Source organism: Mesorhizobium sp. M4B.F.Ca.ET.017.02.2.1 (genome assembly GCF_003998955.1).
In the GTDB taxonomy this organism is placed as follows: domain Bacteria; phylum Pseudomonadota; class Alphaproteobacteria; order Rhizobiales; family Rhizobiaceae; genus Mesorhizobium; species Mesorhizobium abyssinicae.
On sequence record NZ_RZOF01000009.1, the window covers coordinates 1 to 45,179 of the forward strand.

50 protein-coding genes are annotated in these 45,179 nt (G+C 64.5%); 23 read left to right on the forward strand and 27 right to left on the reverse strand.

What is annotated here, in order from left to right; all coding sequences use genetic code 11:
* Positions 1-61 precede the first annotated feature (61 nt).
* Complete coding sequence (locus EN738_RS02465; protein WP_127282320.1) at positions 62-1,081, forward strand: P1 family peptidase; 1,020 nt, start codon at positions 62-64, stop codon at positions 1,079-1,081.
* Between the two features lie 9 nt (positions 1,082-1,090).
* Here EN738_RS02465 and EN738_RS02470 read toward each other — a convergent pair whose 3' ends face one another.
* Positions 1,091-1,345 carry a DUF2171 domain-containing protein gene (locus tag EN738_RS02470; protein WP_127282321.1) on the reverse strand — a complete coding sequence of 85 codons (255 nt, stop codon included), beginning with the start codon at positions 1,343-1,345 and terminating at the stop codon, positions 1,091-1,093.
* Positions 1,346-1,477: 132 nt separating this feature from the next.
* Between EN738_RS02470 and EN738_RS02475 the strand changes: the two genes are divergently transcribed.
* Genes EN738_RS02475 through purB form a run of 3 tightly spaced genes read left to right on the forward strand, consistent with a single transcriptional unit; the run spans position 1,478 to position 4,090 of the window.
* Positions 1,478-2,203: a DUF2259 domain-containing protein gene (locus EN738_RS02475; protein ID WP_127282322.1), complete on the forward strand. Its 726-nt coding sequence runs from the start codon at positions 1,478-1,480 to the stop codon at positions 2,201-2,203.
* Positions 2,200-2,724, forward strand: coding sequence for a hypothetical protein (locus EN738_RS02480; protein WP_245494313.1), 525 nt, complete (start codon positions 2,200-2,202; stop codon positions 2,722-2,724). Before EN738_RS02475 ends, EN738_RS02480 begins: the two co-directional genes overlap by 4 nt.
* Positions 2,725-2,782: 58 nt before the next feature.
* Positions 2,783-4,090, forward strand: coding sequence for an adenylosuccinate lyase (purB, locus tag EN738_RS02485; protein WP_127282323.1), 1,308 nt, complete (start codon positions 2,783-2,785; stop codon positions 4,088-4,090).
* A 221-nt stretch (positions 4,091-4,311) separates the two neighbouring features.
* On the opposite strand, the gene EN738_RS02490 is transcribed toward purB, so the two are convergent.
* Positions 4,312-5,124 carry a VOC family protein gene (locus tag EN738_RS02490; protein ID WP_127282324.1) on the reverse strand — a complete coding sequence of 271 codons (813 nt, stop codon included), beginning with the start codon at positions 5,122-5,124 and terminating at the stop codon, positions 4,312-4,314.
* Between the two features lie 240 nt (positions 5,125-5,364).
* Here EN738_RS02490 and EN738_RS02495 point away from each other — a divergent pair, with 240 nt between their 5' ends.
* On the forward strand, positions 5,365-5,922 hold the full coding sequence (locus tag EN738_RS02495; protein ID WP_127282360.1) for an alpha/beta hydrolase: 558 nt from the start codon (positions 5,365-5,367) through the stop codon (positions 5,920-5,922).
* A 21-nt stretch (positions 5,923-5,943) separates the two neighbouring features.
* Here EN738_RS02495 and EN738_RS02500 read toward each other — a convergent pair whose 3' ends face one another.
* The gene (locus EN738_RS02500) at positions 5,944-6,717 is read right to left on the reverse strand and encodes an HpcH/HpaI aldolase/citrate lyase family protein (RefSeq protein ID WP_127282325.1); all 774 of its coding nucleotides are present in this window, start codon (positions 6,715-6,717) and stop codon (positions 5,944-5,946) included.
* 162 nt (positions 6,718-6,879) lie between these two features.
* Positions 6,880-7,200 (reverse strand): DUF1476 domain-containing protein, encoded by a 321-nt coding sequence (locus EN738_RS02505; RefSeq protein ID WP_127282326.1) that lies wholly within the window; start codon positions 7,198-7,200, stop codon positions 6,880-6,882.
* 277 nt (positions 7,201-7,477) lie between these two features.
* Between EN738_RS02505 and purC the strand changes: the two genes are divergently transcribed.
* The 5 genes from purC to EN738_RS02530 all read left to right on the forward strand — a co-directional run bounded on the left by purC (position 7,478) and on the right by EN738_RS02530 (position 10,339).
* The gene (purC, locus tag EN738_RS02510; RefSeq protein WP_127282327.1) at positions 7,478-8,272 is read left to right on the forward strand and encodes a phosphoribosylaminoimidazolesuccinocarboxamide synthase; all 795 of its coding nucleotides are present in this window, start codon (positions 7,478-7,480) and stop codon (positions 8,270-8,272) included.
* A 66-nt stretch (positions 8,273-8,338) separates the two neighbouring features.
* A complete protein-coding gene (gene purS, locus EN738_RS02515; protein ID WP_126054835.1) occupies positions 8,339-8,578 on the forward strand; it encodes a phosphoribosylformylglycinamidine synthase subunit PurS in 240 nt (79 codons plus the stop codon).
* 2 nt (positions 8,579-8,580) lie between these two features.
* Complete coding sequence (gene purQ / locus EN738_RS02520) at positions 8,581-9,249, forward strand: phosphoribosylformylglycinamidine synthase subunit PurQ (protein WP_127282328.1); 669 nt, start codon at positions 8,581-8,583, stop codon at positions 9,247-9,249.
* Positions 9,250-9,294: 45 nt separating this feature from the next.
* Positions 9,295-9,705 carry a hypothetical protein gene (locus tag EN738_RS02525; RefSeq protein WP_127282329.1) on the forward strand — a complete coding sequence of 137 codons (411 nt, stop codon included), beginning with the start codon at positions 9,295-9,297 and terminating at the stop codon, positions 9,703-9,705.
* Positions 9,706-9,709: 4 nt separating this feature from the next.
* Positions 9,710-10,339 carry a Pr6Pr family membrane protein gene (locus tag EN738_RS02530; protein WP_127282361.1) on the forward strand — a complete coding sequence of 210 codons (630 nt, stop codon included), beginning with the start codon at positions 9,710-9,712 and terminating at the stop codon, positions 10,337-10,339.
* 36 nt (positions 10,340-10,375) lie between these two features.
* Here EN738_RS02530 and EN738_RS02535 read toward each other — a convergent pair whose 3' ends face one another.
* Positions 10,376-10,624 carry a DUF1127 domain-containing protein gene (locus EN738_RS02535; RefSeq protein ID WP_127282330.1) on the reverse strand — a complete coding sequence of 83 codons (249 nt, stop codon included), beginning with the start codon at positions 10,622-10,624 and terminating at the stop codon, positions 10,376-10,378.
* 91 nt (positions 10,625-10,715) lie between these two features.
* Between EN738_RS02535 and EN738_RS02540 the strand changes: the two genes are divergently transcribed.
* The 3 genes from EN738_RS02540 (at position 10,716) to EN738_RS02550 (ending at position 14,837) form a co-directional block, all read left to right on the forward strand.
* Positions 10,716-12,125 carry a PLP-dependent aminotransferase family protein gene (locus tag EN738_RS02540; RefSeq protein ID WP_127282331.1) on the forward strand — a complete coding sequence of 470 codons (1,410 nt, stop codon included), beginning with the start codon at positions 10,716-10,718 and terminating at the stop codon, positions 12,123-12,125.
* A 141-nt stretch (positions 12,126-12,266) separates the two neighbouring features.
* Positions 12,267-14,507, forward strand: a complete 2,241-nt coding sequence (gene purL / locus EN738_RS02545; protein WP_127282332.1) for a phosphoribosylformylglycinamidine synthase subunit PurL — start codon at positions 12,267-12,269, stop codon at positions 14,505-14,507.
* A 96-nt stretch (positions 14,508-14,603) separates the two neighbouring features.
* Positions 14,604-14,837, forward strand: a complete 234-nt coding sequence (locus tag EN738_RS02550) for a BolA family transcriptional regulator (protein ID WP_023674714.1) — start codon at positions 14,604-14,606, stop codon at positions 14,835-14,837.
* A 6-nt stretch (positions 14,838-14,843) separates the two neighbouring features.
* Here the strand turns inward: EN738_RS02550 and EN738_RS02555 are convergent, their stop codons facing one another.
* The 3 genes from EN738_RS02555 to EN738_RS02565 all read right to left on the reverse strand — a co-directional run bounded on the left by EN738_RS02555 (position 14,844) and on the right by EN738_RS02565 (position 18,084).
* The gene (locus EN738_RS02555; protein WP_127282333.1) at positions 14,844-16,043 is read right to left on the reverse strand and encodes a metal transporter; all 1,200 of its coding nucleotides are present in this window, start codon (positions 16,041-16,043) and stop codon (positions 14,844-14,846) included.
* Positions 16,040-17,170, reverse strand: a complete 1,131-nt coding sequence (locus EN738_RS02560) for a multicopper oxidase domain-containing protein (RefSeq protein WP_127282334.1) — start codon at positions 17,168-17,170, stop codon at positions 16,040-16,042. The genes EN738_RS02555 and EN738_RS02560 overlap by 4 nt, the downstream gene beginning before the upstream one ends.
* A 113-nt stretch (positions 17,171-17,283) precedes the next feature.
* Positions 17,284-18,084: a phosphodiester glycosidase family protein gene (locus EN738_RS02565; protein WP_127282335.1), complete on the reverse strand. Its 801-nt coding sequence runs from the start codon at positions 18,082-18,084 to the stop codon at positions 17,284-17,286.
* A gap of 164 nt (positions 18,085-18,248) precedes the next feature.
* Between EN738_RS02565 and grxD the strand changes: the two genes are divergently transcribed.
* Together grxD and EN738_RS02575 are read left to right on the forward strand one after the other, a co-directional pair.
* Entirely contained in the window at positions 18,249-18,584 is a 336-nt protein-coding gene (gene grxD / locus EN738_RS02570; protein WP_127282336.1) for a Grx4 family monothiol glutaredoxin, read from the forward strand.
* A gap of 145 nt (positions 18,585-18,729) precedes the next feature.
* Complete coding sequence (locus tag EN738_RS02575) at positions 18,730-19,974, forward strand: multidrug effflux MFS transporter (protein ID WP_127282337.1); 1,245 nt, start codon at positions 18,730-18,732, stop codon at positions 19,972-19,974.
* 40 nt (positions 19,975-20,014) lie between these two features.
* Here EN738_RS02575 and EN738_RS02580 read toward each other — a convergent pair whose 3' ends face one another.
* The 7 genes from EN738_RS02580 to EN738_RS02610 form a co-directional block, all read right to left on the reverse strand.
* Complete coding sequence (locus EN738_RS02580; protein WP_127282338.1) at positions 20,015-20,425, reverse strand: hypothetical protein; 411 nt, start codon at positions 20,423-20,425, stop codon at positions 20,015-20,017.
* Positions 20,426-20,493: 68 nt separating this feature from the next.
* Positions 20,494-21,321: an inositol monophosphatase family protein gene (locus EN738_RS02585; protein ID WP_127282339.1), complete on the reverse strand. Its 828-nt coding sequence runs from the start codon at positions 21,319-21,321 to the stop codon at positions 20,494-20,496.
* A 10-nt stretch (positions 21,322-21,331) separates the two neighbouring features.
* Positions 21,332-22,189, reverse strand: coding sequence for a tRNA 2-thiocytidine(32) synthetase TtcA (gene ttcA / locus EN738_RS02590; protein WP_189605726.1), 858 nt, complete (start codon positions 22,187-22,189; stop codon positions 21,332-21,334).
* A gap of 156 nt (positions 22,190-22,345) precedes the next feature.
* Positions 22,346-22,963 (reverse strand): 30S ribosomal protein S4, encoded by a 618-nt coding sequence (rpsD, locus tag EN738_RS02595; RefSeq protein WP_126054848.1) that lies wholly within the window; start codon positions 22,961-22,963, stop codon positions 22,346-22,348.
* A gap of 337 nt (positions 22,964-23,300) precedes the next feature.
* Positions 23,301-23,489, reverse strand: a complete 189-nt coding sequence (locus tag EN738_RS02600; RefSeq protein ID WP_126054849.1) for a DUF3008 family protein — start codon at positions 23,487-23,489, stop codon at positions 23,301-23,303.
* Between the two features lie 60 nt (positions 23,490-23,549).
* Positions 23,550-24,335 carry a glutamate racemase gene (gene murI, locus EN738_RS02605; RefSeq protein ID WP_127282341.1) on the reverse strand — a complete coding sequence of 262 codons (786 nt, stop codon included), beginning with the start codon at positions 24,333-24,335 and terminating at the stop codon, positions 23,550-23,552.
* The gene (locus EN738_RS02610; protein ID WP_127282342.1) at positions 24,328-25,245 is read right to left on the reverse strand and encodes an RNA methyltransferase; all 918 of its coding nucleotides are present in this window, start codon (positions 25,243-25,245) and stop codon (positions 24,328-24,330) included. Before EN738_RS02610 ends, murI begins: the two co-directional genes overlap by 8 nt.
* Before the next feature lie 207 nt (positions 25,246-25,452).
* Here EN738_RS02610 and EN738_RS02615 point away from each other — a divergent pair, with 207 nt between their 5' ends.
* The 3 genes from EN738_RS02615 to EN738_RS02625 all read left to right on the forward strand — a co-directional run bounded on the left by EN738_RS02615 (position 25,453) and on the right by EN738_RS02625 (position 28,160).
* Positions 25,453-26,664 (forward strand): NADP-dependent isocitrate dehydrogenase, encoded by a 1,212-nt coding sequence (locus tag EN738_RS02615; RefSeq protein WP_127282343.1) that lies wholly within the window; start codon positions 25,453-25,455, stop codon positions 26,662-26,664.
* A gap of 84 nt (positions 26,665-26,748) precedes the next feature.
* The gene (locus tag EN738_RS02620; protein WP_127282344.1) at positions 26,749-27,375 is read left to right on the forward strand and encodes a glutathione S-transferase family protein; all 627 of its coding nucleotides are present in this window, start codon (positions 26,749-26,751) and stop codon (positions 27,373-27,375) included.
* A complete protein-coding gene (locus EN738_RS02625; RefSeq protein ID WP_127282345.1) occupies positions 27,375-28,160 on the forward strand; it encodes a hypothetical protein in 786 nt (261 codons plus the stop codon). The genes EN738_RS02620 and EN738_RS02625 overlap by 1 nt, the downstream gene beginning before the upstream one ends.
* A 64-nt stretch (positions 28,161-28,224) precedes the next feature.
* Here the strand turns inward: EN738_RS02625 and EN738_RS02630 are convergent, their stop codons facing one another.
* From EN738_RS02630 to recA, 3 genes are all read right to left on the reverse strand, one after another.
* The gene (locus EN738_RS02630; RefSeq protein WP_348629071.1) at positions 28,225-29,019 is read right to left on the reverse strand and encodes a PhzF family phenazine biosynthesis protein; all 795 of its coding nucleotides are present in this window, start codon (positions 29,017-29,019) and stop codon (positions 28,225-28,227) included.
* Between the two features lie 50 nt (positions 29,020-29,069).
* Positions 29,070-31,736 (reverse strand): alanine--tRNA ligase, encoded by a 2,667-nt coding sequence (alaS, locus tag EN738_RS02635; RefSeq protein WP_127282346.1) that lies wholly within the window; start codon positions 31,734-31,736, stop codon positions 29,070-29,072.
* A 238-nt stretch (positions 31,737-31,974) separates the two neighbouring features.
* Positions 31,975-33,075, reverse strand: a complete 1,101-nt coding sequence (gene recA, locus EN738_RS02640) for a recombinase RecA (RefSeq protein ID WP_126054856.1) — start codon at positions 33,073-33,075, stop codon at positions 31,975-31,977.
* 282 nt (positions 33,076-33,357) lie between these two features.
* Between recA and EN738_RS02645 the strand changes: the two genes are divergently transcribed.
* Entirely contained in the window at positions 33,358-34,302 is a 945-nt protein-coding gene (locus tag EN738_RS02645; protein WP_127282363.1) for a carbohydrate kinase family protein, read from the forward strand.
* Between the two features lie 40 nt (positions 34,303-34,342).
* Complete coding sequence (locus tag EN738_RS02650) at positions 34,343-35,260, forward strand: pseudouridine-5'-phosphate glycosidase (RefSeq protein ID WP_127282347.1); 918 nt, start codon at positions 34,343-34,345, stop codon at positions 35,258-35,260.
* A 3-nt stretch (positions 35,261-35,263) separates the two neighbouring features.
* Here EN738_RS02650 and EN738_RS02655 read toward each other — a convergent pair whose 3' ends face one another.
* Positions 35,264-35,587: a TfoX/Sxy family protein gene (locus EN738_RS02655; protein WP_127282348.1), complete on the reverse strand. Its 324-nt coding sequence runs from the start codon at positions 35,585-35,587 to the stop codon at positions 35,264-35,266.
* Positions 35,588-35,675: 88 nt separating this feature from the next.
* On the opposite strand from EN738_RS02655, the gene EN738_RS02660 reads away from it, so the two are divergent.
* Positions 35,676-36,173: a GFA family protein gene (locus EN738_RS02660; protein ID WP_127282349.1), complete on the forward strand. Its 498-nt coding sequence runs from the start codon at positions 35,676-35,678 to the stop codon at positions 36,171-36,173.
* 33 nt (positions 36,174-36,206) lie between these two features.
* Positions 36,207-36,665: a RidA family protein gene (locus EN738_RS02665; RefSeq protein WP_127282350.1), complete on the forward strand. Its 459-nt coding sequence runs from the start codon at positions 36,207-36,209 to the stop codon at positions 36,663-36,665.
* Between the two features lie 14 nt (positions 36,666-36,679).
* Here the strand turns inward: EN738_RS02665 and sufA are convergent, their stop codons facing one another.
* From sufA to EN738_RS02705, 8 genes are all read right to left on the reverse strand, one after another.
* Entirely contained in the window at positions 36,680-37,060 is a 381-nt protein-coding gene (sufA, locus tag EN738_RS02670; RefSeq protein ID WP_127282351.1) for a Fe-S cluster assembly scaffold SufA, read from the reverse strand.
* A gap of 165 nt (positions 37,061-37,225) precedes the next feature.
* Positions 37,226-37,618 carry an SUF system Fe-S cluster assembly protein gene (locus tag EN738_RS02675; protein ID WP_127282352.1) on the reverse strand — a complete coding sequence of 131 codons (393 nt, stop codon included), beginning with the start codon at positions 37,616-37,618 and terminating at the stop codon, positions 37,226-37,228.
* 5 nt (positions 37,619-37,623) lie between these two features.
* Entirely contained in the window at positions 37,624-38,865 is a 1,242-nt protein-coding gene (locus EN738_RS02680) for a cysteine desulfurase (protein ID WP_127282353.1), read from the reverse strand.
* Positions 38,866-38,961: 96 nt separating this feature from the next.
* The gene (sufD, locus tag EN738_RS02685; RefSeq protein ID WP_127282354.1) at positions 38,962-40,230 is read right to left on the reverse strand and encodes a Fe-S cluster assembly protein SufD; all 1,269 of its coding nucleotides are present in this window, start codon (positions 40,228-40,230) and stop codon (positions 38,962-38,964) included.
* A gap of 25 nt (positions 40,231-40,255) precedes the next feature.
* Complete coding sequence (sufC, locus tag EN738_RS02690; RefSeq protein ID WP_127282355.1) at positions 40,256-41,011, reverse strand: Fe-S cluster assembly ATPase SufC; 756 nt, start codon at positions 41,009-41,011, stop codon at positions 40,256-40,258.
* Positions 41,004-41,285 carry a hypothetical protein gene (locus tag EN738_RS02695; RefSeq protein WP_127282356.1) on the reverse strand — a complete coding sequence of 94 codons (282 nt, stop codon included), beginning with the start codon at positions 41,283-41,285 and terminating at the stop codon, positions 41,004-41,006. Before EN738_RS02695 ends, sufC begins: the two co-directional genes overlap by 8 nt.
* Entirely contained in the window at positions 41,282-42,799 is a 1,518-nt protein-coding gene (sufB, locus tag EN738_RS02700; protein ID WP_127282357.1) for a Fe-S cluster assembly protein SufB, read from the reverse strand. The genes EN738_RS02695 and sufB overlap by 4 nt, the downstream gene beginning before the upstream one ends.
* A gap of 188 nt (positions 42,800-42,987) precedes the next feature.
* Entirely contained in the window at positions 42,988-44,148 is a 1,161-nt protein-coding gene (locus tag EN738_RS02705) for a cysteine desulfurase family protein (RefSeq protein WP_127282358.1), read from the reverse strand.
* A 256-nt stretch (positions 44,149-44,404) separates the two neighbouring features.
* Here EN738_RS02705 and EN738_RS02710 point away from each other — a divergent pair, with 256 nt between their 5' ends.
* On the forward strand, positions 44,405-45,079 hold the full coding sequence (locus EN738_RS02710) for an alpha/beta hydrolase (RefSeq protein ID WP_126054872.1): 675 nt from the start codon (positions 44,405-44,407) through the stop codon (positions 45,077-45,079).
* Positions 45,080-45,179 lie beyond the last annotated feature (100 nt).

Below are 45,179 nucleotides of genomic sequence, written 5' to 3' on the forward strand. Positions count from 1 at the left end.
AGTCTCCGTTGCGTGCCTTCCGCTTCGACGGAACACGCTTCGTGCCGCTGGAGGCCAACTGATGTTCCACAGCGGCCCGCGCAACCTGATCACCGATGTCGCCGGCCTCAAAGTCGGCAACGCCGCCGACCCCAGGCTGAAGTCGGGCGTGACGGCATTGCTTTGCGACGATCCGGCGGTGGCAGCCGTGCAGGTGCTGGGCGGCGCGCCAGGCACGCGCGAGACCGACCTGCTGGAGCCGCAGAATTCGGTTCATGAGATCCATGCCGTGGTGCTGTCGGGCGGCTCGGCCTTCGGCCTCGACGCCGCGTCGGGCGTGCAGGCGGCGTTGCGCGAAAGGAATATCGGTGTCGAAGTCGGCGGCTTCCGCGTGCCGATCGTGCCGGCTGCGATCCTGTTCGACCTGCGCAATGGCGGCGACAAAGGTTGGGGCCGCTACCCGCCCTATCGCGAGCTCGGCTACCAGGCGGCACAAGTGGCGGAGGCCGACTTTGCATTGGGCACGGCGGGCGCCGGCATGGGCGCGCTGACGTCGGGCCTCAAGGGTGGGCTGGGTTCCGCCTCGACCGTGCTTGAAACCGGCGTCACCATCGGCGCGCTCGCCGCCGTCAACCCGACCGGCTCGGTGACGGTCGGCAGGACCCGCCACTTCTGGGCGGCGCCTTTCGAGATCGGCGACGAGTTCGGCGGCCTCGGCTACCCTTCGCCGATGCCCGCCGACGCCAGGCGGATCCTGCTTAAATACCGCGACAAGCAGTTCGGCGGGCAAGCGGATGCCGGCGGCAACACCACCATTGCCGTCATTGCCACTGACGCCGTTCTGACCAAGGCCGCCGCCAAACGGCTGGCGATTTCGGCGCATGACGGCTTCGCGCGCGCAATCTGGCCGGCGCACACGCCGGCAGACGGCGATCTGGTTTTCGCGCTGGCGACCGGCAAGAGCGGCGTCGAGCTTAGCGCCGACGCGGCCATCGATCTCTACGCCGCCGCCGGCGCCGCCATGGCGCGCGCCATCAGCCGCGGCGTTTATGCCGCGACGGCGGCCGAGGGCGATCTGTTTCCGGTGTGGTCGTCGCGCTGAGCCGGCGGATCAGGTGGGATCGGACTTTTCTTCCTCGAAGCTCACCGCGACATCCGAATTGGCAGACAGCCAGACCTTCTTACCGTCGACCTCGGCGACGAGGCTCAGGGGAAGGTAGTGATGGTGACCCTTGTGCGAGCCCATGCCGCTGTCGGCCTTGGTCAGCTTGATCCGCTGGCCGTCGACCTTGTCGACAGTGCCGATGTGAACGCCGTCGGCGCCGATCACTTCCATATGCTCGCGAATCTTGCTGGTGTCGATCATTGTGGTTCTCCATTGAAGCTGCCGACAACAACAATCGACGGCCGGATTGGATGCATTGCCGCCGGAGGGCACGTCCTGTTCACCATGACGTGATAGGCATGATCCAATCCTGCCGGCTGGAGCGACAAGTCCATGCGAATTCCCGTTCTGATTTGCACATGGCTGCTCGCACAGCTCGCCACCATCGCCACGGCCGGCGCCGGCGACGTCGCGGAGCTGGAAATCCTCGGATTCAGCCAGGATGGCGGCGTCTTCGCCTTCGAGGAATTTGGCGTGCAGGATGGATCGGGCTTTCCCTATGCCAACCGCTACTACATTGACACGAGCAGCGACAGCTTTCTCAAGGGAACGCCGATCAGGGTGCGCCTCGACGACGAGGCCGCGACGCTCGACCAGGCACGCCTGCAGGCGCGGCAGAAAGGTGAAGCCATTGTCGGCCAGGCGGAACTCGCGGCCAATCGCGGCATCACCGCCGGCTTCAACGCCATAACCGAGCTTTCCGCCGATCCCTACCGCATGGCGGTCAATCCGCGCCCGATATTCTCTCCGGTCGACGAGCCGCTCGAGTTCCGGCTGGACGAAATCCCCCTGAACGACACCGAGGGCTGCCAGAGCCAGGGCGAGATCAACGGCTTTCGCCTGCAGCGCATCGAGGCAAAGGATGGCGGCAAGACCGAACTTGTGCACGAGGACAAGTCCATCCCGAAAAGCCGCGGTTGCCCGAACGGCTACCGCATTGGCGCAGTGCAGACGTTCTCGATGCAGGGCTTGAGCGCCTATGCCGTGCTGATCGCAGTTCGGCAATACGGCTTCGAAGGTCCCGACTTTCGCTGGATCGCGGTGACAGGCCGGCTGTGACACCGCTCTCGCAACCCACGGCGCGCAGTCGCATCGGCGACCATTTCCGGGCCGCCCTGCCCTCGGCCCGCACCGCGTTTGCCGGCGCGCTGGTCTGGGGCCTGACGATGGGCGCCAGCGCGCTCGTCAATCTCCTGCTCTACGACTGGGAGACGCCGGCGAAGATCCGCTTCGTCACGCTCATCTATGCCGCCGGCGGCGCGCTCGCCTTCCCGGTCGGCCTGTTCCTGGCGCGGCTCGTCTCACGCGGCCGGCACTGGGAGGTTGCCTTCGCCGCCGCTTTCGTCGCGCTGCTGGTCGCTACGCTCGCCTTCACCGGTGGATTGTTCGCGCTGCAATACCGCTCCTACTATGCCGAATGGCACGCGCCGGCCTTCACCATCCGGTGGGCGTTCGAATTGGTGTTCACCATGCTGACGGCGCTCTACCAGTTCGTCGTGCTCGGGATCCGGCTCTATTTTCCGCTGGGATTCATTGCGCTGGTGGCCGCCAGCATCTGGTTTGCGCGGCAGCGGCGTTGAGCATTTCGTCGGCCTCTGTTAGGAGGCGGGCGACAAGCCCCCAAGTCAGGACCGATTGATGATCCCTCGCTATTCCCGGCCGGAAATGGTCGCCATCTGGTCGCCAGAGACCCGTTTCCGCATCTGGTTCGAGATCGAGGCGCATGCCTGCGACGCGCTGGCCGAGCTCGGCGTCATCCCGAAGGAGGCGGCCAGGACGATCTGGGAAAGGGGCGGCGCGGCGAAATTCGACGTCGACAAGATCGACGAGATCGAGCGCGTCACCAAGCATGACGTGATCGCCTTCCTCACTCACCTCGGCGAGTTCGTCGGGCCGGATGCCCGGTTCATCCATCAGGGCATGACCTCATCGGACGTGCTCGACACCTGCCTTGCGGTGCAGCTCACCCGCGCCAGCGACATCCTGCTTGCCGACATCGATGCACTGCTGGCGGCTTTGAAGCGCCGCGCCTTCGAGCACAAGGACACCGTCACCATCGGCCGCAGCCACGGCATCCATGCCGAGCCGACCACGTTCGGCGTCAAGCTGGCGCAGGCCTATGCCGAGTTCTCGCGCTGCCGCGAGCGGCTGGTGCATGCGCGGGCGGACATTGCGACCTGCGCCATCTCCGGCGCGGTCGGCACCTTCGCCAACATCGAGCCCTATGTCGAAGAGCATGTGGCGCAGAAGCTCGGGCTGAAGCCGGAGCCGGTGTCGACGCAGGTGATCCCGCGCGATCGCCACGCCATGTTCTTCGCCACGCTCGGCGTCATCGCCTCGTCGGTGGAGCGGCTGGCGATCGAGATCCGCCACCTGCAGCGCACCGAGGTGCTGGAAGCGGAGGAGTATTTCTCTCCGGGGCAGAAGGGCTCGTCGGCAATGCCGCACAAGCGCAATCCGGTGCTGACCGAAAACCTCACCGGCCTTGCCCGCATGGTGCGTTCCTTCGCCATGCCGGCAATGGAGAATGTGGCGCTCTGGCACGAACGCGATATCTCGCACTCCTCGGTCGAGCGCATGATCGGACCGGACGCCACCGTGACGCTCGATTTCGCGCTGTCGCGGCTCACCGGCGTCGTCGACAAGCTGCTCGTCTATCCCGACAACATGCTGAAGAACATGAACAAGTTCCGCGGCCTGGTGCATTCGCAGCGCGTGCTGCTGGCGCTCACCCAGGCCGGCGTGTCACGCGAGGACGCTTACCGCCTGGTGCAGCGCAACGCCATGAAAGTGTGGGAATATGGTGCTGATTTCCTTGAGGAATTGCTGGCGGATAACGAAGTGACCGCAGCGCTCCCCGAAGCCGATATCCGCGAGAAATTCGACCTCGGCTATCACACCAAGCATGTCGACACGATCTTCAAGCGGGTGTTCGGAGAGGCGTGAGGCAAGCGTCCTTCTCCCCGTCACTATACGGGGAGAAGGTGCCGGCAGGCGATGAGGGGCGGCGCCGACTTCGGCGATGATCGCACCCATGGGCGCTGCGGCTGAACGGACAATCTCGCAAACTTGGCGCTGCCCCTCATTGCCCTGCCGGGCATTTCTCCCCGTATGGAGACGGGGAGAAAGACGCTCTCGCCGACGCTTTCGCCAACTGGCAGCGGCTGTCACGCCTTGCCGGGGATGGTCCTGATCACCGTGCCCCACGGATCCTCGCGGGACGCCTCGCCGGCCACGTTGTCCGAGCGCATCTCGACCCAGGCGAGACCCGAACGGGCCGGATCGCGCCGGCCGGCGCCGGCGCTGCGCCAGGCATTGGCGCCGATGTGGTGGTGGTAGCCGCCCGACGACAGGAAGACGGCCTGGCCGCCGTATTTCGCCACCGTGTCGAAGCCGAACTCGTCATGCCAGAAGGCTTCGGCATCTTCCGGGCGGCCGACGCGCAGATGCACATGGCCGACGATGGTGTTTTCCGGGGCGCCCTGCCAGCCGGCATCGCCCGCCGGCACGCTGGCGACGACGGCGGGAAGGTTCAGACGCTCGGTCGCCATGGCGATCTTGTCGCCGTCCCATTTCCAGGCCTGCGGGCTACGGTCGGCGTAGATCTCGATGCCGTTGCCCTCGGGGTCGGTCATATAGAGCGCTTCACTGACCAGATGGTCCGACGCGCCCTCGATGGCGATCCGGTTGGCCGCGGCGTGGTTGATCCAGCGGCCGAGATCGGCACGGCTGGGCACCAGGAAGGCGGTGTGGAACAGGCCGGCGCTGCGCGGATCGTCGGGCTTTGCCGCGGCATCGGGCTCGAGCACCAGCAGCGGCCGGTTGGCGGCGCCGAGCGTGATCACGCCATCGGCGCGGCTCAATTCCTGCAGGCCGACAACGGCGCGGTAATAGGCGGCGAGCCCTTCGGCATCGCGCGCCTTCAGGCCGACGCGCGACACGCTGACCGGCGTGGTCGCGGCAAAAGGCAATTCACTCATCATCGTCTCCGTTCGGGCGCCCGCCGAAACTCCCAAAGCCAGGAGCCCCGCGCCGCCGATCATCCTACGTCGTGTCAGCCCCGAAATCCGGTCCTTCACGGCTATCTTGTCCTGGCGACAGATCGTCGATCTCGATCGTTCACACAAGAGAGCAAGGAGCGAACATGGTGTTCACTAATTTGATCGTGACCGTCGTTCGGCACGGTTGCGCGAAAGGGCGGCGCTCGCTACATGCGCGCCATGAAAGTCAAGGACGCAGATATCCTCATCGTGCCGGGCTACACCAATTCCGGCCCCGAACACTGGCAGACCCGCTGGCAGTCGAAACTGTCGACGGCGCGCCGGGTCGAGCAGGCGGAGTGGTCGAAGCCGGTACGCGAGGACTGGACCGCGAATGTGGCCAGGGCGGTCAACGAGGCCGAGCGCCCGGTGGTGCTCGTGGCGCATTCGCTCGGCGTGGCGGCGGCGGTACAGGCCATCCCGCAGTTCCAAAGGCCGGTGGCCGGCGCCTTCTTCGTGGCGCCGCCCGACGTCGCAAATCCGGAGATCAGGCCGCGGCACCTGATGACCTTCGGCCCCTATTCGCGCGAGCCGCTGCCCTTTCCGTCGATCGTGATCGCCAGCCGCAACGACCCGTTCTGCGCCTTCGACGTCGCCGAGGATATTGCCGGCGCCTGGGGCTCGCTGTTCATCGATGCCGGGGATGCCGGCCACCTCAACGCGGATTCCGGCTTCGGCCCCTGGCCTGAAGGCTCGATGACCTTCGCCAAGTTCCTGACGGAATTAAGGGAACCCTGAGCTGTAGCCGCTCGGCTGCGCTCAGGAACCGATGGAATCGCGCATGCTCTTCAGCAGGGTCTTGGCGCCCAACGAAATCAGCGTGTGGTCCGAGCCCATGGCGAGCAGCCGGTAGCCCATCGCCACGACGCGGCCGGCAACCGCCGGCTCGATGACGTAGATGGCGGCGTGCTTGCCGGCCTTGCGCGTGCGCTCGGCGATCGAGGCGACCGTCTCCATCATGCTTTCCAGCGTCGAATTGACGGTGGTGCCGTTCGACCAAGCAATCGAAAAATCCGACGGGCCGACGAAAATGCCGTCGATGCCGGGTGTCTCAATGATGCCGTCCAGCGCCTCGAACGCCGCCCGCGTCTCAACCATCGCAAACGCCATGGTGCGCTGGTTGGTGTCGCGCAGCCATTCGGCATGATCGCCTTTGCCGTGACGCGGAAAGGCATAGGTCGGCCCCCAGGACCGCTCGCCGACCGGCGGATATTTCATGGCGGCGGCGAACAACCTGGCGTCGGCCACAGAGTTCACCATCGGCGCGATCACCGCCTCGGCGCCGAAATCGAGCGCCCGGCTCGCCATGTCGAAGCGGCCGACCGGAATGCGCACCAGCGCGGGCTTGTTGGCGGCCAGCACTGGCACCAGGCCGCGCAGCACGCTGTCCTCGTGATGGCCGCCATGCTGCATATCGAGGGTGACGGCGTCAAAACCCTGCTTGGCGATGATCTCGACCGTCAGCGCATCCGGCACTCCGGACCATGCGGTGAACAGCGTTTCATCCGCCGCCAGGCGTGACTTCAGGGACATCGGCTCTTCCTTGTTACCTCGTTAACAATCGCAGTTTCGGCTGGAAGCCGCGACAAGGCAAAGAAAAACCGCCCGACTGAGGCGGGCGGTCGATTAGTCCAGCCAGAGCATGATGTCGAAAAGCGTGAAGCGGGTCTCAGACGACATCATGCTCATATGGGATCAGGTGTTCTTGATCTGCTCGATCGCCTCGGCCATCAGTTCATCCATGGTGCGGCGGATCTGATGGTCGGACTGGGCAACGCCGGCGTCGTCGAAATCCTTACGGATCTTGCGGAAAACGTCGTGGTCGCCGGCTTCCTCGATGTCGGCGACGACCACCTGCTTGGCATAGGCCTCGGCATCGTCGCCGGATTTGCCGAGCTTCTCGGCGGCCCACAGGCCGAGCGCCTTGTTGCGGCGGGCGGAGGCCTTGAAGCGAAGCTCCTCGTCGAAGACGAATTTGCGCTCGAAGCCCTCTTCGCGGTCTTTCATGCTGCTCATGGCATCCCTCCGGTCAAATCCGATTCGCTTAGGCGTAAATCATGTGTGTTCCCGAAGCACAAACCAAAAGGCCGCGGGCCGGTCAATATGCTACATCACTTGCTGCGCTGCGGCATTTCATTCCCGAAAGCGGTTGATTCGAAGGATTTGCCGATTGAGCAAACAATGCGATTGGGATAGACACCGGCATTGAACACCGCCGTTGCCATACTAATTTAGGCAGACGGACAGGAACTGGTCGTTTGCCGCCTGCCCGGAAATCCAGAGAAAAAATCAGATGAAAAATCGCCGCCGCATTTATGAAGGCAAGGCCAAGATCCTCTATGAGGGACCTGAGCCGGGGACGCTGATCCAGTTTTTCAAGGACGATGCGACCGCCTTCAACAAGAAGAAGCATGAAGTGGTCGATGGCAAGGGCGTGCTCAACAACCGCATTTCCGAGCACATCTTCAACCATTTGAATCGCATGGGCATTCCGACCCATTTCATCCGCCGGCTCAACATGCGTGAGCAGCTGATCAAGGAAGTCGAGATCATTCCGCTCGAAGTGGTGGTGCGCAACGTCGCCGCCGGCTCGCTCTCGAAACGCCTCGGCATCGAGGAAGGCACGGTACTGCCGCGCTCGATCATCGAATTCTACTACAAAGCCGACGCGCTCGATGACCCGATGGTGTCGGAAGAGCACATCACCGCCTTCGGCTGGGCGAGCCCGCAGGAGATCGACGACGTGATGGCGCTGGCCATCCGCGTCAACGACTTCCTCTCCGGCCTGTTCATGGGCGTCGGCATCCAGCTCGTCGACTTCAAGATCGAGTGCGGCCGCCTGTTCGAGGGCGACATGATGCGCATCGTCGTCGCCGACGAGATCTCGCCCGACTCCTGCCGACTGTGGGACGTGGCCACCCAGGACAAGCTCGACAAGGACCGCTTCCGCCGCGACATGGGCGGCCTGGTCGAAGCCTATCAGGAAGTCGCCCGCCGCCTCGGCATCATGAACGAGAACGAGCCGCCGCGTCCGACCGGACCGGTGCTCGTCGCGTCGTCCGAGCCGCCCAAGGGCATGAAGCACTAACTGCCAGACCGGGCTTGCCGGTAACGGCGGCCCGGCTCCAGCCTTACTGATTTCTCAGGAGTATCGATGAAAGCCCGTATCACCGTCACCCTCAAGAACGGCGTGCTCGACCCGCAGGGCAAGGCGATCGAACATGCGCTGTCCGGGTTGGGCTTTGATGGGGTCGGATCGGTGCGCCAGGGCAAGGTGTTCGACGTCGAGCTGGCCGGGACCGACAAGGCCAAGGCCGAAGCCGATCTCAAGGCCATGTGCGACAAGCTGCTGGCGAACACGGTGATTGAGAACTACGCGGTGGAGATCGCCTGACAATGAAATCAGCCGTCGTCCTTCTGCCTGGCCTCAACCGCGACCGCGACATGATCGCGGCGCTGACCAAGATTTCCGGACAGGCGCCGGCAACCGTTTGGCAGACCGACACCGAAATCCCCGACGTCGACCTGATCGCCATTCCCGGCGGCTTCTCCTTCGGCGACTATCTGCGCTGCGGGGCGATCGCGGCGCGCATGCCGGTGATGCGGGCGGTGGCAGAAAAAGCGGCCAAGGGTGTCATGGTGATCGGCGTCTGCAACGGCTTCCAGATCCTGGTCGAGGCCGGCCTGCTGCCCGGCGCGCTGATGCGCAACGCATCGCTGAAATTCGTCTGCCGCCAGGTGAAGCTCGAGATCGCCAACGCCAACACCATGTTCACGCGCCGCTATCAGCCGGGGCAGATCATCCGCTCGCCGGTGGCGCATCACGACGGCAACTATTTCGCCGACGCCGAGACGCTCGCCCGCCTCGAGGGCGAGGGACAGGTGGTGTTCCGCTACGCCGAAGGCACCAACCCGAACGGCTCGATCAACGACATTGCTGGCATCATCAGCAAAAAGGGCAATGTGCTTGGCTTGATGCCGCATCCGGAAAACCTGATCGAGGCGGCGCATGGCGGCAGCGACGGCCGCGCGCTTTTCGAAGGCGCCCTCGGCATCGCCGCTTGATTATCTTCTAGGACATTCCTTTCGGAACGCGGGGGCGGCCTGACCATGAGACTGACGATTGTTCGCCTTGCTCTCCTGGCTGCCGCCGGGCTTGCACTCGCCTCCTGCCAGTCGAGCCCGAAGAGCACGCCGGCGCCCTCGGGCAAGAGCGCCTCGCTGCTCGCCATGGAGCAGGTGGCGATATCGGCGCATAAATGCTGGATCGCCAGCAAGGATCCGGCCTTCAAGCCCTACCAGATGGCCAATGAGCTGAATTCGTTCAGCGGCACGCCACGCTTCCTGCTGGTGCCGGCCAAGCATTATGGCGGCAAGCCGCTGCTGGTGGTGCAGGCGCAAGGCAATTCCAGCCGCATCGACGTGTTCGGCCCGCTGATGGCTGACCCGCTCGGCGCGCGCATCGGCTCCGACATCGCCCGCTGGCAGGCGGGCAACCCGTCCTGTGCGGCCGCCGCCTGAGGCGATGGGCCGATTCCTGCAGAAGGCGGGACTGTCCGTCGGCCTGATCGGGCTCGTCCTGCAGGCTTGCATCACCATTCCGGCGTCGATGGAAGCCGGCCGCGGCTTCCTCGGCTCGGTCGTCTTCCTGTTCAGCTTCTTCACCATCCTGACCAATATCGGGGCGGTGCTGGTGCACACGTCGCTGCTGTCGCCGTCAGGCTATGCGTGGTTCCCGGCCTTTGCCGGATCGCGGCTGCGGGCGGGCGTGGCGGTGGCGATCAGCCTCGTCTTCATCGTCTATGCGACGGTGCTGGCGCGGCTGTGGCAGCCGCAAGGACTGTTCCTGCTCTGCGATATCCTGCTGCACTATGTGACGCCGGCGCTGTTCGTGCTGTGGTGGCTAATCGCCGGCGCCGACGGCACCACGCGCTGGCGCGACATCTCCTGGTGGATGGTCTACCCGCTCGCCTATCTGGCCTATGTGCTGCTGCGGGCGCCGATCGCCGGCGAAGTCCCCTACCCGTTTCTCAGCGTGGAGAAGAACGGCGCGGCCAGCGTCGCCGTTTCGGCGCTGGCCACAACCGGACTGTTTCTGCTCTTGTGCGTCATCGCCGTCTTCGCCGATCATTGGGTTGCCCGGCTGCGGAAATAGTGTTCGGCGCCGTCCCAATCCTTCGACGGCGTGAATTCAATCCCAGAACGGCCGGAGGCCTTCGCGATGCGCATCGCAGCGCGAGACGCCGATATCCTTGAGTTGCTCGTCCGTCATCTCCAGCAAGGCCAGGCGGCCGCGGCGGCGATCCAGTATCCGGTCAATCTGCCTCATGACGGAGCCGAGCACAAATACGAGGCGATCCACGAAGCCATTGCGAGTCCGTGACTTCGTGCGCCCATCCAATCCGGTGCCGATGTAATGAATTGTGTCGGTTGTATCCATCTTCGTTCTACCTTGTCTCGATTGTATCCTATCAATCGTAGACTTCATATGGATTGACTCATCGTGCGGCACAATATAGAAAATTGTCACCATGACAAATTGGCTTCCAGACCTCTCTTCCGGCTCAGGCCCACTGTATCAGCGTCTTGCTGACAGCATTGAATCAGACATCGACAAGGGCATCATCGATGCCGGTGCAAAACTGCCGCCGCAGCGTGACCTCGCCTATGACATCGGCGCCACCGTCGGTACGGTCGGCCGCGCCTACCAGTTGCTGCGCGAACGCGGCCTGGTCAGCGGCGAGGTTGGACGCGGCACTTATGTGCTTGCGCAGCGCGCCGAGGGCCCGAAGGTCGAGCTGGAGCCTGCCGCGCAAGGCACGCGCCCCATCGATGCACCGAGCGGCAAGCTGCGCTTCGACAGCACCGCCGCGCCCGATGTCGGCCAAGGCGCAATCATTGCCGAAATTCTGGCCCGCACGGCTGAGGACCATCCCCACGACATTTCGAGCTACACGAGGGATTTTCCCGAGCGATGGTACGAGGCGGGAAGCCGCTGGCTGTCGCGTAATTCCTTCCGCCCTTCGCCCGATTCAATCGTGCCGACCCTTGGCACTCATGCGGCGGTGATGGCGGCGATCGCGGCGCTCACCATGCCTGGCGACTATGTCGTCTTTGAGCATCTCACCTATTCGCAGATTTCGCGCAGCGCCGGCCTGATCGGGCGCCGAACGGCACTGGTTGCGACCGACAAGGAAGGCATCGATCCCGAGGATTTCGAACGCGTCTGCGCGCAGAAGCATCCCAAGCTGATGTTCCTGATGCCCACCGCGAAGAACCCGACCCTGGTGACGATGCCAGCGCAGCGGCGGCAGGCGATCGCGCAGATCGCGCGTGAGTACAATGTGGCGCTAATCGAGGACGATCTTTATGGCGACCTGACCGACGATCCAACGCCGTTGCTGGCCGAATATGCCCCCGAGCGCACGATTGTCGCCGGAGGCCTGTCGAAATCGGTTGCCGCCGGCGTGCGCGGCGGCTGGCTTTCCTGCCCGCCAGCCTATCGCCATCGCATCCGCGTGGCGCACAAGATGATGACCGGCGGACTGCCCTTCCTGCTCGCCGAGGTCGGCACCAGGCTGGTGATGTCCGGCCAGGCTGGCGATATCCGCAAGCGCTGCATCGCCGAGATCCAGGCGCGCGTCGCCATCGTGCGCGAGACGCTTGAAGGCTTCGACTTCGAGGCGAGAGACAATGTCCCCTTCGTCTGGCTGACCTTGCCGGACCCCTGGCTCTCCGGCACGTTCAAGAATGCCTGCCTGGCGCAGGGCGTGCTCATCGACGACGAGGACGAATTCAAGGCCGGCCGCTCCGAGCAGGTCTTCCATGGCGTGCGCTTCGGCGTCTCGCAACCGCGGCAGGACAAGGATGTCGCCGGTGGCGTCGCGGTGATCCGGCGCCTGCTCGATGAAGGCCGCGCCGGCTACGACAGTTTTTCCTGAGCTCGGCCACGCCTGATCCCGCAGCCTCCGCCACCTTGTGGCTTTCCGCCGTTTTTCGTCAATCTATGGGGTGTATCGGCCTCAAGCTTGCGATAAGAGGGGACTCGAATTCCCCTCTCCGACGGATAAAAATCGCCGCCCATGACCATCTCCAATTCCGTGCCGATCACCCCGGAACTCATTGCCGCGCACGGGCTGAAGCCCGACGAATATCAGCGCATCCTCGATCTGGTCGGACGCGAGCCGAGCTTCACCGAACTCGGCATCTTCTCGGCGATGTGGAACGAGCATTGCTCGTATAAATCCTCGAAGAAGTGGCTGCGCACCCTGCCGACGACCGGACCGCAGGTGATCCAGGGACCGGGCGAAAATGCCGGCGTGGTCGACATCGGCGACGGCGACTGCGTCGTCTTCAAGATGGAGAGCCACAACCATCCTTCCTATATCGAGCCGTATCAGGGCGCTGCGACCGGCGTCGGCGGCATATTGCGCGACGTCTTCACCATGGGCGCAAGGCCGGTGGCGGCGATGAACGCGCTGCGCTTCGGCGCGCCGGACCATCCCAAGACCCGGCACCTGGTGGCCGGCGTCGTTTCCGGCGTGGGCGGCTATGGCAATTCGTTCGGCGTGCCGACGGTCGGCGGCGAAGTCAATTTCGATCCTCGCTACAATGGCAACATCCTGGTCAATGCCTTCGCGGCCGGCCTTGCCAAGACGGATGCCATCTTCCTGTCCGAGGCCAAGGGCGTCGGCCTGCCGGTCGTCTATCTCGGCGCCAAGACCGGGCGCGACGGCGTCGGCGGCGCCACCATGGCGTCGGCCGAATTCGACGACAAGATCGAGGAGAAACGGCCGACCGTGCAGGTCGGCGACCCCTTCACCGAAAAATGCCTGCTGGAAGCCTGCCTGGAGCTGATGGCGTCCGGCGCGGTCATCGCCATCCAGGACATGGGTGCCGCCGGCCTGACTTGCTCGGCCGTCGAGATGGGCGCCAAGGGCGATCTCGGCATCGAGCTCGATCTCGACAGGGTGCCGGTGCGCGAGGAGCGCATGAGCGCCTATGAGATGATGCTGTCGGAAAGCCAGGAGCGCATGCTGATGGTGCTGCGCCCCGAGAAAGAGAAAGAGGCCGAGGCGATCTTTCACAAATGGGGTCTCGACTTCGCCATCGTCGGCAAGACCACGGACGATCTGCGCTTTCGCGTCATCCACCAGGGCGACGAGGTCGCCAATCTGCCGATCAAGGATCTCGGCGACCAGGCGCCGGAATATGACCGCCCCTGGGTCGAACCCAAGAAGCCGGCGCCGCTCGCCGCAAACGATGCGCCCAAGGCGGATGTCGCCGACGCCTTGCTCAAGCTGCTGGGCGGGCCGGACCTCTCCTCGCGCCGCTGGGTGTGGGAGCAATACGACACGCTGATCCAGGGCAATTCGCTGCAGCTTCCCGGCGGCGATGCCGGCGTGGTGCGCGTCGAGGGCCACGCAACCAAGGCGCTGGCCTTCTCATCGGACGTGACGCCGCGCTATTGCGAGGCCGATCCCTATGAGGGCGGCAAGCAGGCGGTGGCCGAATGCTGGCGCAATCTGACCGCCACCGGCGCCTTGCCGCTCGCGGCCACCGACAACCTCAATTTCGGCAATCCGGAACGGCCAGAGATCATGGGCCAGCTGGTCGGCGCGGTGAAAGGCATTGGCGATGCCTGCCGCGCGCTCGGCTTCCCGATCGTTTCCGGCAATGTCTCGCTCTACAACGAAACCAATGGCCGCGGCATCCTGCCGACGCCGACCATCGGCGGCGTCGGGCTGATCGCCGACTGGTCGAAGATGGCGCGCATCGGCTTTGCCGGCGAAGGCCAGATGATCGTGCTGGTCGGCGCGCCGGCGACCTGGGGCAGCCATCTCGGCCAGTCCGTCTATATGCGCGACATCCACGGCCGCAGCGACGGCCCGCCGCCGCCTGTCGACCTCGAGCATGAAAAGCGCGTCGGCGACCATGTCCGCGCGCTGATCGCCTCCGGCGTCGTCACCGCCGCGCACGACCTTTCCGATGGCGGCCTTGCCGTGGCGCTGGCCGAAATGGCGATGGCGTCGGGCATCGGCGCCACCATCCCGGGCCTCGTCGGCACCGACCCGATCCCGGTGTTCTTCGGCGAGGACCAGGGCCGCTATCTTCTGACGCTGTCGATCGATCCGCAAAGCAAGGAATGGGACGCCATTCGCGAGGAACAGGGCAAGCTCGGCATCTTCGCGCCCTGGATCGGCTCGACCGGCGGCCGCGAGCTGAAACTCGGCGAAGCCCGGGCGATCCCGGTCAGCGAATTGACCGCCGCCCACGAATCCTGGTTTCCTCGCTTCATGGCAAACGAGGTCGTGGACCCATAATATTATGCTCGGGATGGCGTTCTGGTCGCCTTTGGAGTGGTGCATCCGCCGTCCCGGCCATATCTATGAGCTCAGTACCTGATAGGGAAAACCCGCATGGCAATGGACGCGCACGACATCGAACGGCTGATCAAGGAAGGCATTCCGGACGCCAAGGTGACGATCCGCGACCTGGCCGGCGACGGCGATCACTACGCCGCTGAAGTGGTGGCCGAGAGTTTTCGCGGCAAAAGCCGCGTCCAGCAGCACCAGATGGTCTATGACGCGCTGAAGGGCAATATGGGCGGCGTGCTGCACGCGCTCGCCCTGCAAACCAGCGTTCCGGACTGAGTCCCCTCAGATCTTCACCAGCATCGCCGTCACGTACATGAAGCCGATGCCGGCTGCGAGCCCGGCCATTGCACCCGGCGCAAGCAGTGCGCGTGTGCCGTCGGGGCGCTGGCGAAGCTGCATCGACACGAGCTCGACGATCACCTGCAGGATCGCTCCGGCGCCGACCGCCAGCGCCAACGCCGACCATTGCGGCGCATAGGCGAGGCTGCCGATCCACAGGCCAATGACGGCGGGTCCGCCGGCCAGCAACGTCAGCGCGGCAAAGGTCCTGAGCGGCGGACGCTGCTTCAGGATCGGCGCGGCGATGCCGATACCCTCGGTGATGTTGTGCAGGGTGAAGCCCAGCACCAGGAAGGTGCCAAGCCCCGCCGCGCCCGACGCGAAGGCGGCGCCGATCGCCAGCCCTTCACCGAGATTGTGCAGGCCGATGCCGAGCGCGATGAAGGTGGCGAGCGCCAGACCGGTCGGCGCCCCGCTTCGCCGGCCCGCCGCCATCAGCAGCAGGAAGCTGGCGGCGGCGGCAAGCACGATCATGGTCGGTCCCTGGAACAGAGCAGCGGCTTCACCGGCCAGCTCAAAGGCGTCCTCCAGCGCATCGACAAACAGGAACGCGAGCAGGCCGACGGTCAGCGACAGGAGGAAGTCCATGCCGCTGCGTCCGACGCCGCGCAGCGCGGGGTAGAACATCAAGCCGATCGCCACGGGCAGGATGCCGACAAAAGCGCCGAGCACCGCCTGCGCGACAAGGCTGAGCGAATCGCGCGTTGGGGTCGGGACGGCCACAGCGATCTCGTGGGTGAATGTGGCGCCGGTGCTGGTCACGACGTTGACCGCATGCGCCTCCCCCAGCACCCAGGGATATGGCAGGGCGATCCATGCCGTCGAGCCGCGCGCGATCGGGCCCGGCGGATCCTGCGTGAACTGCCAATAGGCATCGTCGACCTGGACCTGAGCGATCCTCATCGGTTCCGACCCGCCGGCGCGGACGAGGATGCGAATGCCGTCGTTTCCAAGGATTGTCCGCTCGAAGGTGATGTTCTCGACTGGCGGCGCGCCGTTGCGGAAGCTCGACAGCGGATCCGAAGAGACCAGCCATGCGATGGCCAGCCCGAGCACGGCGAACGGCAGCGCGATCCAGAGCAGATGGGCCCAGGCTGGTCGCGCGGCACGCGTATCGGCGGAAGGCTGGCTCGTATCGGTCACGACAGAGCCTCCACGACGTCGAACATGCCTGACCAGCCGAGCTCGGTGAATTCCGACTGGTGGGGGTGGAACATATAGAGGCCCGGCTCGTGCTCGCGGAAGTGGAACTCGAGGATGCCGCGCTCGGCCTGGCACTGGGTGATCAGGTCGACGGTCTTCAGCGTCGGGGTAAGCGTCGTGCCCTGATTGTAGTAGTCGAAGAAATTGGCGTGCAGGTGGAAGGAGTTGATCGGGTCGAACTCGACGACGTTGATGAGATAGATGCGGACAGGCCTGTCCTTCAGCACCCTGATCGGCTTCTTCGCGTAGGCGTGGGCGACCGTGTTGACGGCGTAGACCTCGTTCTCGTTGTCGAAATTGGTGTCGAAGGCGTTCATGACCATCACGAACTCCTGCCAGCCGGCATTCTCAGGCGTGCCGAGCAGGCGCGAGCGGGCGACCGCGTCGTGTTCCGGATGCCGGGCCGGGTCGGGATCGATGACGAAAGCGCCGTACATGCCTTTCTGGATATGCCGCTTCAGCGGCAGGGCGTGGCAATGATAGAGGTGACAGCCGAACGGCCTGGCATCGAACTCGTAGACGAACTCCTCACCCGGCCCGATCAGGCCGGCGCCCGGGACACCGTCCATGCGCGCGGCGTGGATGCCGTGGAAATGCATCGAATGCGGATGCGAGCCCTGGTTGCGGAAGACGATCCGCAGCCGCTCGCCTTCGGTCGCGCGCAGCGAAGGCCCCGGCACCCGGCCATTATAGGTCCAGGCTGGAAACATGATGCCCGGCGCGATCTCGATCTCCTTGTCTTCCGCCGTGACTTCGAACGTGCGAAGCGTGCGCCCGTCCGGCAGCGTCGATACCGTCCCGGTCTCCCAATCGCTGACCAGCTTCACCGGGTCGAAGCCGTTTCGGGCGTCGTCGACCTCGCCGACCGTGATCATCGCTCCATGAGCGGACAGATGCGCCGGCTGGCCTTCGGCAGCAGCTGCCGCCGGCATCTCGTGACCGGCATGGCTTGTCTGCCCGCGCGCCGCGCTCGCCACCACCGCCGTGCCGCCTGCAGCCGCGAGGCCACCGGCCAGAAGCAACCTTCGATCGAACTTGCGCTCCAGCAGGGATCTCGTCTCGGTCATGCCAGCATCCTCCAGATCGCGGTAAGCATAGCGGATGCTTCAAGATTTAGCTATAGCTATATTGTTATGGCCGCGGCTTTGGCGGCGGAGACAAGCTCAAGGCCTCTTGGGGGTTACTGCGCCGTCTTCCTGGCCGACACCGCGATGATCGGGCCAGCAGGGTATTTTCCGCCGACGATCATCCTGTCGCCGTCCGACAGCGCCGAGACCACGCCATCGAGGAACAGCGCGTTGCGACAGGAAAGCGCGTCGCGGAACAGCCGCGCGAAGCTGCCGAGGCTGACTTCCGAGCGCGAGATCGCCAGCACGACGGTACCGCCATCACGCACGCCAACCCCGTTGCGGACATAGCGCGAGGTGCCGTTCTGGTCGAAGCGAGGATGCAGCGCGCCGTCGACCACCAGCATCGGGCCCGACTGCGTGGCGAAGACGGAATCGGGTTTGGCGCCGGCATAGGCGCTGCTTTCCAACACCGCGGCCTTGCCGTCCCTGCCGATCAGGAACACGCCGTTCGGCTTCAGGAAGAAATTGCCCTCGGCGTCGGCAAGGTTGAGCGGCGCTCTTTCGCTGCCATCCTCGACAAGCAGGCCGACCGGCGTCAGGTCCTCGTGGTACATGCCGCCATTCATGGCAAGCAGGACCGGCCGCCCCTGCCCTTTCATCGCCTTGTCGAACACCTCAAGCGAGCCGTAGGGTTTGCCGTCAGCGCCGGCATGGAAGAGGCCGACGTCATAGGAGTTGAGATCGATCTCGCAGACGACATAGGGGACCGCCTCGAAGCTCAAATCCCGGCACGGAGCGGGCAGTCCGCCGATGACGAGCGGCGGGCGTTCCCGCGGCCGCAGCCAAAGGGCCGCGGCCAGGGCGACGAGCAGGACGCCGATCAGGATCGTCGCGAGATGGCGCTTTTTCATTACGCTCCGGGAGGATTGGCAGCCTAGGGGACTTGGTGCAGCGTCAGGCCATCTTTTGCGCCATTTCGGCGCCAGCAAGGCAAATACCTTGTTTCGGTCAACCTATGGGTTTATTTGATGGTCATGTTTCGAGCCTGACTCCCACAGGCGTGAAAGGATTATCCATGAGCGGTATCAACGACTACATCGACAGCGAAGTGAAGAGCAACGACGTGGTGCTCTTCATGAAAGGCACGCCCGGCTTCCCGCAGTGCGGCTTCTCCGGCCAGGTGGTTCAGATCCTCGACTATATCGGGGCCGACTACAAAGGCGTGAACGTGCTGACGTCGGCCGAGCTGCGCCAGGGCATCAAGGAATATTCCAACTGGCCGACCATCCCGCAGCTCTACGTCAAGGGCGAGTTCGTCGGCGGTTGCGATATCGTGCGCGAGATGTTCCAGGCGGGCGAACTGCAGACGTTCCTCGTCGAAAAGGGCGTCAGCGTCAAAGGCGCTGCCTGACTGAACGCGCCTGCCGGCGCCTGAGCGCCGGCGCTGGCTTCCGGGGCCGCCCCCACCTCGGCACTTTGGTTCTCGATACCGGGAACGAGACGGATCGATGCGCCGGTCAACCGGCGCAGGTTCGTTTGGAAGATCGGATCTTGCGGTGGACAAGCAGGCAGTAGCGCAGCAATCGGCAACCAGTTTGCCCATTCCGCGCTGGGAATTCATCGCGCTCTGCGCGGCGCTGATGGCGCTCAATTCTTTGGCGATCGACATCATGCTGCCGGCGCTGCAGCAGATCGGCGCCTCGCTCGGTGTCGAAAATGAAAACCACCGGCAATATGTCATCACCGCCTACATTCTGGGTTTTGGCGGTGGCCAGCTCCTGTTCGGCCCGGTCTCCGACCGCTTCGGACGGCGCGCGCCGCTGGTTGTCGGGCTGGTGATCTATGTCCTGGCGGCGGGTGCCGCAGCCATCGCCCCGTCCTTCGCTACGCTGCTCGCCTGCCGGGTGGTGCAAGGCATCGGTGCGGCTGCCACGCGCGTCATCGCCGTCTCGATCGTGCGCGACACCTTCGAGGGCCGGCGCATGGCAGAGGTGATGTCGCTGATCTTCATGGTGTTCATGGCCATTCCCGTGGTGGCGCCCGGCATCGGCCAGTTCATCATGCTGTTCGCGACCTGGCACGTCATCTTCATCACCATGGCGGCGGGCGCGCTGATCGTATCGGCCTGGGCGCTGCTGCGTCTGCCCGAAACCCTGCATCCGGAATACCGCCGGCCGCTGACGGTGCACGCCATCGTCGGCGGGTTCCGCATCGTGCTCACCAACCGCATCGCGCTCTGCTATGCCTTTGCCAGCACCTTCATCTTCGGCGCCATGTTCGGCTTCATCAATTCGGCGCAGCAGATCTATCTCGACGTCTTCCACGTCGGCGAACTGTTCCCGCTGATCTTCGCCGGCGTCGCCGGCGTGCTCGCCTTCTCGAACTATCTCAACTCGCGTCTGGTCGGCCGCGTCGGCATGCGCCGGCTGTCGCAGGGCGCGCTGCTGCTCTTCCTGACCATCAGCCTGGCCTGGCTCGTCGTCTCGCTCGAAATGCAAATGCCGCTCTGGCTGTTCGTCGGCTTCTTCGCCCTCGCAATGCTTCCGTTTGGCGGGCTCGGCGCGAACTTCAACGCACTCGCCATGGAGCCGCTCGGGCAACTGGCCGGCACAGCCTCGTCGATACTCGGCTTCATGCAGACCTTCCTCGGCGGCATTCTCGGGACGCTGATCGGGCAGGCCTACAACGGCACGGTGACACCGCTCGCCGCCGGCTTCTGCAGCGTCTCGGTGGCTGCCTTGCTGATGATCCTGCTGGCAGAGCGCGGCAGGTTGTTCCAGCCGCACAATCCGCCGGTCTGATGCGTGTCACCGAAGCTTCCGAATTGCGCCCGCCCCTAGACTAGCTTGCACCTTCGACAGTTGCGGTGAAACGAGGGGCAAGCATCCGCCCCGCGACGGCTCCGCCCATGCTGTCTGAAAACGGCAGCGGCAGAGCCTCGTCGAGCGCCTTGAGGATGGACGTCACGAAAGCACGGTTCAGCGCTTGGTCGGTTCCCAGATCGGAATAGGTGGCGCGTGGCTTGCCGATGAGCGTGCCGTTCCGGCGAAGCGAGAACCGCAGTGTCAGGGACATGCCGGCAGTTCCAGCCGGTGGCTTCCAGCAGGCATAGATGGCGTCCGACATCTCCACCAGGGTGTCGATGGGATCGGAACTGTGACAAGGGCGGCGCTGCTGCGCCCCGGCTTCGCAGGGGGCCGCAACCACGGCGATGACCAGGGCTGCTGCGAGGATTGCCGACCAAGGTCTCATCAGCGGTTCTCCGGACTACGCGAAGCCTCCGGCACCCGCCGGCTTGGATCGGGCCGCGGCTCCTGCCCCTACTCCGCCCAAAGCTCGCGGCGCAGTTCCTGCCAGCTGTCCTTGTCGGGGGCGACCAGGATGCCGCCGTCGATATGCGAGGGCAGATAGGCGCTGCCGTCGATCCGCGCCGCGTAGCCACCCGCTTCCTGGTGGATCAGCACGCCGGCCAGGTGATCCCACGGCATCAGCTTGTTGTAGACGACGAAATGGGCGTGGCCGCTGGCGAGCAGCCGGTATTCGTGCGCCGCGCAACGATAGCCGAATTGCGACAGCGCCTTGGTCTGGTTGCGGGCGAGCCGAGAGCGCTCGGGTTCCGGCAGGTATTGCCAGGAGACGGCGCCCGTCATTTGCGAGATCGGCACGGCCGCCGCGACGCGCACCTTCTCCAGCGCGCCATGAGCGTGGCGGATGTGGCTGCCTGCGCCTTTGGCGCCGATCAGCCAGTCCTTGCCGACGGGGTCATGGATGATGCCGGCGACGGTCTCGCCCTTGACGACAACGCCCAGCATGACGCCGAACAGCGGCACGCCGGAGGCGAAGTTGAAGGTGCCGTCGACCGGATCGATGACAAAGGCGAGCTCGGCATCGCCGAGACCGCCGAGCAGCGCCGGATTGTCGGAGCAGGCTTCCTCGCCGACGATCATGGCCGAGGGATAGCGCTCGCGCAGCCTTGCCGTGATCACCCGCTCGGCATTGACGTCGGCCTCGGTCACCAGATCGGCGGCCGATGTCTTCTGGCGGACGTCGCCTTCGCCCAGCCGGCGAAAGCGCGGCATGATCTCGGCAATGGCCGCGTCGGAGAGGAGACCGGCAAGCCAGTCGATGGCGCTATCGTCAAATGTCATGGGGATCGTCTTACCTGTCGTTGAGGGCGGCGAAGTCGAACAGCTTCCTGTCGAGCAGATGCGAGGGCCGCACATTCGTCATGGCGCGGATCATCGTGTCCTTGCGGCCGGGCATGCGCTTTTCGATGTCGTCCAGCATCGCCTTCATGGCATTGCGCTGCAGGCCTTCCTGGCTGCCGCAGAGATCGCAGGGGATGATCGGGAACTTCATCGCGTCGGCGAATTTCTCGAGATCGGCCTCAGCGTTATAGGCGAGCGGCCGCAGCACCATGACGTCGCCCTCATCGTTGAGGAGTTTCGGCGGCATGGCGGCAAGGCGACCGCCATGGAACAGGTTCATGAAGAAGGTTTCGAGGATGTCCTCGCGGTGGTGACCCAGCACGAGAGCGGCGCAGCCCTCCTCGCGCGCGATGCGGTAGAGATGGCCGCGCCGGAGCCGCGAGCAAAGCGAACAATAGGTGCTGCCTTCGGGCAGCTTGTCGGTGACCACCGAATAGGTGTCCTGATATTCGATGCGATGCGCAATGCCGTTGGCGTTGAGGTAGTCCGGCAGGATGTGTTTCGGGAAGTTCGGCTGGCCCTGGTCGAGATTGCAGGCGAGCAACTCGATCGGCAGCAGGCCGCGCCATTTGAGGTCGAGCAGCAGAGCGAGCAGACCGTAGGAATCCTTGCCGCCGGACAGCGCCACCAGCCAGCGCTCGCCGGGCTTCACCATGGCGAAATCCTCGATCGCCTGGCGCGTCAATCTCAGGAGTCGCTTGCGCAGCTTGTTGAACTCGACGGAGGACGGCACCTCGGCGAACAGGGGATGGAAGCCGCCCTCAGCGTCGTCGCCGACCGGCTCGAGGAATTTGACGTCTGGCAGCATATTCATGGCGCATCGGCCCCAGGGACAAGTGTCGGCGCCCGGATTAGCGCATCGGCCCGGAAATCGAAATCGATTTCTGCGGCGCCGGCATGGCGGCTCGGCAAACAAAAAGGCCGCCCATTGGGCGGCCTTTCGATGGATCGCTGAAGCAACCGATCAGCGCGAATAGAATTCGACGACCAGGTTCGGTTCCATCTGCACGGCGAACGGAACATCCGACAGGCCGGGGATGCGCGCGAAGGTGGCGGTCATCTTGTTGTGGTCGGCTTCGATATAGTCAGGCACATCGCGCTCGGCGAGAGCGACCGATTCCAGCACGATGACGAGCTGCTTCGACTTCTCGCGCACCTCGACGACGTCGCCCGGCTTGCAGCGATACGAGCCGATGTTGACGCGCTTGCCGTTGACGTTGACATGGCCATGGTTGACGAACTGGCGGGCGGCGAAAATGGTCGGCACGAACTTGGCGCGGTAGACGACCGCGTCGAGACGCGACTCGAGCAGGCCGATCAGGTTCTCCGAGGTGTCGCCCTTGCGGCGGTCGGCCTCTTCATAGACCTTGCGGAACTGCTTTTCCGAAACGTCGCCATAGTGGCCCTTCAGCTTCTGCTTGGCGCGTAGCTGCAGGCCGAAGTCGGAAAGCTTGCCCTTGCGGCGCTGGCCGTGCTGGCCGGGGCCGTATTCACGCTTGTTGACCGGGGACTTCGGGCGGCCCCAGATGTTCTCGCCGAGACGGCGGTCGATCTTGTATTTCGCGGATTCGCGCTTGCTCATCGCATTCCCTTTCAAAACAATACACCCGGAACCTCATGCTCCGAGTGAAGGAAACGCGCCCTCCTCTGGCCTCCGTTTTCGAGACCTGACAGGGTTTTCCACGCAACGCGACGGAAAACCCACGGGACACGTCAGTTAACAAGGCCTAGGAAGAAACAATCGAACTTCCATCGCCTCGCGCATAAAGAAAACCACCGGGCATTGCGGCCCGGTGTTGGCGCGCTGATTAAACGGAGATTTAGGCGGTGTCAAGCTTGTGAGTGGCGCTGCGGGCCAATCACCGAGAGCCCGCGGCCCCGCAGGCGGGTTCTTGCTTTTCTTCCCAAGCGCAGCGAGATCAGCTCTTCGATTTCTTCTCGGGCAAGCCCTTGCGCCTGGTCTCCGCGAATTCCTCGAGCTGCTTTTCGCTCATCGATTCGTACATTCCCTTCGAGGCGCCCTTGAGCTCGCTCTTCTTGGTGTCACCGCGCTTTGCCGACAGCGCAGCGCCGGCGGCCTTTTGCTGAGCTTTCGATGTGGCAGGCATGGTCGTTTCTCCCAATTGACTATCGGAGGGAACGCAGCCGCCCAGCCGATGTTCCTGCCGTCACGGGATCGTCAGACCAAAACCCTGCATCAGCCGGCTGACCGCGAAATCCGCCTTGCCGGAGGTGAAGACGGCAATGTCGGGCTCGCCTTGCGAGGATCCGTTGACCGGCGGGAGCAACGACATGGCGCGGCGGGCTATCGCTTCGGCCGGATCGATCCAGTCCACCGGCCAGGGCGCGGTCTTGCGCATGCGGTTGACCAGGAATGGATAGTGGGTGCAGGCAAGCACGACGATGTCGGTATGCTGCCCATCGCGTTCGATGAAGCAGGGCGCGATCTCGGCGCGCACGGCGTCCTCGTCGACAAAGCCCTCGCGCATGTAGACCTCGGCCAGTCCGGCCAGATTGTCGCTGCCGACCAGGCGGACATGGCATTTCTGCGCCCATTTGCTGATCAGGTCGCGCGTGTACTGCCGCTTCACCGTGCCCGGCGTCGCCAGCACCGAGACCAGGCCGGAGCGGGTGCGTTCCGCCGCCGGCTTGACCGCCGGCACCGTGCCGACGAAGGGATGGCCGGGAAATCTTTCGCGAAGCGCATCGATCACCAGCGTCGAGGCGGTGTTGCAGGCGATGACGGAGATCGCCGGCGAAAACCGGTCGAGCAGCCTGGCGAAGAGATCGAGTATGTGCGTGCGCAGCGCCGGCTCCTCCCAGGCGCCGAAGGGAAAGGCCGCGTCGTCGGCGACATAGACGAAGCGCCGGTCGGGCATCAGCACGCGCGCCTCGCGCAGCACGGTCAGGCCGCCGACGCCGGAATCGAACATCAGGATCGGCCGGTCAGTCATTGTCTGTGCCCTTGCCGCCCAGCGGCGCGTCATTATCGTCGCCATTGGCGTTGGGCGCCTGGCCCGCTTCCGCCTTGCGGGCGCGCGCGGCAGCGGCGGGCAGCCGTCTCGGATCGTCGCCGGGGGAGCCATCGCCGCGCGGCATCGCCGGCGAAAATCTGTCCAGCGACGAGATGATGCCCCTTAGCACCTTCAGTTCCGGCTCGGCGAAACCGGCGCGCGTCAGCACGGCACGCAGATTGTCGACCATCTTCGGCTTCTTCCCTTCCGGGCGGAAATAGCCGCGCGCCTCCAGCGCGCCTTCGAGATAGGTGAACAGGCTGTGCAACTGCTCCTTGGTCGCCGGCACGAGTTCCGGTCCGGAGAAGTTGGTCTGGGTTTCGTCCTCCAGTCCCGACTTCATCCATTCATAGGACATCAGAAGCACGGCCTGGGCGATGTTGAGCGACGAGAAGCCAGGATCGACCGGGAAGGTAACGATCTCGTCGGCGAGCCCGACTTCCTCATTGTAGAGGCCGAAGCGCTCGCGGCCGAACAGGATGCCGGTTCGCAGCCCGGCACGCTGCCGCGTCCTCAGCGCCCTGCCCGCCTCGACCGGTCCGCGCACGGCCTTGAAGCCGTCGCGCTCGCGCGCCGTGGTGGCGAAGACGAAATTGAGATCGGCGACCGCCGTGGCGAGATCGTCGAAAACCCGCACCGCATCGATGACATGGTCGGCGCGGCTTGCCGCGGCGCGCGCCTTCTCGCTCGGCCAGCCATCGCGCGGATTGACCAGCCTGAGCTCGGCAAGGCCGAAATTGGCCATGGCGCGCGCGACCATGCCGATGTTCTCGCCAAGCTGCGGCTCGACCAGTATGATCGCCGGGCCGGCTGCGATGGGGGTGTCTCGGGATTGTTCGTCGGCTGGCATGGACGTCAATGAACTGCTGTTTGCGGCATTTCGGCGACCCCTGCCATATTCGGCGGCGAAAATGAAGCTTTCGCAAAGAATGGCATCAAGCGGCACCGCCGATCGCCGTTTGCGCGCTCAAAAAGCCTTTGATATACGCTCGGCATCCCCGGCCGAACGCCATGCGGGCAAGGCCGTTCCGATCCCCAGCAACGAGGCATTCTTTCCATGGCGAAGATCAAGGTGGCGAACCCGGTCGTCGAGCTCGACGGCGACGAGATGACCCGCATCATCTGGCAGTTCATCAAGGACAAGCTGATCCACCCCTATCTCGACATCAAGCTCGACTACTACGATCTCGGCATCGAGCACCGCGACGCCACCAACGACCAGGTGACGATCGACTCGGCCAACGCCATCAAGAAATACGGCGTCGGCGTGAAATGCGCGACGATCACCCCCGACGAGCAGCGCGTCGAGGAATTCAAGCTGAAGAAGATGTGGAAGTCGCCGAACGGCACGATCCGCAATATCCTGGGCGGCACCATCTTCCGCGAGCCGATCATCATGAAGAACGTGCCGCGCCTGGTGCCCGGCTGGACCAAGCCGATCATCGTCGGCCGCCACGCCTTCGGCGACCAGTACCGCGCCACCGACTTCCGCTATCCCGGCAAGGGCAAGCTGACGATCAAGTTCGTCGGCGAGGACGGCACCGTGATCGAGCACGACGTGTTCGACGCGCCGGCCGCCGGCGTCGCCATGGCCATGTACAATCTCGACGAATCGATCCGCGAGTTTGCCCGCGCCTCGCTGAACTACGGCCTGCTGCGCAACTATCCGGTCTACCTCTCGACCAAGAACACCATCCTCAAGGCCTATGACGGCCGCTTCAAGGACATCTTCCAGGAAGTCTACGAGAAGGAATTCGAGGCCGAGTTCAAGGCGAAGAAACTCTGGTACGAGCACCGGCTGATCGACGACATGGTGGCCTCCAGCCTGAAATGGTCGGGCGGCTATGTCTGGGCCTGCAAGAACTATGACGGCGACGTGCAGTCCGACACGGTGGCGCAAGGCTTCGGCTCGCTCGGCCTGATGACCTCGGTGCTGATGACGCCAGACGGCAAGACCGTGGAAGCGGAAGCCGCGCACGGCACCGTCACCCGCCACTATCGCCAGCACCAGAAGGGCGAGGAAACCTCGACCAACTCGATCGCCTCGATCTTCGCCTGGACGCGCGGTCTCGCCCACCGCGCCAAGCTCGACGACAATGCCGAGTTGAAGCGCTTCGCCGAGACCTTGGAAAAGGTCTGCATCCAGACGGTGGAGTCCGGCTTCATGACCAAGGACCTGTCGCTGCTGATCGGTCCCGACCAGCCCTGGCTGTCGACCACCGGTTTCCTCGACAAGATCGACGAGAACCTGCAGAAGGCCATGGGGTAAGAACCCAAATTTCGACATGCCGAAGGCTCCGAAAGGAGCCTTCGCTTTTTGGGCAGCAACGCGAGCGGAAGCAAGGGGCTGACGATGAGCAAGCCAATCCTCTACGGTGCCGACTATAGCGTCTATGTCCGCATCGCACGGCTGGCGCTGGAAGAGAAAGGCATCGGCTACGACCTCGTGCCGGTCGACGTCTTTGCCCCGGAAGGCGTTCCGGCCTGGTATCTCGAACATCATCCGTTCGGCCGCATTCCGGCTTTCGAGCATGACGGCTTTCGCCTGTTCGAGGCGAGCGCGATCGCCCGCTATGCCGACGAGGCCTTCGACGGCCCGGCGCTGCAGCCGAAAGAGGCGCGCAGCCGGGCAAGGATGAACCAGATCATCGGCCTGCTCGACGCCTATGGCTACCGCGCCATGGTCTGGGATGTCGCCGTCGAGCGGCTGGAGCAAAACCCGCCCGACGAGGCCCTGATCAGCAAGGGCCTGTCGCAAGCGGAGGCTGTGCTGCGGACACTGTCGGCGCTGAAGGCCGACGGGCCGTGGCTGCTGGGGTCGCAACTGACCCTTGCCGACCTGCATGCAGCCCCAATCATCGGCTATTTCGTCAAGGTCGCAGAAGGGCGTGAATTGCTTGCCCGATTTGCCGACATCAGCGACTGGTATGCGCGCTTCGCCGATCGCGCGAGCTTCGCCAGGACCGAACAGGCGGGCTGATGCGCGCCGTCCATGTCAGCTATGTGACGCCGAACCTGTCGCAGGCCGGCAAGCTGCTGCTGAAGAGCGCGCGCCGCTTCGGCCTCGACAGTCATCTCTATACGCCGGATCACCCGGTGCTGGTCGACCTGGCGCGAAAATACCCATCGATCATGGCCGCGCCGCGCGGCGCCGGCTACTGGCTGTGGAAGCCCTTCATCACGCTGGACATGATGAACCGCGTGCCCGACGGCACGCCGGTCCTCTACAGCGACGCCGCGCTGACTTTCATCGCCGACCCCGCGCCTCTGATCGCGCTTTCCAGCCAGCACCCGGTATGCCTGTTCAAGATGGGTGGGCGGATGCTGCAGGGCGCCTGGACCAGGCGCGACTGCTTTGTCGAAATGGATGCTGACCGGGAGGAGTTCTGGTCGCTGCCGCAGCTATGGGCCGGCATGCAGCTCTACCGCGCCGGACCGGAAGCGAGGGCTTTCCTCAAGCTGCTGGCGACGGCCATGGCGAGCGAGGTTCGGCTGACCGACATGCCGAATATCCACGGCCTTCCCAATCTGCCCGGCTTTGTCGAGCATCGGCATGATCAATCGGTGCTGACGATCCTTGCCAGGCAGCAGCGCGCCGCCATTTTTCGCAGCCCGTCGCAGGAGTGGCACGATCCATCGGCGTCAGCGAGCGAGACGCCGTTCGGCCAAACGGTGTTTGTGCACCGCAGGCGAAACCTCCCCTATTTCAGGTGGCTTTACAGGCGCCTGCGTCAGAAATACACGGGCGGCCAAGGCTTCCTTTGATCATGCCGGTCTCTCGCGAGGGCCCGGCGGCTCTCAAGCTTCTGCACCATGAGCCGAGGGCCGTTCAGTCAGGCAGATAGATTTCCGCTTTCATGAAGGTCTTCGCGCGGCCCGTGATCCGCACGCGGTCTCCGGCCAGCTCGCACAGCAGGTGGCCGCCGCGCTGCGAGCACTGGAAGGCCGACAGCTCCGTCTTGCCGAGCTTTTCGGACCAATAGGGTATCAGCGTCGCGTGGATGGAGCCGGTCACCGGATCCTCGGGAATGCCCGCGCCGGGTGCGAAGTAGCGAGACACGAAATCATGGGTCTCGCCGCGCGCGGTGACGACCACGCCGAGAGGGTGGAAGGTCGCAATCCCGGACAGGTCCGGGACAAAGGAGCGCACGGCGGTCTCGTCGGCCAGTTCGACGAACAGGTTCTCGAAGTTGCGGAAGCTCGCAACCGGGCGCGCCGAAACGACGTCCTGAAGCGCGGATGCCAGCTTGGCGTCCACGGGCTGCGGCGGAAAGCACGGCAGATCGAGCTGGTAGGCGCCGTCGCGCCTGGAAACCCCGAGCTCGCCCACCCGCGTGGCGAAGGCCATGTCGCCGGCGACATCGTGTTCCTGGGCCAGCACATGGGCGGTGGCCAGTGTGGCGTGTCCGCAAAAGTCGGCTTCATGGACCGGGGTGAACCAGCGCAGATCCCAGCCCTTGCCGTTCGGCCTCGCGAACGCGGTCTCGGCAAGATTGTTTTCGTTGGCGATGGCCTGCATGACATGTTCCGGCAGCCAGTCCTCGAGGATGAGGACGGCGGCCGGATTGCCGTGGAAGGCCCGGTCGGCGAAGGCGTCGACCTGGTACATGGTCAGTGTCGTCACTTCGCGCTCCCGGGATGGCTAGCTTGGCTGCACGGCGACCTCAAGCGAGGTCACGCCGCTTCCAGCGCCGCCTTCACCGCCGCGATCGCGTCCTCGGCCTTCGAGGCGTCGGGACCGCCGGCCTGGGCCATGTCGGGACGGCCGCCACCACCCTGCCCGCCAAGCGCGGCGGACGCCACGCGCACCAGGTCGACGGCGCTGAAGCGGGTGGTCAGGTCGTCGGTGACGCCGACGACGACACTTGCCTTGTTGTCCTCGCCGGCGCCGACGAAGACGACGACGCCGGAGCCGAGCGTCTTCTTGCCGGCATCGGCAAGCGGCTTCAGATCCTTCGGCGACACGCCGGAAACTGCCTTGCCGAGGAAGCCGACGCCGGCGATGGTCTCGTTCTCGGCCGGCACGCCGGCCGGCGAACGGTCGCCCAGCGCCAGCTTCTTGCGCGCTTCGCTAAGCTCCTTTTCGAGCTTCTTGCGCTCGTCGAGCAGCGTCTCGACCCGCGCCGCCACATCGGCAGGCGAGATCTTCAGCGTCGAAGCGATCGCCTTCAGCCGCTTGTCCTGCTCGTCGAGATGCTTGCGCGCCGCCTCGCCGGTCAGCGCCTCGATGCGGCGCACGCCGGCGGCGACCGCGCTGTCCGACACGATGCGCACCAGGCCGATATCGCCGGTCGCCCGGACATGGGTGCCGCCGCAGAGCTCGACCGAATAGGGGCGGTTCGCCTTGGCGCCATGCAGGCCGGTGCCCATCGACACGACGCGCACCTCGTCCCCGTATTTCTCGCCGAACAGCGCCATGGCGCCCTCGGCAATGGCGTCGTCGACCGACATCAGGCGTGTCGACACCGGGCTGTTCTGCACGACGATCTCGTTCGCCATGCGCTCGACCTCCTCGAGCTCATCGGCCGAGATCGGCTTGTTGTGCGAGATGTCGAAGCGCAGGCGCTCGGGCGCGACCAGCGAGCCCTTCTGCGCGACATGGGTGCCCAGCACCTCGCGCAGCGCCTCGTGGATGAGGTGCGTCGCCGAATGGTTGGCGCGCAGCCTGGAGCGGCGCGCATGATCGACCTTGAGCTCGACCGCGGCGCCGGTCTTGACCGTGCCGCTCGCCACCCGGCCGAGATGCACGAACAGCCCGTCGGCCTTCTTCTGCGTGTCGGTGATCTCGATCGAGAAGCCCTCGCCCGAGATCACGCCGGTGTCGCCCATCTGGCCGCCGGACTCGCCGTAGAAAGGCGTCTGGTTGACGACCACGGCAACCGTGTCGCCCTGCGCGGCGCTGTCGACGGTCTTGCCGTCCTTGACCAGCGCCAGGACCAGGCCCTCCGCCTGTTCGGTCTCGTAGCCGAGGAAATCGGTGGCGCCGGTGTTCTCGCGCACCGAGAACCACACCGTCTCGGTGGCCGCGTCGCCGGAACCAGCCCAGCTCTTGCGCGCCTCGGCCCGCTGCCGCTCCATCGCATCGGTGAACCCGGCCAGATCGACCGAGATGCTGCGCTGGCGCAGCGCATCCTGCGTCAGGTCGAGCGGGAAGCCGTATGTATCGTAGAGCTTGAAGGCCGTCTCGCCATCCAGCATGTCGCCGGCGCCGAGCTTCTCGGTTGCCTCCGAGAGCAGCCCGAGGCCGCGTGCCAGCGTCTTGCGGAAGCGGGTCTCTTCCAGCTTCAGCGTTTCGGTGATCAGCGCCTCGCCGCGCCCCAGCTCCGGATAGGCCTGGGCCATCTCGCGCACCAGCGCCGGCACCAATTTCCACATCAGCGGCTCGCTGGCGCCGAGCAGCTGCGCATGGCGCATGGCGCGGCGCATGATACGGCGCAGCACATAGCCGCGGCCCTCATTCGACGGCAGCACGCCGTCGGCCACCAGGAAGCAGGAGGACCGCAGATGGTCGGCGATGACGCGGAACGATGCGACGGTGTCCGCATCCGGACCGCGCCCGAGCGCCGATGACGCGGCATCGATCAGATGGCGGAACAGGTCGGTCTCGAAGACGCTCTCCACCCCTTGCAGGATGGACGCCATGCGCTCGAGGCCCATGCCGGTGTCGATCGACGGGCGCGGCAGGTCGATGCGCTCTTCCTTGGTCACCTGTTCATATTGCATGAACACCAGGTTCCAGAATTCCAGGAACCGGTCGCCGTCCTCTTCCGGGCTGCCGGGAGGGCCGCCCCAGATGTGTTCGCCGCGGTCGATGAAGATCTCCGAGCACGGCCCGCAGGGTCCGGTGTCGCCCATCGCCCAGAAATTGTCCGAGGTCGGGATGCGGATGATGCGGTCGTCGGAGAAGCCGGCGATCTTCTTCCAGTAGCCGGCCGCCTCGTCGTCGGTGTGATAGACGGTGACCAGCAGCTTGTCCTTCTTCAGCCCGAACTCCCTGGTGATCAGGTTCCAGGCAAGCTCGATGGCGCGCTCCTTGAAATAGTCGCCGAAGGAAAAATTGCCGAGCATCTCGAAGAAGGTCAGGTGACGCGCGGTGTAGCCGACATTGTCGAGGTCGTTGTGCTTGCCGCCGGCGCGCACGCTTTTCTGGGCGGTGGTGGCGCGCGAATAGGACCGCTTCTCCAGGCCGGTGAAGACGTTCTTGAACTGCACCATGCCGGCGTTGGTGAACATCAGCGTCGGATCGTTGCGCGGCACCAGCGGGCTCGACGCGACGACCTCGTGACCCTCCTTGCGGAAATAGTCGAGGAATGTCGACCGGATCTCGTTCACGCCACTCATGGATGCTTGCCTTTTCGAGAGAACCGCCGGGGGTGCCGACGGCAAAATGGACATGGCCTTTTAGCGATCACGCCGCAGCCTGTCCAGAAACACGGAACTGGAGGAAAGTCCGGTTGTTGCCGGCTCTGGCTGGGCATCGCCCGAAACGCAAACCGCCGGCACAAGGCCGGCGGTTCGGGACGCAGTACTAAAGAACTCAATTACATAAGCAGATAGTAATAAACCGAGATTGTGTCACCTACATGGCGCCGGCTTCGTCCTCGAAACCGTCGTCACCGCCGCCCTCGGACCCGCCATTCTCGAGGAATTTCTCAGCGATCAGCCCGGCATTCTGCCTGAGCGCCATTTCGATCTCGCGCGCTGTGTCGGGATTGTCGCGCAGGAACAGTTTTGCGTTCTCGCGGCCTTGGCCGAGACGCTGCGAATTGTAGGAGAACCAGGCGCCGGATTTCTCGACCACGCCGGCCTTGACGCCGAGGTCGACCAGCTCGCCGGTCTTCGACACGCCCTCGCCGTACATGATGTCGAACTCGACCACCTTGAAGGGCGGCGCCAGCTTGTTCTTGACGACCTTGACGCGGGTCTGGTTGCCGACGACCTCGTCGCGGTCCTTGACCGAGCCGATGCGGCGGATGTCGAGGCGGACCGAGGCGTAGAACTTCAGCGCGTTACCGCCGGTCGTCGTCTCGGGCGAGCCGAACATGACGCCGATCTTCATGCGGATCTGGTTGATGAAGATGACCATGGTGTTGGAGCGCGAGATCGAGGCGGTCAGCTTGCGCAGCGCCTGGCTCATCAGGCGGGCCTGTAGGCCGGGCAGCGCATCGCCCATCTCACCTTCGATTTCGGCGCGCGGCGTCAGCGCGGCGACCGAATCGACCACCAGAACATCGATGGCGCCGGAGCGCACCAGCGTGTCGCAGATCTCCAGCGCCTGCTCGCCGGTGTCGGGCTGCGAGATCAGCAGGTTTTCGAGGTCGACACCGAGCTTGCGGGCATAGACCGGATCGAGCGCGTGCTCGGCATCGACGAAGGCGCAGATGCCGCCCTTCTTCTGGGCTTCCGCCACGGTGTGCAGCGCCAGCGTCGTCTTGCCCGAGCTTTCCGGCCCGTAGATCTCGATGATGCGGCCGCGCGGCAGGCCGCCGACGCCGAGCGCGATGTCGAGGCCGAGCGACCCGGTCGGCACGGTTTCGATTTCGACCACCTGCTCATTGGCGCCGAGGCGCATGATCGAGCCCTTGCCGAAGGCGCGCTCGATTTGCGACAGCGCCGCGTCCAGAGCCTTTGATTTGTCCACTGCCTTATCCTCTACAAGCCGCAAAGTATTCTGAGCCATGATACATCACCCCTTGGTCGTCAATGAAGGCCGGACAATCCGTGATCCCTACCATTTTGTACCTTTTTTGTTCTCGTTTGGCAAGAGACATCAAGCTGCTGAAAAACAATCAATATCTTGATCTGTTCTATTTATGTCCTACAACACACAGCGGCGGCGTCTTCCAATCGGCCACGCAGGGTTCCATTGTCCGGCCGGCCCGAATCGCGGCGTTGATTGCGGGGCGGCGCGGAGAAACCTAGTGTGCGCGGCCGGACAATCAACAAAGGTATCGACGCCACGATGGTGAAGTCCCCCAACATCCTTGCCGTGGGCGGCGCCCATATCGACCGGCGGGGCCAGGTGTCAGGCCCTTACGTGCCGGCTGCCTCGAACCCCGGCACCATGCGCGAGGATGTCGGCGGCGGCGTCTTCAACGCGTTGCGCAGCGTGGTCAGGCGCGGCGTCTCGGCCTCGCTGCTGTCGATGCGTGGCGGCGACGCCGCGGCCGAGACTGTGTCGACGGCGATCGCGAGCGCCGGCATCGCCGACCTGTCGGCGGTGTTCCTCGACCGCACGACGCCGAGCTACACGGCGCTGATCGACCGCGACGGCGAGCTGATAGTCGGCTTTGCCGACATGGCGCTCTACGACCTCGCCTTCCCCAAGCAGATCCGCCGCGCCAAGGTGCGCGAGGCGATCGCTTCCGCCGATGCCCTCCTATGCGACGCGAACCTGCCGTCCGCGGCACTGGAACGGCTGGTGGCGCAAGCCGCCGGCAAGCCGGTCTTCGCCATCGCCATCTCGCCAGCCAAGGTGGTGCGGCTGGCGCCGGTGCTGGGCAGCCTTGCCGTGCTGTTCATGAACCGGCGCGAGGCCGGCGCCCTCGCCGGCCTGGGCGACGATGCGAATGGCCACGATCTGGTCGGCGGGCTGCGGCGCGCCGGGCTCACGAGCGGCGTGGTGACGGCGGGCGGCGAGCCGGTGCTGGGCTTCGACGGCGAGGGCCTGTTCTCCATCGCCCCGCCCGCTCCGCGTAGGATCGCCGACGTCACCGGCGCCGGCGATGCGCTGACCGGCGCGACGGTCGCCGCTCTGCTCAATGGCCTGCCGCTGCGCGCGGCACTGCGCGAAGGCATCGCCGCCTCCATCCTGGCCATCGAAAGCACCGAGGCGGTGCCCGCCTTCAGCGCCGCCAACTTCGCGCAAATGCTGGCCCTTGTGCCGGGGGCGCTGGAAGTGGCATGAGGGCGGCCGGAGCGCCGCGCGCCCCGGACTGGAGACCATCATGACGCCCGAAACCGCCCGCCCCTTCATCGACATCCATCCGCCGGTGGCGGAGGCGCTCGCCGCCGGACGGCCGGTGGTGGCGCTGGAAAGCACCATCATCACCCACGGCATGCCCTATCCGGACAACGGCGCCATGGCCGCCAATGTCGAGAAGATCATCCTGGACAATGGCGCGGTACCGGCAACGATCGCGGTGGTCGCCGGCCGCATCAAGATCGGCCTCTCCGACGGCGAGCGCGAATCGCTGGCGATGACCGGCGACGCCATGAAACTGTCGCGCGCCGATCTCGGCTTTGCCGTCGCGCAGGCGCGCACCGGGGGCACCACCGTCGCCGCGACGATGATCGCCGCGCATATGGCGGGGATAAAGGTGTTCGCCACCGGCGGCATCGGCGGCGTGCACAAGGGCGCTGAAAAGAGCTTCGACATCTCGGCCGACCTCGACGAGCTGGCGCGCACGCCAGTCATCGTGGTGTCGGCCGGCGCCAAGGCAATCCTCGACATCGAAAAGACGCTGGAAGTGCTGGAGACGCGCGGCGTGCCGGTCGTCGGCCATGGCTGCGAGACGATGCCTGCGTTCTGGTCCAGGCATTCGCCGTTCCGCGCCCCGCTCACCTTGCATGCGCCGGAGGACATTGCGCATTTCTACCGGACGCGGCAGGCGCTGGGCCTCGGCGGCGGCATACTGATCGCCAACCCGGTGCCGGAGAACGCGGAGATCCCGGCCAAGGAGATGGACGGCTACATCCAGGCGGCGCAGAAGGCGGCGGAGGCGCTCAGCGTCACCGGCAAGGCGGTGACGCCGTTCCTGCTGTCGAAAATCCTCGAACTGACCGGCGGCCGCAGCCTCAAGACCAACATCGCTCTGGTCGAGAACAATGCGCGGCTGGCGGCCAGGATCGCCAAGGCGCTGTAGCGTCTACTTGCCCGCCCGCAGCCCCGCCTCATAGGCGCGGCGCGCCCAGACCGCCATCTCGTCGGGGTCGTCGAAGGCGCTGTCGGGAACACTCCAATAGGGCATCGCAACCAGCTTGCCATGCCTGGAGCCGGTGTAGGTCCACTGCTGGCAGCCGGCTGCCTCGAAATCGGCCACGCTTTGCTCGTCGGCCTTCAGCTTCAGCTCGCCGCGCAGCACGATGGCGACGATGACGCCGTCGCAATAGATGCCCTTGCCGCCGAACAGTTTTCTGATGCTGATCGGGCCGAGGCTCTCGAACAACTCCTCTATGCGTTCATTGTCCATGCTGCGATCATGGCATCGCGGCCTGATCCTGTCATCGCCGCAACCAAAACCATGCTGACAAGTTGAGGACCAGCCACGGGAGTTTGCCATGCCGCTGCTGCTGAAAGGATCCTGCCGGTGCAATGCCGTCCGCTTCGAAGTGGAAAGCCACACGCCGGTGCCGTTCATGCTCTGCTACTGCTCGATCTGCCGCAAGCAGCAGGGCGGCGGCGGTTTTGCCATCAATCTCGGCGCCGACTACGAGACGCTGAACATCAGGGGCAAGCGCAGCCTCGGCGTCTACCGGGCCGAGATCGAGGATGACGAGCATCCGCATTGCGAGGTTTCGACCGGCGAGCGCAATTTCTGCCGCAAATGCGGTTCGGCGCTCTGGCTCTACGACCCGACCTGGCCGGACTTGGTGCATCCCTTCGCCTCGGCGATCGACAGCGAGCTGCCGATGCCGCCGGAAAAGGTGCATCTGATGCTGAAATACAAGGCGAGCTGGGTCGAGCCAGTGGTCGGCAGGAAAGACAAGGTGTTCGACGTCTATCCCGAAGAATCGATCGCCGACTGGCACAAGCGCACGGGCATGTGGGTGGACTAGGAAGAGGCATTGCCTATCCGACAGGAGGCAACAATGAACCTGACTACGCACAAGAAATTCAAAGGCGACCGGCTGATGCCATGGGGCAAGGGCACCGTCGTCACCGACCCCAAAGGCTATGTTTTTCTGTGCGGCAACACGGCCACGGTCGTCGACTACGATCCGTCGAAACACCAGGGAGGCGCCATTGGCGACCCTGCCGCGCAATGGCGCGCAATCCTTGCCAACATCAAGTCCGATCTGGAGGAACTGGGCAGTTCGCTCGATCATCTGGTCAAGGTGACGTTTTACGTCAAGGGGCCGTTTCCGACGGGCGGCGTCCTCAGCTCACCCAATTTCCGCATGGACGTGATGGACGAATTTTTCGCCGAACATTGCCCTAAGCACTGCAGCTACAACAACCCGCCGCCATCGGAGGTGATCGGCGTTGTCGCGCTGGCGCAACCTGACCTGGTCATCGAGCTTGTTGTCGTCGCCGCGCTGCCGGACTGAGCACGGCAGGCCGATCAGGCGGAAGCGCGCGCGTCGGCCAGCGCCTTCAGATCGGCCGGCTTCAATTCGACCGATTCGCCGCAGCCGCAGGCAGAGCTCTGGTTCGGGTTCTTGAAGGTGAAGCCGGTGCGCAGCGTCGTCTGCTCGAAATCCATTTCGGTGCCGAACAGGAAGAGCGCTGCTTCCGGCGCGACATAGACATGGGCGCCGTCGCGCTCGATATGATCGTCCTTGGTGTTCGGCTCGGTCACCAGGTCGACCGTGTATTCCATGCCGGCGCAGCCGCCCTTCTTGATGCCGAGGCGGATGCCGTGCGCATTCTCGCGCGTGGCGACGATCTCGCGCACCCGGTCGGCGGCCTTTTCGGTCATCGTGATGACGGCGAAGCGTCCCATGTCATTCTCCACGTTCGCGCGGGTTCAAGGCCCGTGGAATGAGTCTGCCCTTAAGATGGTGAACTTTCGCCTTCGCTGCAAGTCATCCAATCTTTTCAAGCCGATGCCAGAGCAATTCCAGGAAAAGTGCGTAGCGGTTTTCCGTCCGAAATTGCGTCAACACATCTAGTACCAGCCGACCGCGACCTGCGCCTCTTCCGACATGCGGTCGGGCGTCCATGGCGGATCGAAGACCATGCTTACCTCGACGCCGGAGACACCTTCCACAGCGCCGACGGCGTTCTCGACCCAGCCCGGCATCTCGCCTGCCACCGGGCAGCCCGGCGCGGTCAGGGTCATGTCGATCTTGACCGAGCGGTCGTCCTCGATGTCGATCTTGTAGACGAGGCCGAGCTCGTAGATGTCGGCGGGGATTTCCGGGTCGTAGACTGTCTTCAGCGCCGAGACGATATCGTCGGTCAGCCGCGCCAGCTCATCGGCGGGAATCGTCGAAGCCGAAACCACGCCGTTCGCGGCCGTATCCGGAGCTGTCTCTGCGGTGGTGCTGGCATCTTCCATGGTCGTCACCCGAAGAACTTTCGCGCCTTTTCCAGCGCCTCGGCCAAAGCGTCGACTTCGGCCCTGGTATTATACATGCCGAACGATGCCCTGCATGTGGAGGTCACGCCGAAGCGTTTCAACAGCGGCTGGGCGCAATGGGTGCCGGCACGGACCGCGACGCCCTGCCGGTCGATCACCATCGACACGTCATGCGCATGTATGCCCTGCAATTCGAACGAGATGATGGCGCCCTTGCCCGGCGCGTCGCCGAAGATGCGCAGCGAATTGATGGCGCGCAGCCGTTCGTGCGCGTAATCCTTGAGGTCCGCCTCATGCGCGGCGATGCGATCGCGGCCGACCTTTTCCATATATTCAAGCGCGGCCCCGAGGCCAATGGCCTGCACGATCGGCGGCGTGCCGGCCTCGAAACGATGCGGCGGCTCGTTGTAGGTGACGATGTCCTCGGTCACTTCCTCGATCATCTCGCCGCCGCCCATGAACGGGCGCATGCCGGCGAGAATGTCCTTCTTGCCGTAAAGCACGCCGATGCCGGACGGGCCGTAGACCTTGTGGCCGGTGAAGACGAAGAAATCGCAGTCGAGGTCCTGCACGTCGATCGGCATATGGACCGCGCTCTGGCTGCCGTCCACGAGCACGGGAATGCCACGCGCATGCGCGATGCGCACGATCTCCTTGATCGGAGTCACCGTGCCCAGCGCATTCGACATCTGCGTGATGGCGACGAGTTTTGTGCGCGCAGTCAGCCGCTTTTCGAATTCCTCGATGTGGAACGCGCCGAGATCGTCGACCGGCACCCAGACCAGCTTGGCACCCTGCCTCTCGCGGATGAAATGCCACGGCACGATGTTGGAGTGGTGCTCCATGATCGACAGCACGATCTCGTCGCCCTCGCCGATGTTGGGCATGCCATAGCCATACGCGACCGTGTTGATCGCCGCGGTGGTGTTGGAGGTGAAGACGATGTTGTCGGTGCTCGGCGCGTTCAGAAACCTCTGCACTGACTTCCGCGCGCTCTCATAGGCGTCGGTCGCGGCATTCGACAGGAAATGCAGGCCGCGATGGACGTTGGCGTATTCCTGGCTATAGGCGTGCTGGATGGCGTCGAGCACGGCTTTAGGCTTCTGCGCCGAGGCGCCATTGTCGAGATAGACCAGCGGCTTGCCGTAGACTTCGCGCGACAGGATCGGGAAATCGCGGCGGATGGCCTCGACGTCGTAGGGGGTGGATTCGACTTTCTGGTCCATCACAAGCTCTTCCGAGGCACCGCCTCACTCCGTCCAGCACCCCGCTCGGCGCTGCGCGCCGATCCACCTTCTCTCGCAAGGGGAGAAGACAGGCGCTTACCCGTGCGTCAAAAACCACTCGTCGAGCCGCGCTTCCAGCGCTTCGACGAGCGCCTCGTCTTCCAGTTCCTCGATCACTTCGGCGACGAAGGCCTTGACCAGCAGGCCGCGCGCGCTCTTCTCGTCGATGCCGCGCGCCATCAGGTAGAACAGATGGTCGTGGTCGATCTCGGTGACGGTCGCGCCATGGCCGCAAACGACGTCGTCGGCGAAGATCTCGAGCTCGGGCTTGGTCGAGAACTCTCCGTCATCCGACAGCAGCAGCGTGTTGCAGGCCATCTTGGCGTTGGTCTTCTGCGCATATTGATGCACGTTGATGCGGCCCTGGAAGACGCCGCGCGCCTTGCCGGTCACCACGTTGCGGATCACTTCCGTCGAGGTGGTGTGCGGCACGGCATGGTCGAGCACCATGGTGGTGTCGGTATGGGTGTCGCCGGCCAGAAGGTTGATGCCGCGCAATTTGAAATCGGCGCCCTCGCCGGTCGTGCGCACCACGACCTCCTGGCGCACCAGCCTGCCGCCGGCATTCATAACGAACAGCGTCAGTTTCGCGTCCTTGCCGATATGCGCCTTGAACTGGGCAAGATGCGTGGCGGCATCGGATTGCTCCTGCACGATCAGCCAGGTCACCTCGGCGCCGTCGCCGAGCACGAGCTGGCTGACGGAGCTGGCGAGGCCAGCGCCCTCGCCAGACTGGCGTTCGACGATGGTCGCCCTGGCGCCGGCGCCGACGCGCGTCAGAAGCCGTACATGCGCCTGGCCGCCGGATTGCAGGTTCTGCAGCTCGATCGGCTTTGCCAGTTCGGCGCCGTCGGCGATGTCGACGAAATAGCCATCGGCGACAAAGGCGGTGTTCAGCGCGCCGATCGCGTCATCGGTGCCATAGGGGTCGAGCCCGGGCGCCACGCTGCCATCGGTCAGCTTCTCCAACAGGCGCTGTACCGTGACGCCATCGATCTCGGGAAGTTTCCCATTCGAGACGCCGTTCAGCACCGGCAGCACGGCCGAACCCTCGAAGACCGGCTCAAGCGCCTTCACCGCACCTTCGGCCTCGAAGGCCGGCACCGAAGTCAGCAGCCGGCGCAGGTCGGTATAGTGCCAGGATTCGACGCGCCGCGTCGGCAGGCCATGCTTGATCGCCTCGATCGCGTCGTCGCGCTTGGTCATCACCGCGCCGTCGCCCGGCAGCAGCGAAAGCCGCTCGCCGAAGGCATCGATCAGCGCCGTTTCGGCCAGGGTCCGCTGGGGCTGTGCGTGCATGTTCATCGCTCTCGCCTCGCCTGCTCGCATCTCACGCGGCTTCGCCGATCACGCCGGCATAGCCATTGGCCTCGAGGTCGAGCGCCAGCGACTTGTCGCCAGACTTGATCACCTGGCCCTTGTAGAGCACGTGCACCGAGTCCGGCACGATGTGCTCCAGCAGGCGCTGGTAGTGGGTGATGACGACGATGGCGCGCTCCGGCGAACGCAGCGCGTTGACGCCGTCCGAGACGATCTTCAGCGCGTCGATGTCGAGGCCGGAATCGGTCTCGTCGAGCACGCAGAGTTTTGGTTCGAGCAGCTTCATCTGCAGGATCTCGGCGCGCTTCTTCTCGCCGCCGGAGAAGCCGACATTGAGCGGCCGCTTCAGCATCGCCATGTCCATGTTGAGCGAGGCGGCGGCGTCCTTCACGCGCTTCAAGAATTCCGGGATCTTCAGCGGCTCCTCGCCGCGCGCCTTGCGCTGCTCGTTCATCGCCACTTTCAGAAATTCCATGGTCGCGACGCCCGGTATCTCCATCGGATACTGGAAAGCGAGGAAGATGCCGGCGGTGGCGCGCTCGGCCGGGTCCATTTCGAGGATCGACTGGCCGTTGTAGAGGATGTCACCCTCGGTGACCTCATAGTCCTCGCGCCCGGCGAGGATATAGGACAGCGTCGACTTGCCGGACCCGTTGGGGCCCATGATAGCGGCGACCTCGCCGGCCTGCACCGTCAGGTTCAGGCCGCGGATGATCTCGGTGCCGTCATCGACGATGCGGGCATGGAGGTTTCTGATTTCAAGCATTCTTGTCTACTTTCGCGTTCTTGTTGTTCTCGTCGCCCGGTCCTTGCCGGGATCTCCCTAGAAGTGCGCCCGCAAGATCGCCGGTAACGAACATCCAGCCCAAAAACCCAGCTGCTCCAAGGAAGGCAATCGAACCACCAACATGCTTCACCGAACTCAAACCAAATATTGCGCCTATCAGGGCCACCACGGCACCGCCAATAGCCAGCGTCAACAAGAGCATCAGAACGACGACGACTAAGCTCTTGATCCGCTCGACGAACTTCCCGATCAACCCACGCTGCCTTCCAACGAGATGCCAATCAGCTTCTGCGCCTCGACGGCGAATTCCATCGGCAGCTGCTGGATGACGTCCTTGACGAAGCCGTTGACGATCAGCGCGATCGCCTCTTCCTCGGGGATGCCACGCTGCATGACGTAGAACTTCTGGTCCTCGGAGATCTTCGACGTCGTCGCCTCGTGCTCGAACTGGGCCGTCGAATTCTTGGCTTCCATGTACGGCACGGTGTGCGCGCCGCACTGATCGCCGATCAGAAGCGAGTCGCAGTTGGTGAAGTTGCGGGCGTTGATCGCCTTGCGGTGCGCCGAGACCTGGCCGCGATAGGTGTTCTGCGAGAAGCCGGCGGCGATGCCCTTGGAGATGATGCGGCTCGACGTGTTCTTGCCGAGATGGATCATCTTGGTGCCGCTATCGACCTGCTGGTAGCCGTTCGAGACCGCGATCGAATAGAACTCGCCGCTGGACTCGTCGCCGCGCAGGATGCAGCTCGGATATTTCCAGGTGATGGCCGAACCGGTCTCGACCTGCGTCCACGAGATCTTCGAGCGGTCGCCGCGGCAGTCGCCGCGCTTGGTGACGAAATTGTAGATGCCGCCCTTGCCCTCGGCGTCGCCGGGGTACCAGTTCTGCACCGTCGAATATTTGATCTCGGCATCGTCGAGCGCGACCAGCTCGACCACCGCGGCATGCAGCTGGTTCTCGTCGCGCTGCGGCGCCGTGCAGCCTTCGAGATAGGAGACATAAGCCCCCTCCTCGGCGATGATCAGCGTGCGCTCGAACTGGCCGGTGTTCTTCTCGTTGATGCGGAAATAGGTCGACAGCTCCATTGGGCAGCGCACGCCCCTGGGCACGAAGACGAAGGAGCCGTCGGTAAACACCGCCGAGTTCAACGTGGCGTAGAAATTGTCCGAGGTCGGCACGACCGAGCCGAGATACTTCTTCACCAGTTCCGGGTGCTCGCGGATCGCTTCCGAGATCGAGCAGAAGATGACGCCGGCCTCGGCCAGTTCCTTCTTGAAGGTGGTGACGACGGAGACGGAATCGAACACGGCGTCGACTGCCACGCGGCCCGACTTGTAGACGTTGTCGTTGGCTTCCTCGAGCTCCGAGGTATCCGTCTTCTGCACGCCGGCGAGAATCTCCTGCTCCTTCAGCGGGATGCCGAGCTTCTCGTAAACCTTCAGGATCTCGGGATCGACTTCGCTGAGCGAGGTCGGACCAGGGGTGCTCTTCGGCGCCGCGTAGTAATAAATGTCCTGGAAGTCGATCTTGGGATAGTCGACGCGCGCCCAGGTCGGCTCTTCCAGGGTCAGCCAGCGGCGATAGGCCTCCAGACGCCATTCCAGCATCCAGTCCGGCTCGCCCTTCTTTTCAGAGATGAAGCGAATGATGTCTTCGCTCAGGCCCTTGGGGGCCTTGTCCATCGCGATCTCTGTCTGGAATCCGTATTTATACTGGTCGACGTCGATCTTTCGAACCCGATCGATCGTCTCCTGCACAGCAGGCATAAGCGTTCTCCATCCACGCCGGGGTCAAGGCCCGACAGTTTTCAAACTATGGCACCACCAGTTGGCCACGCATGGGCGGGCCGGGGCGGCGTAAGTTCCATATAGTGCGTCCCGACCGGGAATTCACCCGGCCAATTGAAACGCACGGCTCTACCAGGCCCGGAGGCCCGAATTCCCTTTCGTCGCGCTCAGGCGGCCTTTTCGCCGCCGGCACGACGCCCGGCAATGCCGGCGAGTGCTGCGCGGAACAGCTCGATATCCTCGACCGCCGTCGCGTGGCCGATGGACACGCGCAAGGCACCCAGGCTGTCGCCAAATCCCATGGCCGTGAGCACATGGCTCGGCCCGACCTTGCCCGACGAACAGGCCGACCCTGCCGACAGCGCCACGCCGGCGAGATCGAAGGCAATCTGCGCCGTCTCGGCTTTGACGCCGGGAATAGCGAAGAATGTCGTGTTGGCAAGCCTTTGCGCGCCATTTCCGAAGATTTCCGCGTCCGGCGCCAGGGTTTTTACCAGGACCTCGATCTCGTCGCGGCGCCGCGCCACCAAATCGATGTCGCGCAGACCGGCCAGCGCCTGACGCGCCGCCGCGCCGAAACCAGCGACGGCCGGGAGGTTTTCGGTGCCGGCGCGATGGCCCTTTTCCTGGCCGCCGCCGTTGATCAATGGCTTCGGCATCATCAGATCGGCCGCGGCGACGATGGCGCCGACCCCCTTGGGGCCGCCGATCTTGTGCGACGACAGGATAAGATAATCGGCGTAACCGGCTGACATATCGATCAGAATCCGCCCGGCCGCCTGCACGGCGTCGATCACCAGCACGCCACCCGCCGCCCTGACGATTTCGGCGATGCGCTCGACAGGCTGGATAACGCCGGTCTCATTGTTGGCGGCATGGATCGCGACCAGCGGCAGGCCGTCGCTCTTGTCGTGCGCGGCGAGAACCGCAGCCAGTTCATCGAGATCGGCGATTCCATTTCGATCGACGCCGATGCGGGTCATCTGCGCCGCTGGGAAGCGTCCACCATTAAGAACGCAAGGGTGGTCTGCCTCCGAGACATAGAGTCGGCTCATGCGGACGGTGCCGCGTCCCATCTGCCAGTCCGGCGTCAGCAGGGTCGCAGCGGCTTCGGTCGCGCCCGACGTGAACACGACATGCGCGGCCTTGGCATTCACCAATGCAGCGACGTCGCGCCTTGCGTCCTCGATGAGGCGGCGCGCGGCGCGGCCCTCCGTGTGGACCGAGGACGGATTGGCGGCACCCAGCGCGGCAATCATCGCCGAGCGCGCCTCTTCAAGCAGCGGCGCGCTGGCGTTGTAGTCGAGATAGGCGCGAGTTGCGGCCATTTTCCTTCAATTGGTCCCGTCGAAAGCCATTCGCCAAGGGTAGCGCGTTATTTCCTTGAAATCGCAAGGCAAGCCGTCCTATTTACGCGGCTTGCGGAAAGGGGCGGTCGAGCCAGCGGGTTTCGGCCACCCAGTTTTGAACAATTCTAAACTAGCTTCTAAGAAGACGCTTGCCCGGCGTCAAGGCCACAGAAGCTGGGGCCAGCGGAAGAGTTGTTCCGGGCTGAGCGCGTTCGTTTGCCACGTGGAGTATTTTATGCCTGAGGTCATTTTTGCCGGTCCGGCCGGTCGCCTGGAAGGTCGCTACCAGCCTTCCAAGGAAAAGAGCGCGCCGATCGCCATCGTGCTGCACCCGCACCCGCAGTTCGGCGGCACGATGAACAACAAGATCGTCTACGACCTCTTCTACATGTTCCAGAAGCGCGATTTCACCACGCTTCGCTTCAATTTCCGCGGCATCGGCCGCAGTCAGGGCGAGTTCGACCACGGCACCGGCGAATTGTCGGACGCGGCGGCGGCGCTGGACTGGGTGCAGTCGCTGCATCCGGATTCCAAGAGCTGCTGGGTCGCCGGCTATTCGTTCGGTTCGTGGATCGGCATGCAGTTGCTGATGCGCCGGCCGGAGATCGAGGGCTTCATCTCGATCGCGCCGCAGCCCAACACCTACGACTTCTCGTTCCTGGCGCCCTGCCCGTCGTCGGGCCTCATCATCCACGGCGACGCCGACAAGGTGGCGCCGCCCAAGGACGTGCAGGCGCTGGTCGACAAGCTGCATACCCAAAAGGGCATCACCATCACGCAGAAGACCTTGCCCGGCGCAAACCATTTCTTCGCTAATGACGCCGACCTTCTGCTGCAGGAATGCGCCGACTATCTCGACCGCAGGCTGGCGGGCGAGCTGGCCGATCCGAGGCCGAAGCGGCTGAGATAAAGCGTCTTATGGGTGGTCGGCGCTGAGCCGGCCGCTCTGTTTCGCCGTCAATTCCTTTCGCCGAGCCGCGTTGGGCCATCCCAGCCGGAATGTCCTCTTG

What these genes read in the sequence shown, in the direction of transcription:
- EN738_RS02465 (WP_127282320.1), top strand. Translation starts at nt 62, where the DNA reads ATGTTCCACAGCGGCCCGCGCAACCTGATCACCGATGTCGCCGGCCTC.
- EN738_RS02470 (WP_127282321.1), bottom strand. Translation starts at nt 1,345, where the DNA reads ATGATCGACACCAGCAAGATTCGCGAGCATATGGAAGTGATCGGCGCC.
- EN738_RS02475 (WP_127282322.1), top strand. Translation starts at nt 1,478, where the DNA reads ATGCGAATTCCCGTTCTGATTTGCACATGGCTGCTCGCACAGCTCGCC.
- purB (WP_127282323.1), top strand. Translation starts at nt 2,783, where the DNA reads ATGATCCCTCGCTATTCCCGGCCGGAAATGGTCGCCATCTGGTCGCCA.
- EN738_RS02490 (WP_127282324.1), bottom strand. Translation starts at nt 5,124, where the DNA reads ATGAGTGAATTGCCTTTTGCCGCGACCACGCCGGTCAGCGTGTCGCGC.
- EN738_RS02495 (WP_127282360.1), top strand. Translation starts at nt 5,365, where the DNA reads ATGAAAGTCAAGGACGCAGATATCCTCATCGTGCCGGGCTACACCAAT.
- EN738_RS02500 (WP_127282325.1), bottom strand. Translation starts at nt 6,717, where the DNA reads ATGTCCCTGAAGTCACGCCTGGCGGCGGATGAAACGCTGTTCACCGCA.
- EN738_RS02505 (WP_127282326.1), bottom strand. Translation starts at nt 7,200, where the DNA reads ATGAGCAGCATGAAAGACCGCGAAGAGGGCTTCGAGCGCAAATTCGTC.
- purC (WP_127282327.1), top strand. Translation starts at nt 7,478, where the DNA reads ATGAAAAATCGCCGCCGCATTTATGAAGGCAAGGCCAAGATCCTCTAT.
- purS (WP_126054835.1), top strand. Translation starts at nt 8,339, where the DNA reads ATGAAAGCCCGTATCACCGTCACCCTCAAGAACGGCGTGCTCGACCCG.
- purQ (WP_127282328.1), top strand. Translation starts at nt 8,581, where the DNA reads ATGAAATCAGCCGTCGTCCTTCTGCCTGGCCTCAACCGCGACCGCGAC.
- EN738_RS02525 (WP_127282329.1), top strand. Translation starts at nt 9,295, where the DNA reads ATGAGACTGACGATTGTTCGCCTTGCTCTCCTGGCTGCCGCCGGGCTT.
- EN738_RS02530 (WP_127282361.1), top strand. Translation starts at nt 9,710, where the DNA reads ATGGGCCGATTCCTGCAGAAGGCGGGACTGTCCGTCGGCCTGATCGGG.
- EN738_RS02535 (WP_127282330.1), bottom strand. Translation starts at nt 10,624, where the DNA reads ATGGATACAACCGACACAATTCATTACATCGGCACCGGATTGGATGGG.
- EN738_RS02540 (WP_127282331.1), top strand. Translation starts at nt 10,716, where the DNA reads ATGACAAATTGGCTTCCAGACCTCTCTTCCGGCTCAGGCCCACTGTAT.
- purL (WP_127282332.1), top strand. Translation starts at nt 12,267, where the DNA reads ATGACCATCTCCAATTCCGTGCCGATCACCCCGGAACTCATTGCCGCG.
- EN738_RS02550 (WP_023674714.1), top strand. Translation starts at nt 14,604, where the DNA reads ATGGCAATGGACGCGCACGACATCGAACGGCTGATCAAGGAAGGCATT.
- EN738_RS02560 (WP_127282334.1), bottom strand. Translation starts at nt 17,170, where the DNA reads ATGACCGAGACGAGATCCCTGCTGGAGCGCAAGTTCGATCGAAGGTTG.
- EN738_RS02565 (WP_127282335.1), bottom strand. Translation starts at nt 18,084, where the DNA reads ATGAAAAAGCGCCATCTCGCGACGATCCTGATCGGCGTCCTGCTCGTC.
- grxD (WP_127282336.1), top strand. Translation starts at nt 18,249, where the DNA reads ATGAGCGGTATCAACGACTACATCGACAGCGAAGTGAAGAGCAACGAC.
- EN738_RS02580 (WP_127282338.1), bottom strand. Translation starts at nt 20,425, where the DNA reads ATGAGACCTTGGTCGGCAATCCTCGCAGCAGCCCTGGTCATCGCCGTG.
- EN738_RS02585 (WP_127282339.1), bottom strand. Translation starts at nt 21,321, where the DNA reads ATGACATTTGACGATAGCGCCATCGACTGGCTTGCCGGTCTCCTCTCC.
- ttcA (WP_189605726.1), bottom strand. Translation starts at nt 22,189, where the DNA reads ATGCTGCCAGACGTCAAATTCCTCGAGCCGGTCGGCGACGACGCTGAG.
- rpsD (WP_126054848.1), bottom strand. Translation starts at nt 22,963, where the DNA reads ATGAGCAAGCGCGAATCCGCGAAATACAAGATCGACCGCCGTCTCGGC.
- EN738_RS02600 (WP_126054849.1), bottom strand. Translation starts at nt 23,489, where the DNA reads ATGCCTGCCACATCGAAAGCTCAGCAAAAGGCCGCCGGCGCTGCGCTG.
- murI (WP_127282341.1), bottom strand. Translation starts at nt 24,335, where the DNA reads ATGACTGACCGGCCGATCCTGATGTTCGATTCCGGCGTCGGCGGCCTG.
- EN738_RS02610 (WP_127282342.1), bottom strand. Translation starts at nt 25,245, where the DNA reads ATGCCAGCCGACGAACAATCCCGAGACACCCCCATCGCAGCCGGCCCG.
- EN738_RS02615 (WP_127282343.1), top strand. Translation starts at nt 25,453, where the DNA reads ATGGCGAAGATCAAGGTGGCGAACCCGGTCGTCGAGCTCGACGGCGAC.
- EN738_RS02620 (WP_127282344.1), top strand. Translation starts at nt 26,749, where the DNA reads ATGAGCAAGCCAATCCTCTACGGTGCCGACTATAGCGTCTATGTCCGC.
- EN738_RS02625 (WP_127282345.1), top strand. Translation starts at nt 27,375, where the DNA reads ATGCGCGCCGTCCATGTCAGCTATGTGACGCCGAACCTGTCGCAGGCC.
- alaS (WP_127282346.1), bottom strand. Translation starts at nt 31,736, where the DNA reads ATGAGTGGCGTGAACGAGATCCGGTCGACATTCCTCGACTATTTCCGC.
- recA (WP_126054856.1), bottom strand. Translation starts at nt 33,075, where the DNA reads ATGGCTCAGAATACTTTGCGGCTTGTAGAGGATAAGGCAGTGGACAAA.
- EN738_RS02645 (WP_127282363.1), top strand. Translation starts at nt 33,358, where the DNA reads ATGGTGAAGTCCCCCAACATCCTTGCCGTGGGCGGCGCCCATATCGAC.
- EN738_RS02650 (WP_127282347.1), top strand. Translation starts at nt 34,343, where the DNA reads ATGACGCCCGAAACCGCCCGCCCCTTCATCGACATCCATCCGCCGGTG.
- EN738_RS02655 (WP_127282348.1), bottom strand. Translation starts at nt 35,587, where the DNA reads ATGGACAATGAACGCATAGAGGAGTTGTTCGAGAGCCTCGGCCCGATC.
- EN738_RS02660 (WP_127282349.1), top strand. Translation starts at nt 35,676, where the DNA reads ATGCCGCTGCTGCTGAAAGGATCCTGCCGGTGCAATGCCGTCCGCTTC.
- EN738_RS02665 (WP_127282350.1), top strand. Translation starts at nt 36,207, where the DNA reads ATGAACCTGACTACGCACAAGAAATTCAAAGGCGACCGGCTGATGCCA.
- sufA (WP_127282351.1), bottom strand. Translation starts at nt 37,060, where the DNA reads ATGGGACGCTTCGCCGTCATCACGATGACCGAAAAGGCCGCCGACCGG.
- EN738_RS02675 (WP_127282352.1), bottom strand. Translation starts at nt 37,618, where the DNA reads ATGGAAGATGCCAGCACCACCGCAGAGACAGCTCCGGATACGGCCGCG.
- EN738_RS02680 (WP_127282353.1), bottom strand. Translation starts at nt 38,865, where the DNA reads ATGGACCAGAAAGTCGAATCCACCCCCTACGACGTCGAGGCCATCCGC.
- sufD (WP_127282354.1), bottom strand. Translation starts at nt 40,230, where the DNA reads ATGAACATGCACGCACAGCCCCAGCGGACCCTGGCCGAAACGGCGCTG.
- sufC (WP_127282355.1), bottom strand. Translation starts at nt 41,011, where the DNA reads ATGCTTGAAATCAGAAACCTCCATGCCCGCATCGTCGATGACGGCACC.
- sufB (WP_127282357.1), bottom strand. Translation starts at nt 42,799, where the DNA reads ATGCCTGCTGTGCAGGAGACGATCGATCGGGTTCGAAAGATCGACGTC.
- EN738_RS02705 (WP_127282358.1), bottom strand. Translation starts at nt 44,148, where the DNA reads ATGGCCGCAACTCGCGCCTATCTCGACTACAACGCCAGCGCGCCGCTG.
- EN738_RS02710 (WP_126054872.1), top strand. Translation starts at nt 44,405, where the DNA reads ATGCCTGAGGTCATTTTTGCCGGTCCGGCCGGTCGCCTGGAAGGTCGC.